This window comes from Leptotrichia wadei, from assembly GCF_007990445.1.
GTDB classification, from domain to species: Bacteria; Fusobacteriota; Fusobacteriia; order Fusobacteriales; family Leptotrichiaceae; genus Leptotrichia; species Leptotrichia wadei_A.
Genome location: NZ_AP019841.1, coordinates 1 through 57,671, shown reverse-complemented (window position 1 = coordinate 57,671; position 57,671 = coordinate 1). Strand labels below are relative to the sequence as shown.

Sequence of the window (57,671 nt, the reverse complement as noted above, 5' to 3'; positions counted from 1 at the left end):
TGCAGTATACAAAATAGTATTGTAAACAAAACGAACACATCCAAAAGTCTTATTTATCAACAATTCTTGTTCCTTATTTGGATAAATCCTGTATTTGAATGCTAAATTATATTTCATAAAATTACACCTCCTTTTGATTTTGAATATTATTTGTAATTATTTTTTTAGAAATTTTATCATTAATGATTTCTCTTCGATATTTTATACAAAAATTGTATCATAAGTATATCTTTTTTTCAATTTTTTTACAAAAAAAGCAATTCATCTCCCACTTATAGAAGTCGGAGACTTCTTACTATCTTTTTGTTAAAAAATTATCACATTGAAACTTTAATAAACAATGCAGGTTTTGGAATGTATGGTGATATAAAAGAGCAGTCTTTAAATAAAATTTCAGATATGCTTCATCTCAATGTAGAAGCATTAACTTTGTTATCTTCCTTATACGTCCAAGATTACCACAACGAAAAAGATTCTCAATTAATCAATATCTCCTCAACAGGAGGTTACACAATCGTTCCAAACGTAATTATCTACTGTGCCACAAAATTTTACGTAAATGCCTTCACAGAAGGACTCGCACTAGAATTAAAGCAAAACAACGCACAATTAAAAGCAAAAGTCCTAGCACCCGCCGCAACCAAAACTGACTTTGGAAATGTCGCAACTGATAAGACTGATTTTGATTATGATAAATCTTATTCAAACTATCATACATCCGAAGAAATGGCAGATTTTCTCATTCAACTTTACGAAAGCGACAAAACTGTCGGTTACATCAATCGTGAAACTTTTGAATTTGACTTATCCGATGGATTTTTTCAAAATGCGTTTAGTTCTAAAAATAATATGAAATTTTAACTATTAGTTTTTATTATTGATTTTCCTAAAAAAATATTATAAAATATATGCAAAATTTATTATTTAGGAGTGATTTTATGAAAAAAATTATATTTGCGTTATTTTTACTGACTTTTAGTTTAAGTTTTTCTAATTCTGATATTGACATAATATCCAAAGAGGTTTGGAGATGCCCTCATTCTGTTGACAGAACTTTTAAGGGGCTTACTTATATAAAATTCTTGAATGAAAATGGCAAGCCGTCTATTTCAGTTAGCATATTGGATAATCGTGCAGCATTAAAAACAGGAAAAGTTTCGCTTGAACTTTCACAATTAGATTACGAAATAAAAGAAAATGAAAATTCTATCTATTTTACAAACTTAAATGATAAAACACAAGTTTTTTCAGATTACAAATTATCTTATTCATTTGATAAAAAAAATAGACCTAAAATGGATTTATATCGTATTTCAGATAACAAGAAACTTTGCAGTCTTATAACAAATTAATTTTTTATAAATTATAAATACAGGACATCATTTTAACAATGCCCTGTTTTTTTATTATTCCAGTTTTTTTTCCTAATATACTCATTCCCATAAAACGCCCAAGCCAACTGCCCAGTCATCACAATCCAAATCAGTGGTTCGCAAATCATTACACCGAAATACCCCAACTTTGGCACAATAAAAATTACGAAAATTATTTTCCCAAAAAATTCGATTATACTGGAAACTAGAGGGATTACTTTTTCTCCTAGAGCTTGTAGAGCGTATCTTAAGTTGAATAAAACGCCTAATATTGTGAAAAATGGTGAGGCTATTTTTAGGTAGGTTGAACCGTTGTAAAGGACTACTTTGGAGTTTGAGCCAGACATTAGGTGAATCATATTTTTTGAAAATAGGTAAACGAAAATTGTGATTCCGATTGCAAAAAAGATGTCCATTAGGTTTGCGTAAAATACTCCTTTTCGTATTCTGTCGACTCTGTCGGCTCCTTTATTTTGAGAAACGAAGGTTGCTAGTGCAAGTGCCATTGTTGTTAGTGGAATGTTGCAAAATCCCATTAATTTCCTTGCCGAAGTGTGTCCAGCGATAATTAAATAGCCAAATCCGTTTATTGCGTATTGTAAAATTAGTGATCCTGTTAATACAATTGCAATCATTAAGCCCATTGAGATTCCTTGTCCGAGCAATTCTCTGTATAATTTTGCATCGAATCGGAAATGTTTTTTTCTAGGGATTAAAATTGGTTCTTTTATGTAAATATAAATTACGCTTAAAATTACAGATATTGCTTGTGCGATAACAGTTGCGACTGCTGCACCACCAATTCCCATTTTTAGGGAAGTTATGAAATAAATATCAAGAAAAATATTTAAAATTGAAGCAATTACTAAAAATACAAGCGACATAAAACTGTTTCCGATTGCTCTCAAAAGTCCTGATGACAAATTATAGGAAAAAGTTACTCCTATGAACATTGTTATAATATTTATGTATTCAAACGCTTCATTTATGATATTTTCAGGTGTGTGTAAAATTTTTAGCAACGGCATTAAAATAAATCTTGATAAAATCATTACAGCAAGTGTTACCATAAGTCCAATAACAATCGAACCTGCAACCGATTTTTTCAAAAGATTTTTATTATTCGCTCCATAACTTCTCGCTGCAACCATACTAAGCCCATTCCCAATTCCAAGCGCAAAACCGAAAATTAGCTCAAAAATTGCTGCTGAGGCCCCAATTGCTGCAAGTGAATTGTCTCCTAAAGTGTGTCCGACAATAGCAATATCCGCCATATTGTAAAGTTGCTGAAAAATATTTGACACTAAAATCGGTATCGAAAAAATCAGTAGTGATTTTAAAATGCTGTCATTTATTAAATCAACAGAAAAATTAAATTTTTTCATTTTTCTCCTTTCTTTTTGTTTTTCATACTAAAACCCCATTAAAAAAAGAAATGATTTTCTATTTACTTTCTGACAAAGGATCTTGACCCCTTGTTAAACAGAATTATAAAAACTCCATTGTTTAATAGGGAATAGTATCAAATTGTAAATTTTTATTCTTGTTTGTAAAATAATTTTTTTGTAAATTATGGAATTTTTCATTTTTTATTTTTCTAAAAAATCTTTCATATCAGTAAAAATAGGTATTTCCAATTCAATTTCCTCTTTACTCACAGGATGTGTAAATTTTACCTTGTAAGCATGTAAAAATTGTCTATTTATCCCAAGCTCTTTATTTAAGCCATTTCCATAAAGCTCATCCCCAACAATTGTGTGCCCAATTGATTTCAAATGCACACGAATTTGGTGCGTTCTTCCCGTAAAAAGCTCACATTCCACAAGCGTCACATTTTTTTCAGGATAAGTTTTCAACACTTTTACAGCCGTTTTCGCATACTGACCTCTCTCGTCAATAATTCTCTCCAAATTATCGCCATCTCGAAAAATACGTCTTTCAATAATTATTTTATTTGTTCCATTTTTTTCCAAAATTTTATTATTAAAATCATTTTTATCCTTCAAATTTAAATTATATTTTGTATTTTTGCTGTCAAAATCTATATTTTTATTTATTTTAAAATTTATATTTTCAAAATTGTTTTTACTTTCCAGATTTAAATTATTATTTTCTTTTTTACTGTCAAAATTTATATTTTCTCCAATTTTGTTATCTTTATTTTCAATTTTTTCAATTTCATCATACTTTTTCATTTTTCCAAAATTAACTTTTTCAACTTCAGCTTTCAAATTTTCCTTCTCAAAATCCTGAATTTTATGATTTTCCCCATCTTTTGCCAATTCATCTTTAATTCTAGAAATTTCCTCATCATCAATAATTCCATCCACAATCGCCAAATATTTTTTCTCAAAAATCGAAAAATTTTGCAAAAATGCCTGTGCAAAACTGTTTTTCACAATAATAATCAGCCCAGATGTATTCATATCAAGCCTGTTGTAAAATCGTGGCACTCTTACTTCACCATATTTTTCTAAAAAATGATTCACAATCCCATTTGCCAAAGTAAAATCAACCTTTTTCTGTGTCGGATGTGTTAACAAAAACGGCTCCTTATTCACAACCAAAATATCTTCATCCTCAAACACAATATCAAGTGGCAATTTAATCGGCTTAATATCAGTCCCTTTCTTTTTCTCCACAACCTTCAAATTTCCATGCGATGGCAATTTTTTCGTAAGCCTAACCTGCTTCCCATTCAAAAAAACTTCCACATTTCTCAAACTTCTCCCCGAATAATTCTGCACTTCCCGCAAATACTGGGAAATTTTCATTCTCTGATGTTCCTTCTCAATCCTAAATTTTTTCAATATTTATACACATCCTTTTTTATTTTTTATTATTATTTTTCAAAATAATTATCAGTTTTCCATTTTCAAATTCCACGCTAGCCTCATTTTCAAGAATAACATTGCTCACAAGTCTGGAATTTTCCCTTTTCACATCAATTTTATCCGTTTCAAACTTAAAGCCTTTTAATGTCAATTTTTCAACTTTTTCACTAATTGGAATGATTGAAAATTCACATTCCTTTTTATTTTTTAGGACAAAAGATTTTTCTGCATAAAAAATTTCTTCATTTTCCTGCAAAAAAACAAGAGTTTTATACTTTTCCATTATGAATAAATTGCTCAAAGTCATATCAATTCGTTTCCCAAGCCCACCAACAATAAATATTTTCTCAACAAAATTCTTATTTTCCGAAATTTTATTAATTTCTTTCAAAATCAGCTCAAAATCTGTAAAATCCTTGTCTTTTGGGAATTTTTTTATCAAAATATTTTTACTTTTATAATATTCCAAAACTTTTTTCTCAATCGAATCCAGATCCCCAATAATCACTTCTGGCATTTTCCCATATTTAAATGCAGAATTTGCCCCGCCATCTGCACAAAAGCAAATCGTCTCTTCCGAAACCAATCTATCCATAAATTCCTGCGAATATTTATACTCTCCATTCAAAAAAATCACAAATTTTTTCCTCATCTTTTCCCTCCAAATCAAAAAATATAACTATTTTGTATTTTTATATTATACTGTTTTATCCAAATATTTACAAGATTATAAGAAGCAAAAATCCCTTCACATTTCAAGAATCTGTAAAACAACCTTAAATCCCCCATATTCACTATGTTTCATCTCAATTTTTCCATTATGGACATCCATAATTTGTTTTACAATAAGAAGCCCTAAACCGTGCTGCTGTTCTGTCGTATTTTTGTCACAAACCATATAATGTGGCGTATTATTGAGCTTTTCGAGCTCTTCATCAGAAACTCCTATTCCATTATCTTCAACACAAATTATACAATTTTTTTCATCTTCTTTTACTGAAACATAAATTGTACAACCATTTTCATTATGATTAATACTATTTTGGATTAAATTCGCCAAAGCTCGTTTTATCAGATTTTTATCAACATTAACAAAGCAAGATACAAATTCACTTTTCGTCTTCCATTCTATCGGAAATTTCTCGTCAATATCCATATTCAAAAAATCAACAATTACTTGTCGAACAAGTGCAACTGCATTTTCTTTTTTCTTCTCAAAAGGCTGCATATTATATTCTAATTTTGAAGCAAGATTCAAATCATTTATCAAATTTTTTATACGCTCACTTTGTTTCAAAATAACAGAAAGTTTTTTTCCCATTTCATCTGATAAACTTGAAGATGTTTTTAATTGACTTGCATAGCCCATTATCATTGACAATGGAGTACGAATGTCGTGGGAAACTCCTGCAATCCAGTTTGCTCGTGCTGTATCTTTATTTCGCAGTTGTTCTCTTTGATTTTGCAAAATTTCAGAAGTTTTATTTATACTTTTTGCAAGTTCGGATAAAACGCCTTTTTCATCTATGTTTACTGGATTATCTTTTGGCAAATTCTGTATACCTTTTATTATTGGATTTACTGATTTTAAAAGTTTTGAATTTGAAAAAATGTAAATCAAAAATACAAAAAATATATTGGATAGTAAAAATATAAGAAAAAAATTAGGAACATTTTGAATTAAACGATAGTTCCAGGTAGCTGTGGAATATTTCCAGTAACTGTCTTTTGGATATCCTAATACAAGTAAATCATTTCTAATTTTTGTTGTAAAAACTGGATAGCCTTTTATGTAAGCATGTGAAAATAGAGCTATATCAAATACCGAATATTCTTTTGGAATCTCGCCTGGCAAGTTTTCTGTTTGCCATATCACTTTTTTAGAATCATTGTCAATCACAATTGCCCAAATATTTTGCTTTTTCAAATTGGAAATTTCTTTATCTGGCAAAAAATATTTTCTGTCTTTAAATTTTATCATTTTCGCTATTTCAAAAGTTTTATCTGAAGGAGAATCATCTGTCGAATATTTGAAAAATATAAATTCAAACAAAAAAATATTTAAAAATAGAAGCAAAAATATGCTTAATATTATTGTTATTACAAAACGGCGTATAAGTTTTAATATATTTTTCATGCTATTTTCCCTCCACGATTAATTTATAACCTAATCCTTTCATTGTTATAAGAGAAACTGGATGTGACGGCTCTTTCTCAATTTTTTCCCTAATCCGTCTAATATGTGTCATCAAAGAATTTGAGTAAACATAAGCATTTTCTCCCCAAATAGCTTCACAGAGCGAATCAATCGTTACAATTCGTCCAGCATTTCTGTATAAAGTTTTGAGTAGTTCGTATTCCTTTGCAGTTAAGGAAAATTTCCCCCCATCTTTTACAATTTCTCCTCGTGAAAAATCAATCTGACAGCCATTTAAGTTCACAATAAAATTCTCTTCCTTGTAAGTCCGTCGCAAAATTGCCGTAATCCTAAACAAAAGTTCTTTTGGCAAAAAAGGTTTTACAATATAATCGTCCGCCCCCAATCCAAATCCTTTAAACTTGTCTTCATCTTCTCCTCGTGCTGTTAAAAATAAAATCGGATAATCGCTGTCCTTTCTCAACTTTTCAAGCAACTCAAAACCATTCCCATCTGGAAGCATCACATCCAATATCACAAAATCAGGTTTCTTTTCTTCAACACATTTTAAAGCCTCTTTCACATTTCTAGCAGTCCTTGTATTTTCATAACCTCCATCTGCCAAAATCGACACAACCATATTCAAAATTTCCTGCTCATCATCCACAATTAAAATACATTTATCTCTCAAATATTTTTCAACCATTTCAAACTTCCTCCAATTATCACTAAAATTCATAAATCATTATATCACAAAAATCACTCCCAACTTCCCAAATTTCCAAAAAGTAAGGTAAATGTAAAGCAGCAAAAATGTTGCCGTAAGGTTGATGTGGTAACATATAAATATAGAAAAGAAAGTAACAAAATTTAATAAAAAAATAATGAGAGGATGATTTTTATGAACAATGAAGTAATCAAAAAAACAACTGAAAAAAACATTTTTCTTTCAGACAAGGAACAACATCAAAAAGTTAGTAAAATTGCATTAATTATGAGCTTAATTCCAATTTTAAGCCAATTTATTGCATTTTTTAAAGTGCATTATACAGTGTCACATATATTTGCTATTGTAAATATTTTATGTATTTTATGCTCTTTTGTTCTATCTATTCTATGTATCAAAAATCGTGAAAATCGAAATTTGATGAATTTTTTTTCAATGATATTAAGTGGACTTTTTATGGTAATTATAGCTGTAGTTACTTTTGCAGTTATAGTTTATGCAGTAAAAGGATAAAAAATTGATATTAAATCAAAAAGAGACTTTGTTCAATTAATAAACAGAGTCTCTTTTATGCTATATTTGATAATCTTTTTATTGGGTTTCTTATTAGTCTTATACTACTTTTTTATAAAAATTCAATACAGTACAAATAAGTACAAATACATTTTTTATTTTCCGCATTCAACTTTTCATATCATAAAAATTCTCCAAAATCAGCAAAAGCTCCTCCCCATAATCTCTAACTTTCCGTTTCCCCATTCCCCTTATTTGCGAAAGTTCTTCAACAGTTTTAGGATTTGCCTTTATTATGTCAACTAAAAGCTGATTTGAAGCAACGATGTAAGGTGGATATCCCAGCATTTGTGCTTCTCCAGCTCTCCATTCCTTCAAAATCTTATATAGCTCGGCTTCTTCTTCTGAAAGATATTCTTCATGATTTTTGTTAACCTCTTTAATATATTTTCCATTTTGCAAAAAATTATTTTTCTCTAAATTTTTATCTACATTCTCCGCCTTTTCATATTCAACAAAAGCCGTCCAGTAATATTTCCCCTCAATTTTCACTAGCTCAGCCTGATACTTCACAATCTGGACATTTCCTAATATCCTTTCCAGCTTCCCTTGCTCAAATTCTTCTGTCCTCTCATTAAATGGCAAAGTTACAATTTTTAACACCTCAATTTCCCCCTTTTTGTTTCATTTTTTTAATCCGATACTCAGCAATCTTAAAATTGAATTCTATCTTCTACTTTCTCAAAACCGCTCCATAATCTTTCTCAACTTTAGCCACAATTTTATTTGAAATATCAACAATTTCCTTTTCTTCAAGTGTTTTGTTTTTATCTCTCAAGATTACACTAATTGCCACACTCTTCATTCCTGGCAACACTCCTGCACCTTGATAAATGTCAAACAATTCTACTTTTTCAATCTTTTTATCAACTTTTTGAATAGTTTTTAAAACATCTCCTACCAAAATATCTTCTCTCATAACGAACGCAAAATCTCTTGGAACAGATGGATATTTTACGATTCCTTGATATTTAATTTTTTTACCAATATATTTTTGAATCAAGTCAATGTTAAATTCTCCAACTAAAACTGATGTTTTTCCTAAATCAAAGTTTTCCAATACGTCTGGATGAATTTCCCCAAAACTTCCAATCAATTCACGACCAACAAATACGTCAACTGAACGACCTGGATGATATTGACTTTGTTCAGAACGTTTTATCATATAATTATTGAATTTTAATTGTGTGAAAATTTCTTCCACAATTCCTTTTAAGTCATAAAAATCATAAGGAACTGGTTTTGGATTCCACAATGTCTTATTATTTTCTCCAGCCAAAATTATTCCCAATTTCACTTCTTCCTTCGCCAATTCTTCTGCTTTCACAAAAGTTCTGCTAACTTCAAAAAATCTAATATTTGTAGCATTTCTATTCATATTTTCTTTAGCATTTTTTAACAAGCTATAAAGCAATGTTGGACGTAATGTTACGAAATCTTCTGTAATTGGTCTCAATAAATCAATTAAATTTTCTCTTTCAACGCTTGTGTATTTAATTTTTTCCATTGCATCTTTTGGTACAAAACTGTAATTAATAACTTCTTTAAGCCCAGCATTTGCCGCAATCAATTTCACTTGTGTAGAAAGTTTTGTTGTATCAATAACTGGTTTTTCACTAATATCCAATTTTGGTAAAATATTTTCAATATTATCAAAACCATACATTCTAATAACTTCTTCAAAATAATCTTGCTCATTTTCCAAGTCGTCACGGTAAGTAGGTGCAGTCAATGTCAATGTTTCCCCATTATCTACAACCTCGATTTCAAGTCTAGTCAATATCCCAATAACTGTTTCACGTGGAATATTTTTCCCAACAAAACGGTTCAATCTCTCAAAGTTTAATGTAGCTGTTTTTTTCTTGTATGGAACAGGATAATTGTCAACTACTCCTTCTAAAATTTCTCCACCTGCCACTTCTTGAATGATGTTTGCAAGTCTATTTATTACATTAATTGCATTTTCTTCATCGACTCTTCTTTCAAATCTGTATGAAGATTCACTAAATAATGTCAATCTTCTTGAAGTTTTTCTAACATTTTGTGAATTGAAGTTTGCCACTTCCAACAAAATATTTTTTGTATTTTCAGTAATTTCTGAATTTTGTCCACCCATTACTCCACCAAGTGCAACGGCTTTCACACCATCAGAAATCACGATATCATCGCTATTCAATTCTCTTTCTTGCTCATCAAGCGTAACTAATTTTTCATTTTCATGTCCCGCTCTCACAACAATTTTTCCACCTTCAATTTTATCCAGATCAAAAGTATGATTTGGTTGATTCAATTCCATCATTATGAAATTTGAAGCATCTACAATGTTGTTAATACTTCTAATTCCAATAGATTCCACTCTTTCTTTTAACCATTTTGGACTTTCTTTAACTGTAACATTTTTAATTATTCTAGCCACATATCTTTTCGCTAAATTACTGTCTTCAATTTCAACCGAAATGTTATCAACCGTTTTTTCAGAACTTTCTGAATTTATCACAAAACTTGGATATTTAACCTCTTTATTGTAATAGGCTCCTAATTCTCTTGCAATCCCAATATGCGATAAACAATCAGGACGATTCGGAGTGATTTCCAATTCAAAAACTGTATCGTTAATTCCTAAATACTCTTTCATAGGCACTCCAACAGGCGTATCTTCAGGCAAAATCATAATTCCATCCGAATCTTTCCCAATATTTAATTCTTCTTCAGAACATAACATTCCGTTCGATTCTACACCTCTAATTTTACCTTTTTTAATAACAAAATCTGGAGCTAATTTTGCTCCAACTTGTGCCAACACAACTTTGTCTCCAGCCTTATGATTAGGCGCTCCACACACGATTTGCAAAATTTCTTTTCCATTATCAACTTTACAAATTGTCAAGTGGTCAGAATCAGGGTGCATTTCTTTTTCAATAATTTGTGCCGTTACAACATTTTCTAAATTCTCCCCTAAAACCTCGATTTTTTCTACTTCCTGACCAATCATAGTCAAGGCATTTTCCATTTCATTTATTTCTATTCCATCTAAATCTATATATTGCTTTAACCAGTTTAACGAAATTAGCATTCTATTTTTGTATGACAAACCTATAAATTCTTAATTTATAGATTATCACACTCTCCTTTCTTTAATTTATAAATTATGTCTTTTTCACAATAATGTGGATAACTTTTTCTTTTTTTAATAACAATCCCAATTGTAAAGAATTTCTGTAAAATCTTTGTTTTTTAGCTTTTCACGATTTATAAAAAAGTTTAATACTCCAGCATCTCCGATACAAACTTTCCATTTTTTCGTATTTTCATCGTATTCGCTATCCAATTGAAATAGCACCGTATCATATTTTTTATATTTTTCTTCAAATTCTCTCGGATCACTCTGCGTAAAAAATGCAAATCCATCACATTGTGAATGTGGTTCTTCTGAATATTCCATTTCAATATTCAATATTTTACGATAAAGCCAATCTTCTTGATGCTGCTCCAAATTTTTCTCTTTACAAAGTTTATCAAACACATTATAAATCGCCTCTTCAAATCTTTCCTTCTCTGTTCGTAACTCAAATTTTATTTTATAACTTTCATTATTGTTTGTAAGAAAACTTTCCTCATAGTTATGCGGTTTATAAATATTTTCAAGCTCTTTTTCATCGTAAAATTCTTTAATCTCATCGTAATAAATCACACGAAAAGTATCTTGAACCGTCGGATTATCAAAGTCAAGTCCAAACATAGCATCGTCGTCATCAAATACAAAAAACTGTAAAATTCCCTTTTGTGGAAAATCCTTTAGTCCCTTCAAATCCTCGCAATTAATCTGTGCAATCATCAGCATTTCCTCACCATTAGGTGCTTTTGGAAACTCTGCTCCTTTTGGAAGATACGGCAATCCCACAATTTTACTATCTGTTATTTTCAACTTATCTTCTACCAGATTTATTTTTGCAAAAGTTTTCGTTGGTGAATTTTTTTCATAATCCTCACGAATTTCTTCGTAAAATTTTTGTACATACTCATCATCCATTTTGATTTCTTTATCATCCATTTTAACACTCCAATTGATTTTTTCTATTCTACATTCAAATAAATTTTCCATCAAAAATTTTATCTAAAAATACTATTATAAACTATTAGAACTGATCCAAAAATCTCTCATCATTTTCAAAAAATGCTCTTAAGTCATCAATTCCATATTTTAACATTGTAATTCTTTCAAGTCCCAATCCAAATGCAAATCCTTGATATTTTTGTGGGTCAATTCCAACACCTGAAAGCACTTTTGGATTTACCATTCCACTTCCAAGAATTTCAAGCCATCCTGTCCCTTTACAAACTCTACATCCTTCACCTTTACAAACTCCACATTCTACGTCCATTTCTGCAGAAGGTTCTGTAAATGGGAAAAAGTGTGGTCTAAATCTTACTCTTCTGTCTTCTCCAAATATTTTCTTTACAATGTTTTCCAAAATCGCTTTAAAATTAGCGAAAGAAACATTTTCTCCAACCATAAGTCCTTCCATTTGGTGAAACATTGGTGTATGCGATACATCGTAGTCTGGACGATAAACTTTTCCAATCGAAATCATTCTAAATGGTGGTTTTCTGTCTTCCATGTATCTAATTTGCATTCCAGAAGTTTGCGTTCTCAATACAACTTCATTTTCTTTAATATAAAATGTATCAGTAATTTCCCTCGATGGATGTGTTTTTGGAATATTTAATGCATCAAAATTATATTTTACATACTCAACTTCAGGTCCATCAACAATGTCAAATCCCATAGAAGAAACAATATCTTTAATTTCCATAACTGTTTTAGTAAGTGGATGAAGCGATCCAACATTAGCTTTTCTTCCCGGCAAAGTCACATCTATTGTCTCATTTTTCAATCTTTCCTGTTTAGCAATTTCCTTCAAGCCAGTTGTAGTTTCATCAAATTTCGCCAACAACACATTTTTTATTTCATTCGTAGTTTTTCCAAACTCAGCTCTTTTCTCAGCAGCGATATTTCCCATTTCCTTCATTATCGCCGTAAATTCCCCTTTTTTCCCTAGGATTTTTACTCTCAATTCATTCAATTCCTCAAGATTTCCAACTTTATCAAGTTTTTCTAACACTTCTTCTCTCAAGTGTGCTAATTTTTCTAACATTTTTCCTCCTATTTATTTTACTATCTCAATATTTTTCCCATAAAAATTTATGTTTTAATTATATCATACTTTAAATATATAAAAAAGTTTAAATTTTTTATTTCATTTCTAAAAAAGAAAAAAAGAATACCCTTTAATCAGGTATTCTAAAATATGTGAACTACTCCCGCTTTTAGAAGCGGGAGCTTCTTGGGAAGTATCTGCTTTTGCTAGCCAAATATATTTACCAAGCTCTTCGGACAGTCCCTGCCCTGTTTTTTTATTTCCTAATATTTCAACATTTCTTTTCCAACACCTCTTATATTCAGTGCCGCATTGTAATCTCTATCAATTTCAATTCCACAGCACTCACATTTATAACTTCTTTCTGATAATTCCAGTTTCTCTTTAACATTTCCACATCTACTACAAGTTTTCGATGACGGAAACCATTTATCTATCTTCAAAAATTGTTTCTCTAAAAACATCAGTTTATACTCAAGCATTCTTAAAAACATTCCCCATCCATTATCTCCTACACTTTTTCCAAAATTTAATGCCTGACTCATCCCTTTCATATTCAAATCCTCAACAACTACAGCATTATACGCTTCAGATAATTTTTTCGATAATTTATGTAGAAAATCTCTTCGGCAATTTTTGATATACTCATGCAATTTTGATATTTTCGCTTTTTGCTTATACCAATTTTTAGAAAATTTTACTTTTCTCGATAATGATTTTTGTAATTTTTTCAATTTTTTCTCCAACATCCTAAAATATTTTGGATAATCAGCCCTTTGGTTTTCAGAACTGATAAATAATTCAGACATTGAAAAATCAAGTCCAATTACTTTATCATTATTTGGGATTTTTTGAATTTCTTTTTCAAATTCTGTCAAAACAGAAACATAGTAATTTCCATTACTGTTTGTCAATGTTACTGATTTTATCTTGTAATCCTTCGGTATTTCTCTATGATATTTTAATTTTATTCTTTTCAATTTTGGTAAAACCAAATATTTGTTTTCCTCAATTCGTATTGAATTATTCACACAATTTGTCGTATAACTTTTAACATTATTCTTTTTAGATTTAAACTTTGGAAACTTCGCTCTCTTTTGAAAAAAATTTGTAAACGATCGCCTTACATTTAATTGAGCATTTGAAAGTGCAAGACTGTCCACTTCTTTCAAAAATTGGTTTTCACTTTTCAAACTGGCAGGTGTAATTATTTTATTTTTCCCAGTTTCTTCATAAAATTTATTCGCAGTATACAAAATCGTATTGTAAACAAAACGAACACATCCAAAAGTCTTATTTATCAATAATTCTTGTTCCTTATTTGGATAAATCCTGTATTTGAATGCTAAATTATATTTTATAAAATTACACCTCCTTTTGATTTTGAATATTATTTCTAATTATTTCTTTAGAAATTTTATTATTTATAACTTCTCTTCGATATTTCATACAAAAATTGTATCATGGATATATCCTTTTTTCAATAAAAAAAAGCAATTCATCTCCCACTTATAGAAGTCGGAGACTTCTTGCTATCTTTTTGTTAAATTATAATTTATATTTTCAATAATTACAAAAATTACTTCTTATATTTTTCAACAAACTTCTGAAGTTCTGCTATTTCTTTTTTCGCCCTATCTGATAAAACTTTTACATCATTAATCATTTGTTTAGAACGAGCTGTAATAAAGTCCAAATATTCAGTATTTTTAGTTTTCAAATACATATCTTTAGCATAATACATATCACGAAAATCATTCTTAGCCTGTTTTATAAGCAACTTTTGCCCAACCATAACAATTAGAGCCGCTGCTAAAGCTATTATTGTTCCATAACCTTTTGTAAATGGATATAAGATCATTCCAATAATCATAAGTCCTGTAACTAAAATAGAACTATTTTTAATATACCCTTCCTTTGGCGGAACCTTCACAAATTTTTCCACTTTTGAAATCATTTTCTTAAACATATTATGCCAAAATTCCTAACCAGAATCCAATTATTCCTATTGCAAAGAATCCAAAGATAATCCAAATAGCATTCACTTTTCTCTTCAATAAGTGCATACATCCAAATGTTAATAATAACGCTAATAATCCAGGTAATAATGAATCTAAAATACTTTGGACAGTAGTTACAACTTCTTTTCCTGTTGAATCAGTATATTTAGACAATACCAATGGAACATTTATTGAAGTCCATTTAGAAACCAAGGCTCCCATTACGAAAAGCCCTAATATAGAAGCACCTTGAGTTAATTTTTGAATAACTCCACCTTCCATATCCCCAACGATTTCAGTTCCTTTTTCATATCCGTATTTTAATCCATACCATCTAGTCAAAACTCTTGCAATATTTATTCCAATGAAGAAAATCAATGGACCTAGTAAATTTCCTCCAGCAATAGCTAATGAAGCTCCAAGTGCCGCTAAAACTGGTCTTAATGTTCCCCAGAAAATTGGATCTCCAACTCCAGCAAGTGGTCCCATAAGCCCTACTTTAATACCACTTATAGTTGCGTCATCAATGTCTACTCCATTTGCTTTTTCCTGTTCCATCGCAGCCGTAACACCCATTATAGTTGAACCAATCCAAGGTTGAGTGTTAAAGAATTCCAAATGTCTTTTTAATGCAGCTGCTTGATCTTCTTTTTTAGAATAAAGTCTTTTTATTGCAGGAATCATTGTTACACAAAATCCCATTGACTGCATTCTTTCAAAGTTGAAAGAACCTAATAAAGTAGTAGATCTCCAATACATGCTTTTCAAATCTTTATCAGTTAATTTTTTTTCTACATTATTTTCTGCCATTTTTTTTACCTCCTATAGTCCTTCCAATTCATCGTCAGCTTCTTCTGTAATCCCAGCTCCACCACCATCATTTCCACCACTTGGCAAAGCAATAGAAGCGTGATATTTAGGATTTAATTGAATGTACAAGATTGCAAGACATAATCCCAAAATACCTAAACCAACTAAGTTAAATTCTGTAAATGCTGCTATTACGAATCCTAAGAAGAAAAATGGCATCAAAGCTTTTGCTTCCATCATATTTATAACCATCGCATACCCAACAACTACGATAAATCCTCCTGCAATTTGCAATCCTCTGGTAATTACTTCAGGAATTGCATGTAATGCTCCTTCTACAGCACTTGTTCCCGCAATTAGACCAACTAGAAGTGCTGGTATCGCAACTCTTAACGCTTGTAAAGCCAATCCTGCAAGGTGACACATCTCAATCCCTTTAAAATTAGCTTGTTCTGCAAAATCATCCGCTTTATGTTGAAAGAATACTGTTATTGTTCTAACGAAAATTGTAAGAACTTGCCCTGCCGCTGCAATCGGTACTGCAACTGCGATTCCTTCTCCAATTGACTGTTTACCTACTATTACTAATATCGCTGAAATTACACTTGCTAGCGCTGCATCTGGTGCCATTGCTGCTCCGACATTCATCCATCCAAGTGCTATCATTTCAAGCGAACCACCTAAGATAATTCCTGTTTTTAAATCTCCTAGTACAAGACCGACTAAAGTACACGCCACTAATGGACGGTGAGTCTGTCTTTCATCAAGTACGCTTCCCATTCCTGTTATTGCTGCTACCAATACCAGTAAAATTAACTGAACAACATTCATTTTTTAGCCCTCCTACAATTTTGAGTTTTTATACTTTACAATGATTTTTAATTTTACTAAATAAATCAGGAAATTTTATATTCCCTGATATTTTTTATTAGTCAAATGAAATAGAATCTAGTTTAGAATTAATATCTTCTTTTGCAGAAGTTACTAATTGTCTCATATCAAGTTCTACTCCCATAGATCTTAATTTGTTGAATGCTTCCAAATCATCTTTATTAATTGCAACTGCTTTTGAAATTAATTTGTCTCCTTCTTTAAAAGTCATTCCTCCAACATTAACTGTTTTAATGTCAACTCCACCTTCGATTAATCTAACTACATCAGCTGGACAAGTAACAAGCAGCATTACTTTTGTTTTAGCATATTTAGGGTTTTTGTAAACTGCGATTGCTTTTTCAACAGGTATTACAAATGATTTTACTCCTTCAGGTGCCACTTGTAATAAAAGTGATTTTCTAATTTTATCTTCTGCCACATCGTCATTTACCGCAAAAATTGCTTCAGGTTTAGTTGCTTTTACCCATGAAGTCGCAACTTGTCCGTGTATTAATCTTGAGTCTATTCTTGTTAAAACTAATTCCATAATTCTATTTCCCGCTACTGATTTGTACTTTCAGTAACGCTCCTTTCTCTTATTTTTATTTTATTTCATAAATTGAACCTTTTACATCTCCAGAAAATTTATAATTATAATTATCAGGATAAACTAGATAAGAAAAAGTTTTTTCTCCATCATTAGCAAAAATTTCAATAACATTTGAATCTACAACAATATTAACTTTTTTCAAATCAATATCAACTGTTACATCATCCAAAAATTGTCTGTCTAAATCTTTGTCATTAAATGAGAAAGAACCAAATTTTTCTCTTTTAACTCTGAGTTTTCCATCTTTATAACTTAAATTAAAGCTTCCATTTGCATCTTTAAATAATTCTAAATCAAAATTTCCTGTATTTTGTAAATCAAAATATACATTTTGTCCCATTGTATCAGAATTTTTTATATCTTTTTTATTAGTTAAATAATTTTTAAATGTATCTACTTTTTCTTGATAAAGTTTTCCATTTCTAAAATTCATAACTCTTGGAATACCCATTATACTTCTAAATTCTTTTGCAGGAATTTTAGTTGCATAAACCCAGTTATTTAACCAAGCAATTGAAGTTGGCTTAGCCGCACCTGAAATACTTTGTGGAGCATAATAATCTTTTCCGTAATCTACAAGTTCATAGCCTTTTTTATCAGGAACAAATTTTTTACCGTCAAATTCTCCAACAAAATAAGCGACTACGCTTTTTATTCTTTCATCCTCATTTATAATACTTCCAACTAAAATCCATTTTCCATCAACTTGTATCAAATCCGGACATTCCCAAGTATGTTTAAATCCAAAATCATAGTTAAATTCACTTAAAAGTTTCCAATCTTTCAAATTTTTACTTTCATAAAGTTCTGCTTTTTGCGCAGCAGATACAATCATTACCCATTTTTTGTCTTTTTCATAATAAAATACTTTAGGATCTCTAAAATCTTTTCTATTATTTCCAGCAATTACAGGATTATTTTCATATCTTTTATAATTTCCGTTATCCAAAAGATAAGCCGCACTTTGCATTTCTTCTCTTTTTCCATTTTTTTCATAATGACTTGTATAAATAAGAACTTCTCTTTTATCAATAGGCGTATTTTTGCTAAAAAATCCACTTGTATTATCTTTATCAATAACCGCACTTCCAGAAAAGTTCATTCCTAAATGGTCAGGATAAAGTGCAATATCTTTTTCTTCCCATTTTATCAAATCTTTCGACACAGCGTGTCCCCAGTGCATTGGTCCCCAAACCGTATCAGACGGATAATATTGATAAAACATATTATATTCTTTTCCGTTAAAATTAAGTCCATTTGGATCATTCATCCAACCAGTTTTCGGATGATAATGCACTTTGAAATTGTTTAAAATATTTTGAGTTTTTACATTTGTAACCATAGTGTCAGTTTTACCTTTTCTTTTATTTCCAGCAGAAAAACCATACGAACTAAATAACAAGGAAAAAACTAACGCACCAATTAAAAGTTTTTTGTTATTTATCTTCATTTACACCACCACCTTTCAAAATTATAAATCCAATTCATCCAAATCTTCATCTTCATCATCAGAATTATCAACGAATAATTCACTAAAAATTTTAATTCCGTTAATTCCAGAATTTTTTGCAATTTGAACTAATTCTGCAACATCGTCTGTTTCTTCTCTAGCATCTAATACTTCTAGTAACATAGGCACATTAACCCCTGTTATTACATCAGTATTTTTTGTTTCGGCAACTACACGGCACGCTGCATTGTATGGACTTCCACCAAATAAATCCACCAAAAATAATGTTCCTTCGCTGTTATATTTTGCAATAATGTCCTGATATTTTTTTATCAAATCTTCAGGTCCTTCTCCAGGCACAAAAGTGACAAAATCCAGCTGTTCACTTTCTCCTAAAACCATTTTTGTAAGATTAACAGTTTCCTCCGACATTTTTCCATGAGTTGCTACGATTAAATTAATCATTTCTGCTTTCTCCTTCCAAATTAAAATTTTTTAGCCATTTGTAAAAATCAAAAAATTTAAATAAATATAGTATCTCTGTAATTCAATTTTTCGTGTTTCCTCCGTTTTCTGACAAAAAGACTTTATTATAAATTCATTTACTTTTACAACTGCCTAAATTAAAATTTTTTATTTCATATTTTTAGTATACCTCAATAAAATGTATTGTCAATATCAATTTTTGAAAAAATTTATATTTATCTGTTTTTTTTTGGGGAGGTTAAAAAATTATAAAAAAATTAAATAATAAAACTATATTACAAACCAAAATAAAAAATATTCTACAAAAAAATACTATTCCTCGTACTAAATTCACTTGAGTGCAACAAAAATACCTAATTTCAAATTAATTATTTTGCTTTATTTATTTCTAAAAAAAATTTGATATGCTACGATTGAAATAAAAAATAAGATATGCTAGAATTAATAAAGAAAATAAAATTAAAGGAAAAATAAAAAAATGCAGGAAAGTAAAAATTTAAATACAGATAATGAAAAAAATTATTTTTATAAAACTTATGAATATAAAAATAAAAAGGCTTTGAAGATTTTTTTTGGATTTACAAGAGAAAAGGGGAAAAATTCCTTAAAGGTTTCAAAATATTTGGAAAGGGATTTTCCAGAACTGAACTTTATGAAAATAACGAAGTATAAAGTTATAAAATATATGCCACTTCATATAAAGATAGAAACTGTCTTGGAAAATATAAATAAAACATTTAATGGAAATTTTATATCCTATTATGATTATCTTGTGGGAAAGGATAATTTTGAGCTTACATATAAGACAATTGACTTATGGTATAAATTTGAAAAAAATTTTTTTGAAAAAGGATACTATCACATGGACTTTAGTTTGGGAAACTTTTTTATAGACAAAAATAGCGGGAAGATTGCATTTATTGACTTTGATGATATTGTCAGAAAGCCTCCTTTTTTTAGAAAACGGCTTTATTTAACAAAGTCCATCAGAAGTTTTGAAGGCTCTATGAAATTTTTTCTATCAGTAAAAAATTTTTCCAGAGAAGAAAATAAAAGAATTATTGATAAGTTAGAAGAAATAAAAAAAATACATCATGTTGTTTCAAGGGAAAAAGATATAAGAAAAACTGAAGAAATTTTAAATAGATAAAAAACAAGGGGCTTTGACCCCTTGCTAAAAAAATTCACGTTAAATCTGTTATTCAAACGTGAATTTATAGTAAAACTGCTTTAAAACTGAATTCAAAAATTATGACTATTTTACTCAAACCCTAGATTTATATAATTTTTAGCAGTTCTATTTTAAACGGGTTCGAGTATATATTATTTTTTTTATTTATATTTTTCGATATTGTCTGAAAAATCTAGAATATCGTCCACAACCATCGGATCTAATCCTGTTCCCCCAAGTTCTTCCAAACTCTTCAAACCATATCCAGTTTTTACCAGGACAGGCATAATCCCCAATTTTTTGGCCGGAATCAAATCAGTTATTTTATCCCCAATCATAAAAGAATTTTTAACATCAATATCAAACTCCTCTATTGCCAGTTCAAAATTCCCCGTATTTGGCTTTCGGCAATTACATTCTATTCCATATTTTCCAGTAACATTTGGATGATGCGGACAAAAGTAAGACTTTTCAATTTTTATTCCTTTTTTAAATAAATCATCTTCAATAAAACTCTGTAACTTCAAATAATCCTCTTCCGTATAATATCCTCTCGCAATTCCTGCCTGATTCGTTATAATCGCAAATTTATATCCCAAATCCCGCAATTTTAAAAGTCCTTCCACCACATTTTTTTCATATTCAAAATCTTCAATTTTATGCAAATACGATTTTTCCACATTTATAACACCATCTCTGTCCAGCAGGACAAACTTATTTTTCATAAAATTACATTTCCTTTTTTATTTTTTTAATTTAATAATATTAAACCCCATTTAAAAAACAGAAATTATATTTTGTTTATTTACTGGCAAGAGGTCTTGATCCCTTGTAAAAAAAATCTGCTATTTAAATGGGGAATATAAAATATTTTTCTTAAATTTTTGTTTTAATTGAAACTAGTTCATTACAACATCTCTAATAAAGAATTCTCCACCAATTGACACAAATCCCAAATTTTTAACTTTTGGATTTACTAAATAAAGTTTTTGTTTTTGGAATAAGATTGTAACTGGTTGTTCTTCTGAAATAAGTTTTTCCATTTCAATCATTGCTGGAACTCTTACTTTTGGATCAGCAGAACTTTTTACAGTTTTAGTCAATTCGTCATATTTTACGTTTTTGAAATCTCCACGGTTGTTTGCATTTGTACTGTCAAATAGATCTAAATATGTAATTGGATCTAAGAAATCTCCAGTCCAGTTTTGCAATGAAATTTGATAATCTCTCTTCTTAGTTCTTTCAATACGTTCCTTACCGCTTACCATATCTAATTCAACATTTGCACCCAAGTTATTTCTCAAACTTTCTTGAATATATTCTGCAATAGCTTTTCTGCTTCCTGTATCGTTAAATAAAATTTCAAATCTTGGAAGTTCTGAAAGTCCTTCTTCCTTAAGTCCTTCTGCAAGCAATTTTTTAGCTTCTGCTACGTTAAATTTAGGCTGGTCAGTTGCTACTTCCGTTGGAAAATCTTTTGAAACTCCGTTTAATCCAATTCCAGATGGAGTAAATGTCTTAGTTAATTTTTCAGATCCTTCCAGCACTTTATTTACAAGTTCTTCCTTATTTATTGCCATAGTTATTGCACGTCTTACTTTTGCATTTTTAAATACATTTTCTTTTGTATTAAACAATAAATAATAGATTCCACCATCATTTGCTTTTACAAGTTCTGGTTTTCCTGCAAATTCCTTAGCTTGCTCGAAAGTTACCGCTGTTACATCAACTTCCTTATTCTTAAAGGCATTAACAGCTGAATCAGTTGCAATTATTTTTAATTCAACATTATCAGTTTTTACATTGCCTGCATCCCAGTAATTAGGATTTTTCTTAAATTTTAACTCTGAGTCATGAGTCCATTTTTCCAAAGTGTAAGGACCATTTGAAATTGTATATTCAGCTTCTGTAAAGTATTTATCCTTTGTTTTGTTATAGAACTTTTGATTTAATGGCATGAATGATTTAAATGTAACTAAATCATCAAAGTACGGAATAGGCGATTCCAAAGTTACTTGTAAAGTTTTATCATCAATAACTTTTATTCCAACTTCATTTTCTGAAACTTTTTTAGCATTATATTTTTCTCCATTTTTTATTACAAATAACATGCTTGCATTACTTCCTGCTGTATCAGGATTCAATCCACGAATCCATCCTGCCTTAAAGTCATTTGCAGTTACAGGGTCGCCATTGCTCCATTTAACTCCATCTCTTAGATGAAATGTCCACACAAGTCCATCTTTTGATTTTTCCCATTTTTCGGCAATTCCAGCTACAGATTTTCCAGTTTTGTCTTTTCTTAAAAGCCCTTCCAAAATCAATTCATCAACAGTTCCTCCAGGAATATCCGTGGTTATTTGCGGATCAATTGATGATGGCTCTGTAACTATATTTAAAGTAAATGTACTCCCGTTTCCTCCTTTTTTTCCACACGAAAGTGCAAATACCAGCAATGTCAATATTAGAAATATTTTTTTCATTAATACATTTCCTCCTCACTTTAAAGTGAACTACTCCTGCTTTTAGAAGCGGGAGCTTCTTGGGAAGTATCTGCTTTTGTTAGCCAAATATATTTACCAAGCTCTTCGGGCAGTCCCTGCCCTGTTTTCTTTTATTTTTTTAATATTCCAACATTGATTTTCCAATGTTTTTTATATTCAATGCCGCATTGTAATCTCTATCAATTTCAATCCCACAGCACTCACATTTATAACTTCTTTCTGATAATTTCAGTTCCTCTTTAACATTTCCACATTTACTGCAAGTTTTCGACGATGGAAACCACTTATCTATCTTCAAAAATTGTTTCCCTAAAAACATCAGTTTATACTCAAGTATCCTCAAAAACATTCCCCATCCATTATCTCCTACACTTTTCCCAAAATTTAATGCCTGGCTCATCCCTTTCATATTCAAATCCTCAACAACTACAGCATTATACTCTTTAGATAATTTTTTCGATAATTTATGCAAAAAATCTCTTCGACAATTTTTGATATATTCATGCAATTTTGATATTTTCGCTTTTTGTTTATACCAATTTTTAGAAAATTTCACTTTTCTTGACAATGATTTTTGTAATTTCTTCAATTTTTTCTCCAACATCCTAAAATATCTTGGATAATCAGCCCTTTGGTTTTCAGAACTGACAAATAATTCAGACATTGAAAAATCAAGTCCAATTACTTTATCATTACTTGAATTTTTTTGAATTTCTTTTTCAAATTCTGTCAAGATAGAAACATAGTAATTTCCATTACTGTTTGTCAATGTTACCGACTTTATTCTATAATTCTTTGGTATTTCTCTATGATATTTTAATTTTATTCTTTTCAATTTTGGCAAAACTAAATATTTTTTTTCCTCAATTCGTATCGAATTGTTCACACAATTTGTTGTATAACTTTTAACATTATTCTTTTTAGATTTGAACCTTGGAAATTTCGCTCTCTTCTGAAAAAAGTTCGTAAACGATCGTCTTACATTTAATTAAGCATTTGAAAGTGCCAAACTGTCTACTTCTTTTAGAAATTGATTTTCATTTTTCAAACTGGCAGGTGTAATTATTTTATTTTTTCCAGTTTCTTCATAAATTTTATTAGCAATATACAAAATCGTATTGTAAACAAAACGAACACATCCAAAAGTCTTATTTATCAATAATTCCTGCTCTTTATTTGGATAAATTCTGTATTTGAATGCTAAATTATATTTCATAAATTACACCTCCTTTTGATTTTGAATATTATTTTTAATTATTTCTCTTCGATATTTTATACAAAAATTGTATCATAGGCATATCCTTTTTTCAATTTTTTTTACAAAAAAAGCAATTCATCTCCCACTTATAGAAAGCCTACGACTTCTTGCTATCTTTTTGTTAAAGAATTTTTCCAGCCACTATTTCAATGACAAGTTTCCGAAATAATATTCTCCACCAATTGGTGTAAATTCAAGCCCTTTTACTTTTTTATCAACAAGATATTGTTTTTCTCTGTGGAAAAGCACACCTACTGGTAAATCTTGCGCAATTATTCCTTCAATTTTTACAAGTGCAGGAATTCTTACATTTTGATCGGCTGTGCTTCTAACAGTTTTAACTAGCGCATCATATTCAGGGTTTTTATACGAACCATTATTATTTCCACCAGTTGATTCAAATAAATCTAAATATGTAATTGCATCAGGATAATCTCCAGACCATCCAGCAAATACCATATCAAAGTCCTTTTGAGACATTCTTGAAAATCTTTCCTGAGCAGTCATTATTTCCAGATCCAGTTGAATATTCAAATTTTTTCTCAATTGTTCTTGAATATATTCGGCAATAACCTTATTATTTCCACTTTCATTAATCAGCATAGACATTTTTGGAAAACTAGCCTGTCCAGCTTCCTTTAATCCTTCAGCTAATAATTTTTTAGCTTCTTGAGGATTATATCCAAGTGTTGATGTAGGAACAAATTCTGTAAAGTCTTTTCCATCTTTTCCTGTTATTCCAATTCCTTTTGGAACAAATGTTTTTGCCGCAGTTCCATATCCGTTTAATACATTATTTATCAGTCCTTCTCTGTCAATTGCCATAAGAAGCGCTTTTCTTACTTTTAAGTTTGCCAAAGTCTTGTTGTTAAAATTAAATAGCAAATACCATACTGAACCATCATTTTTTGAAACCATTTTTGGATTGTCCTTAAATCCTTTTGCCTGTTCAGATGTAATTGAAGTTACATCTACTTCCTTGTTATTAAATGCATTTAATGCAGAATTATTATCAGGAATTATTTTATAGACAATATTTTCAACTTTTACATTATCCGCATCCCAGTAATTAGGATTTTTCTTAAACACTATTTCTGAGCCATGTGTCCATTTTTCCATTGTATACGCTCCAGAAGACATAGTTTTATTAGCTTCTGTAAAGTAGCTGTCACCTGTTTTGTCAAAGAATTTCTGATTTAACGGCATATATGTCTTAAATGCAACTAAACTGTCAAAATACGGAACAGGAGCTTCCAATTCCACTTCCAAAGTTTTGTCATTAATAACTTTTATTCCGACTTTTTCAGCTGAAACTGCCTTTTTATTATACTTTTCAGCATTTTTTATCGGATAAAGCATATACGAATACTGTGAAGCAGTTTGAGGATTTAATGCACGTAACCATCCATTTTTAAAGTCTTGCGCTGTAATTGGATCTCCATTGCTCCATTTTATTCCATCTCTTAGATGAAATGTCCATTTTAGCCCGTCAGCTGATTTATCCCAGCTTTTCGCAAGTCCTGCCACAAACGTACCATCTTTTCCTCTTTTAGTAAGTCCTTCAGTTATCAGGTCATCAACCGTTCCTCCTAAAACATCCGTTGAAAGCTGTGGATCAATGGATTTTGGCTCGTCCGTCAAATTCAACGTAAACGTATTTCCGCTTCCACCATTCTTTCCACAGGAAATAGCAAAAATTAACATTGCCAATAAAATTATTATCTTTTTCATAACAACTTCCCTTCCTCTATAAAAAATTTTTTTTGATTATTTTATATAAGTATTATCCAGCACAAAGTCTTTTCCTATTGGGCTAAACACAATATTATGAACTCTTGGATTTAACAGCTTAGTATTTTCTCTATAGTAAAGCAATCCCACAGGCATATCTTCAGCAATTATTTTTTCCATTTCAATCATGTCTTTTACTCTTTCTTGCTGGTTTCCAGAACTTTTAACTTTTTTAACAAGCTCATCATAACGTGGATTTGAATAATCTGAATAGTTATTTCCATCCTTTGTCAAGAATCTGTCTAAATAAGTTATAGCATCGTTATAATCTCCATTATATCCAGCTAGAGCAATTTCATAATCTCTATGTTGCATTTTATCCAATCTTGATTGGAATGTCATTCCTTCAATATTAATATTTACTCCTAAGTTTATTCTCAAACTTTCTTGAATATATTCAGAAATAACTTTATTATTTCCAGAATCATTAAAAATCATTGTCAATTCAGGTAATTTTTGTAATCCTAGCTCCTTTAATCCTTCAGCCAATAATTGTTTTGCCTTTTGCGGATTATAAGCCGGGAAAATTTTTCCTGCTTCTTCAGAAAAGTCTTTTGAAACACCGATTATTCCAACACCTTTTGTTGTATAAGTATATGCAGCTTCTCCTGTATTGTCAAGCACATCTGTAATCAATTTTTCCCTATCTACAGCAAGCGACAATGCCTGTCTAATTTTTTTGTTCGCAAGCACTTTATTTTTCATATTGTATGTCATATACCATACTGAACCATCTTTTGTAAGAATTTTACGTTTATCATTTTTAAATTCCTTCGCTTGTTCTATTGAAATATTTGTAGAATCAATTTCTTTATTTTTAAAGGCATTTACACTGGCAGATGGATCATTTATAAATAACATTTTTACATATTTTAATTTAATATTATCCTTGTTCCAGTAATTTTCATTTTTTTCAAATACAATTTCAGAATCCCTTGTCCAAGATTTTATTACATAAACACCAGATGAAATCGAAGTTTCAGGAGATGTCATATATTTATCTCCCACTTTTTCATAGAACTTTTTATTTAGCGGAGCATAAGTTTGAATTCTTACAATTGAATCAAAATATGTAAGAGGATTGTTTAATGTTACTTGCAATGTGTAATCATCAATAACTTTTATCCCCAATTGATTTTCATCTTTAATTTTTCCAGCATTAAATTGTTCAGCATTTTTTATGTAAAACAATTTATCTGCATATTCTCCAGCTGTCTTAGGATCTAGCGCTCTAACCCAACCATCTCTAAAGTCCTTTGCTGTAATCGGATCCCCGTTACTCCATTTCGCATTTTTTCTCAAATGGAATGTCCAGACTGTTGAATCTGCATTATGTTCCCATTTTTCAGCTACTCCAGGAAGAGATTTTCCATCATCCGACTGTCTTGTCAATGTTTCAGTAACAAGCGAATCCACAAATTCTCCAGTAGAATCATTTGCAAGCTGCGGATCATAAGATTTTCCCTCCTCCTTCAAATTAAGTTTCAATGTTTCAGAATCGCTGCTTTTTCCACATGAAATCACAAAAGCCAGCAATATTGTAAATATCAATAATATTTTTTTCATATTTACATCCATCCTTTCTTTTGTCAAATAAATTTGACAAAATTAAAAATTATTTTGTTATAGATGCATTATAAAAGTCGATAGAATCTCCAACTGAACGTATTACAACTCCCTTTAATTTAGGATTTATCAAATAAACTCCCACTTCATAATAAAGTGTTGAATATGTAAAGTTATCTGCTAATAATTTTTCCGCTTTTTTCATCGCATCCATTCTAGTTTTATTATCTTGATTAACTTTAGCCAAGTCAACTAATCTGTCATACTCAGGATTTGAATATTTAGCAAAGTTAATATCCTTTGCCTTTGAATGGAAAATTTCCAAATAAGTCATAGGGTCTGCATAATCAGGTCCCCAAGCATATCTTACAATTTCAAAGTCTCCAGCTTTTGCACGTGCAATTCTTTCTTTTTTAGTAAGAACTTCCACATCCACATCAATTCCTAATTTATCCTTCCATTGAGATTGGTAAAATTCAGCTTCCTTTTTACCAGTTCCATTTTCATCTACCAAAAGATGCAATTTAACTTGTGCAGGCGTCATTTTAAGTTCCTTCAGCCCTTCATCAAACAACTGTTTTGCATTAACTTTTGCAAATCCAGCAAATAAGTCTCCAGCTTCTTCCCTAAAGTCACCTTTTTCCCCAGCTGTTCCATTTGAAACAATTCCAGAACCTACAATTCCAGCTCCATTTAAAATACTGCTTACAAGTTCTTTTCTATCAATTGCAAGAGATAATGCCTCTCTTACCTTTTGATTTTTCAACACAGGATTTGAAGTGTTAAATCCTAAATAGTAAACTCTTCCATTAGGGAATTTGTGCAATTCAGGTTTTCCTTCATAATTTGCCATTTTTTCCACAGAAATTTTTGTCAAATCCAATTCTCTATTTTCAAAAAGGTTTGTAGCAGCTTCAAAGTCAGTTACAATTAAACCTGTAAGTGTATCAATTTTTATATTTTTAGCATTCCAGTAATTAGGATTCTTTTTCATGACAACTTTGTTGTTGTGTACCCATTTTTCCATTATAAACGGTCCATTATAGATAGACTTGTTAGCTTCAGTTGCATATCCATCTCCGTTGGCAGCCAATGCTTTTTCATTAACTGGAAAATAAATTGGCATAATTAACGTTTTTAAGAAGAATGGTGCAGGTTGTGACAATGTAAATTCAAGTGTGTAGTCATCCTTTGCCTTTATCCCAACTTTTCCAAAATCCTTTAATTTTCCAGTATTATAATCTTCCGCATTTTCAATATAATAGGCAAGAAATGCGTATTCAGAGGCTGTTTTTGGTTCAATTCCTCTTTTTATACCGTTGTAATAGTCTTTAGCTGTAACTGGATCTCCATTTGACCATTTCATCCCTTGTCTAATTTTAAATGTCCATACTTTCCCATCGTCTGATTTAGTCCAGCTTTCAGCTCCGGCAGGAATAATTTCATTTTTTTCATTCAATCTTACAAGACTTTCATAAGTCATACTTGTTACAAAAAGTCCGCTCATATCAGTCAAAATTTGCGGATCTAACGAAGTCGGCTCAGCTTCCATATTAAATGATACTGAATTTCCCGAGCCTTTTCCCCCTTTTCCACAAGAAATAATAAACATTGATAACATTAAGCAAAGTATTAAAAAAGTTTTTTTCATATCTCAACAATTCCTTTCCATCAATAAATTTTTATAAAAATTATTTTAAAAATATTCAAATTTTACTAAATTAGCCCCTTTTCCTTTAAAAAAGAAGTTTCTACAAAATGCCCAGGTCTATATTCTGTTAATTCAGGCGTTTCAGGAATAACCTCTATTTCAGACACATCTCCCATCGGACTTCTCAAATATGATTCATCCATATCAATTTTCTTTGTCTTTTTATAATCAGGATCTGCTATTGGCACAGCTGAAATAAGTGATTTTGTGTAGCTGTGAACAGGATCGCCGTAAACAGCTTCAGGAGTTCCCAGTTCAACCACTTTTCCACGATACATAACTGCCACTCTGTCTGAAATATATTTTACCATCGACAAGTCATGGGCAATAAATAACAATGTCAAGTTTCTTTCCCTTTGCAAATCCTTTAATAAATTTACAACTTGAGCCTGAATCGACACATCTAGAGCTGAAATCGGCTCATCACACACAAGCACTTCAGGATCAACCGCAAGCGCTCTTGCAATCCCAATTCTCTGTCTTTGCCCACCTGAAAATTCATGTGGAAAACGGCTTGCATGTTCCCTGTTTAATCCAACAATTTCCAACAATTTATAGACTTTTTCCATTCTTTCCTGCTTTGAACTTGCCAGCTTATGAAGATCAATTCCTTCGGCAATAATATCTCCAACTGTCATTCTTGGATTAAGCGAAGCCTGCGGATCTTGAAATATCATCTGAACTTTTTTTGTAAATTCTTTTCTTCCATATTCTTCCACTGGCTTTCCATTAAACAAAATATCTCCATTTGTCTTTGCATAAAGTCTGCTGACAGTTCTTCCAAGCGTTGTCTTTCCAGACCCTGACTCTCCCACAAGACTTAAAATTTCACCTTTGTAAATATCCATTGTGACATTTTCCACAGCCTTTAGAACTTGTCTTTTTTTCATTGGAAAATATTTTTTCAAGTTTTTCATTTCTATTAATTTTTCTTTTTTATTTTCATTCGATGACATTATTTCCCCTCCGTTCCTTTGTTTTCTTCTTCCGATTCAAAAGGAGATTTTATTTTTGGAGCACCCTTTACATATAGCCACGATTTTACAAAGTGCCCATTTCCCAAATCAATTAACGGAGGTTTTCTTTCATAGTCAATTTTCATCGCATATTCAGAACGTGCCGCAAATGGATCTCCCACAGGTGGATTAAGCAAATCTGGAGGTGTCCCCGGAATTGAAGCCAATTTTTCTCCAATTTTCATATCCAGTCTTGGCAGTGATTTTAAAAGTCCCCAAGTATATGGATGTTTTGGATTTTTAAACAGTTCCCTTACAGGAGCTTCCTCCAATTTTTCTCCAGCATACATAACAACTACTCTATCGGCAGTTTCAGCAACTACACCCAGATCATGCGTTATAAGTATTACTGCAATATTCAGTTCTTTCTTCAATTCATTTATCAAATCTAGAATCTGTGCCTGAATCGTAACATCCAAAGCTGTTGTCGGCTCATCACAAATTAGCAGGTCTGGCTCACACGAAAGAGCAATCGCAATAACAGCCCTTTGCCGCATTCCTCCAGAAAATTCATGCGGATACTGATGAAATCTTTCTTCAGGTTTAGGAATTCCAACTTTTCTAAGCATTTCAACTGCTTTTTGCTTTGCCTCTTCCCTTGTTACTTTTTTATGAATCAAAATCCCTTCCATAATTTGCTTTCCAACTTTAATAGTCGGATTAAGCGATGTCATAGGATCTTGAAATATCATTCCAATTTTTCTTCCACGAAGTTCACGCATTCTCTCAAGAGGAGCTTTTACCAAATCTTCCCCATCAAAAAGAATTTCTCCATTTTTAATTTCTCCTGGAGGCATCGGTATCAATCTCATAATCGTCTGCACAGTAACTGATTTCCCTGAACCAGACTCCCCAACGATTGCAAGTGTTTCTCCACGATCCACAGAAAAGCTGATTCCTCTAAGAGCCTGCACTTCCCCAGCATACGTATTAAAAGAAACACTCAAGTCCTTCACTTCTAATAATTTTTTTCCCATTCTCTAATCCTCTCTGTATTAATATGGATTGTTTTTACATAACTTTTATAACTAAATACTTTTTCTTTATTAACTCTATTTATTTTTAATTCATTTAACTTTTTTATTTAATTATTAAAGCAAAATTTCGTTAAAGAAAAAATAACTGTTTGAGATTTTGAAATATATTTTGAATTATATACGATTATTCGTATTAAAATAACTTATATTCAAAATCGAGTTTTATTTTTTCTTTATAAGAAAGTTTTGCGTAAAGCGGGGATGCAAGGGTATGGCGTTTGATACCCTTGCTTAAGTAAACTAAAATAAATACAATTAAGAAAAATAATATTAAATTATAGAATAATAAATTTTATAAAATTTTTAATCTCTTAGTTTTGGATTCAATGCATCATTTAAAGCATCTCCAACGATGTTAAATGCCAATGTAATTAATGAAATTACAACTGACGGAATAACAAATAAATATGGATATGAAGTCATATTTACGAAACCATCAAATACCAAATTTCCTAATGAAGCCTGTGGAATCGGTACTCCAAGCCCGATGAAACTTAAAAATGCTTCTGTAAAGATAATATTTGGTATATCTGTTGTAAGTCTTATTATTATTACACTTAACGTATTTGGAATCAAGTGCTTTAAAGTTATCCACAAGAAATTTCCACCAAGCGATTTTGAAGCCAATACAAATTCATTTTCCTTGATCTTTAAAACTTCTCCACGTACAAGCAACGAATAATTCAGCCATCTTGTAAGTGACATTGCGATAATTATTGTCTTTACACTATTTCCCATAACAACCATTAATAAAATTATATAAATCATTGATGGGATAATTAGTAAAATTTCTACAATTCTAGTCATTATCGTATCAATAATTCCGCCGAAGTACGCTGAAACAGCTCCATAAATTGTTCCAAAAATAACGCAAATAGCAGCTGTTATTATTGATAATTCCATTGAAATTCTTATCCCTTGCGAAAGTCTTGCAAACAAGTCACGTCCTAAATTATCTGTTCCCAAGTAATGACCTTTTACAATTCCCTTTGAAGGGCTTAAAAATTTTTCTGACAAATCTTGGGCTCTGTAGGAATATTTTGTTAAATGCTGCCCAAAAATTGCTAAGAACAAAAAGATAATTGTTATACCTAAAAATGTCAGAGCCAATTTATTTTTCTTAAATCTTCTCCATCCATCCTGCCAAAATGTTAAACTTGGTTTGTAGATTTCTTCACTTTGAGTGGTATCTGGACCTACGATTTTAAAATCTTCAGGTGTTGGTATATAATTATTTTCAGTTACAACTTTTTCTATATTTTCTGCCACTACACTTCATCTCCTTTTCCAAGTTTAATTTTAGGATCAACTAAAACATAAATAATATCCACAAGTATCATCATTATAATCAGGAATATTGCATAAAACACAGTAACTCCAAGCACCATTGTATAATCCCTGTCATTAATACTGTCTACAAAATATTTTCCTAATCCTGGAATTGAAAACATCTTTTCAATTACAAATGAACCTGTCAAAACTGCCGCAATTGTTGGTCCCATTATTGTAATAATCGGTAAAATCGCATTTCTTAAAGCGTGCTTAAATACAATGTTTTTAGGTTTTACACCTTTTGCAACAGCCAGCCTTATATAATCCTGTCCCATTACCTCAATCATCTTATCCCTTAACAAACGTGCAATTAATGCAACCGTATAAAGTCCAAGAGCCACAACTGGTAGTATCTTTTTCTCTGGGCTATCCCATCCAGATAAACGGATTCTAAAAAATTCCGGCAAAAATCCATTGTCAATTAAAAATCCATTATGTATATCAACGAAGTACTTCTGCATAAGTCCCGCCAGTACAAAGCTCGGCACCGATATTCCAATTATCGCCACAATCATAGCCAGCCTGTCCTGATATTTCCCCCTTTTAAGGGCTGCAATAATTCCAAGCGGAATACCCAAAACTAATGCAAATATAATAGATCTGGCTCCTAAATCAGCCGATGTAAGAAAACTCTGGTTAATTACATCGTTAACAGTTCTCCCCCGAACTTTCATGGATGATCCTAAATCTCCCTTTGCTATATTTTTTAAGTATTCAACATATTGTTCCCCAAGCGGACGGTCTAAATGGTATTTTGCCATCAAGTTTTCCTTTACTTTAGGCGGAATTGCTTTTTCACTTTGAAACGGGTCACCAGGTAACATATGTATCAGAAAGAATGTAATCGTAATAACTAGCCACAATGTTACAAGTCCCATTGCAATTCTCTTAACTAAAAATTTTAAAATATTTTTCATACTCGCTTCCTTTCACTAAAATTTTATATATCTATATTATATCTTATATTCAGTCATATTTGCAAGCAATTTTGTCTATAAAAATATTTTTTTACTATTAATTCTATTTATGAACAAACAATAATTCCCTAAATATAATATATTTACTAATATTGAAATTTCGTAAAAAACAAAAAAGCAGCCTAAACAAAATTTAGACTGCCCAATTTAATTTTTATAAACTTATGCTATTGCCCATTAAAGCAATGGATTTATTATAAAAAAATAAATAAAATATAATTTCTATTTTTCAAATGGAATTTAGTATTAGTTTTTATAAGTATCACAACGATTTAACCAGCCTTGCAGCCATTTTTTCTCATTACTGTCGGGACCAGCATTTTTTACACGTCTTTCAAGCACAGCTTTTGCAGAGTTGCTAAATTCTTCAAGAGCGGCTTTTCCACTTCCTGTTCCCTTCATATTTTCCAAAACTTGAAGAAGACCCCATCCTTCTCCATTATAGGTTTCCGTTCTCGTTATTCCTTCCCCCTTGAAATTAACATAGTCAATCAGAGGATAAAGTCCGTTTGGCGACTGGGCAACACGATAAAACTGTTTTTTTACATTTTCTGGATTATCTGAAATTGCCATCATCTTTTCCAAAGAGTTTTCCAATCTTTCAAAAATGAATGCAACTTGAATATCTTTCGTATTATACAGAAAATTAGTCAATTCAGTAATATCATTATCCATAATTCTTTTCAATCTAAAAAGCTCATCACTATTTGCCCAAGGAGAATATTCATTTTCCTCAATAATTTTAGGTAATTTTATATCATGAGCCCTGTAATAAGCCACAAGCTGTGGAAAACTTTCAGCAAATTTTCCCCTTTGCCCTGCTCTATACCATATAAAATGTCCAATTCCAAGTGAAGGAAAATCCTCTCCGGTATTCCAGTAAACAATATTCTCTTTTTTACCTCCGGCTTCATTTTTAAAAATCCTGTCAGCAACAGCATTTAATTCAGCCTTTGAAATTTTAAGTCCAGCTTTTTTCCCAATAGCACTAGCGTTGTCATTAACTGTATCCACATCTGCAGCCTCTGGCTTTGAAGGCGATTTATCTGGATTTTTACCAGACATTCCAAAAGACGCAACTGAAATTACCATAATACTAGCCCAAATTAATAACTTACATTTATTTTTTTTCATGAAATTTTCTCCTTTTTTATAAATTTTTTTCTTCTTCACATGCCAAAAAAAGTTTTGAATAAATTTGTTCATAATTTTCCACAAATTCTATTTTTATTTTATCAATTATATCTTTTCTTATAAAATTTACACAATCTTCATTTTCTTTTGGAACAAAGAATTTTCTTATTCCAGATTTATAAGCCCCTTCGATTTTTTTTGCCACTCCTCCAACAGGCAATATCTCCCCCAAAATCGTAATTTCTCCAGTAAAAGCCATATCCTGCCTTAATTCTATCCGATTTAATGCTGAAAGGATGCACGTTGTAATAGCGATTCCAGCGGAAGGCCCATCCTTTTGAACAGCATTTTCATTAAAATGTACGTGAATATCATTTTCCTTGTAAAAGTTAGGATTTTTTAGATGATATTCTTCAGTTTTTGTTCTCAAATATGTAATTGCCACATTTATTCCCTCTTTCATAACTTCTGAAAGATTTCCAGTTATTATAATTTTTCCATCTCCTGGCATAACAGCCGTTTGAATTGGCATAATTCTTCCTCCCAGCGAAGTTACCCCCATTCCCATCACTTCTCCTATTTTTGACTTTTCAGTATTCACTTTCAACGAAATACTGGGATTTTTGTCTGCACAAATGAGAGAATCTATGTTTTCCAAAGTTACATTTACTTTTTTCTTTTTTTCCAGCCATTCTTTAGCAATTCTTCCGTAAATTTTCATCAAAATTGTCTTTAATTTTCTAACTCCAGCTTCATTTGTATAATTTTGTATCACATATTTTAAAATATCATCACTAAAGAATAATTTTGAACCTATTTTTTTATTTATGCTTGGAACTATATAGTTTTTTGCAATTTCAACTTTTTGTTCCAAATTATAATCTTCTAAATAAATAATTTCCATTCTACTTTTTAATGGCTCCGAAACTTCGCTTAAATTATTAGCTGTTGCTAAAAACATTACATTTGATAAATCATACTCCAACTCTAAAAATTCATCCCTAAATCTTTTATTTTGATCTGGATCCAAAATTTCGAGTAAAACTCCCTCAATATCTCCCTCCGATTTTTTCTGATTAACCTTATCTATTTCATCTAATAAAATTAAAGGATCATCACATCCAAATTTTGCCAAAGTTTTTATAATTCTTCCAGGAGCAGCTGAAGTATATCCTTTTGTAAGCCCTGTTAATTCAAATGTTGTAGATACACCACTCATAGAAATTTTTTCAAATTTTTTCCCTAATGCTTCGGCTATTGCTTCAGCTATTGAAGTCTTGCCTGTTCCAGCTGAACCTGCTAAGCACAGTATAATTGGGGTTTTATTATCATTTTTTTTCATAAAGTGACGCATTGCTAAACTTTCTAAAATAGTTTCCTTTACTTTTTCCATCCCATAATGTCTTTCATTCAAAATATTCCGTATTTTAGAAATATCAATTTTTTTTTCTTTTAAAGTTCTCTTCCAGTCAAGCTGATTAACAATATCAAGACATTTTTTTATTTTTATCACATAATTATCTATTGAACCTTCATTTTTATCATAATGTTCCATGTATTCCTTTATTTTAGACTTGTTTTCTTCACTTGTATTCAGTTCTTCCACATCTTCAATTTCTAATATTTGCTTTTTAATATCACTTTTTCCAGCCATAGCTTCGCTCCTAAAATTCAAAATTTTCAAACTTATGCATAACGTATGAATTGTACAAAACTTTGTTATATTATAACATTCTTTTAGTAGTTTTTCACTTCTTTTACCTTAGAGTATCAAAGAAAAATTATGTGAATTGTTTACTTTCACGTTATTTCAATATGTGATATAATATTAACGTATATTTTAAAACTTGGGAGAGAAAATGGCTAAAATAATGGAAGAAGAAAATGAAAATTGTGAAATAAAAGTTATACATAAAGATATTGTGGAAAAAGTGGAAAAGACAATGCCAGAAGAAGAAGTTGTACACGATTTGTCAGATTTTTTCAAAATATTGGGAGATACAACCAGAATGAAAATTTTAAGCGCTTTGTTTCAAGAGGAAATGTGCGTTTGTGATATTGCATATCTTTTAAAAATGACGCAATCCGCTATTTCACATCAACTGCGAGTATTAAAGCAAGGAAGATTTGTAAAATATAGAAAAGAAGGGAAAGTAGTGTATTATTCGCTGGAAGATGAGCATATAAAACATATTGTCGAGCAAGGAATGACACATATTCTGGAAAAAAGATAATTAATTATTAGTATGTAAAAATCAGTTTTTTAAAATTAGTTTATTGTCAAGGCAAATGCAACAAAAAAGTAAAAAAATAATTATTATTTGAAAACCAAATAATTTTTCTGTACAAATAATTTTAAATATGTTATAATTACAAAAAGTAGACAATTGTAAATACAAAAGAAAAAAACTAAAATAAAGGAGCAGAAAAATGACAGAAATAAAAAATAAAGTAACATTCAAGGGAAATCCTATAACTCTTACAGGAAATGAAGTAAAAGCTGGACAAACAGCACCTGATTTTACAGTTTTATCACCAGAACTAAAGGAAATAAAATTAAGTGACTATAAGGGAAAAGTTGTTGTAATTGCAGTATTTCCATCAGTTGACACTGGAGTATGTGCATTACAGCTGGCTAGATTTAATCAAGAAGCCGCAAGTTTTGGAGATGATGTACAACTGCTTACAATTTCAGTTGACTTGCCATTTGCACTTGGAAGATATTGTGCAGACAAGGGAATTGCAAATGCCCTAACAGCTTCAGATCACAAAGATTTAGACTTTGGAACAAAATATGGATTTGTAATAAAAGAACTAAGATTGTTAGCCAGAGGAGTCGTTATTGTTGACAAAAATGGAATTATTCAATATGTAGAATATGTTCCAGAAATTGGAGAACAGCCAGATTATGAAAGAGCATTGAAAGTAATAAAAGAATTAACTAAATAATCTCGATATGAACCACTAAATTTAAAAATCAGAAATACAAATAATGGTTATCTTTATTAAACCTAAAAAGCCCATATAATGCCCATACAGCTCACAAAATCAATTTTGGTAATATAAAAATATGCCTTAAATAAAAATTTTGGATTGTAGGGGTTATATGGGCGAATTTAATATTTTAAAAATAAAAAATGCAGTATTATATTTGAAATTTAATTAAAAAAAACTAATTTTTTATTTGATTGTCCAAAGTTTTAGATACGCTTCGCTTTTTTCATTAATTTACACATTTAAAATAATAAATATATAAATCAATAATAATAGATACACCATTAAATTTTCCAATATTTTACTTTTTTCTGTTAATTTTAGAATTTTATTTTCATATTTATTTAAAATTTTTAACAATATTAAGAATCTAATACTGAATAATATCTTATTCCATTCTAATTCCTTAATATAAATTTTCTTAATATAAAAACTCCAAATAATTAATAATAGAATTTGGAAAATTTTCATTTTTTTATTCTTATAAAAAATGAAGTTACTAATAAAAATAATAATCACAATAGTTATTACAAATGTCATTTTTATAATATTATAGTTTAAACTTGTATCTACTTGAGCATTAAAATAGTACATATAAATATTATATCTCATAAAATTTTCTAAAAATTTCATAATCCTCCCTTATTTATTACTAAAAGGTCTATTTTTTAATTTTCCTGGCAATAAATAATAATTTACTCTATCCTTTATATCAAAATTTGAATAACTATCATAAAAATTGACAAATCTACTTAATCTTTCAACAACTATTTTATAATTATTATTCGGATAACTCGATTTTGCATATTTTGCTTTAAATTTTTTAAAAACTATTACATTCTACAATTTTTGCTATTTTCCCTTTTTTCTCTAACAAACTAACCTTTTTTAAGTATATTAAAAAATTGGATTTTAATATTCTTCTTGTTTGTTTCCAAAATAATAGATGCAGTTCGTAACAATTATTTAAAATTTTAACATCTTCATTATTTCTAAAAGTTTTAAAATATCTTCATCTACTTCCTTATGTTCCATTTCAACTTTTTTTAAATCAATTACATAAAAATATTTTCCCATAGTAACTATTAAATACTCTGAATCAATATATTCAAAATCAGAATAACTTGGTTTTAATACATAAGGTAAAACAAAAGAACCATCTTGATTTTCTAATTTATTGAAACTTTCTAATGTTTTAAATTTATCATTTATTTTTTTTATCTTTTTTTCTATTTGATTATATACTTCATATTTTATTTCTCTATTTTCAATAAATTTAGTTGTATATAAAGGTTCTTTTTTCATTTGTTGAATATCTAATAGTGGGTATTCTTTTTCTATTTGATTATATAATCTATTTTTTTGATTCCCAGTAAATATAGTTATGTATAATGGTTCTTTTTCCAATTTCTGACTATCTAATAATGGAATATACGCATATTCTTTTTCTATTTTTGAAGGCAAAACTATAAATTTTTCTACTTTTGTTTCCTTTTTTAGTTCAATATAGTCTAATTCAAAATTGCCAAAAAAGCTAATATCTTTTGGATTTTTACAAATTTTTGAATTAATTTTAGCTATTTCTATTTTTTTCTCAGCATAAGATTTAGGCTTATAAACCCATTCGGGAGTAAAATTCATCATACAAGGAAAATCTAAAGAGGTCCCAAACAAATAAATTTGTGTAATAAATAATAATACAAACTTCATTTTTCTCATTAATTCAATCCTCCATTAAGGTCTTCTTCTAGGTAATCCATATTTTTGTTTTATTTTTTATTCTGTTGAGATCAGTGTTATTAAATTTAAAGAATCCTAAATATTCTATTTTCAATTAATTTGTATATTTTCAATTTTTGTTTCTAATTTTTTTCTTTTTTCATTATTTTTATCCTGTTCTTTTTCAAATTGTGTTACAAATTCTCCTTTTTCTCTATATTCAAAATATTCTTTTGGAATTTCATCCTTAAATAATTCAAATATTTTTTCTACAAATTTCTTTTCATAACTCAGTAAATAAGGACTTTTTTTATGAATTATCTTATTTTCAGTAAATATTGTAAATTCTTCATTAATAGTTGATATAGGATAGTACCCTTCTTCTTCAAAATAATCAAATTTATTATATAGACTTGAAGGAGTTATTTTATCAAAAAAATAAACTTTTTTTATTTCAATATTATCTTTATTAATATAATATAATTCTAATTTTGTTGAATTTTTAAATTTTAAATTATCCCAAACTAATTTTCCATATAAAAATTTCTCTCCATTTTTTAGTGGAATATACTCTCTAGAATAATATTCCTCTATTTTTTTAGATAAAAAAAATTTGAGTACTTCGTCTTTATTATCATAATTTTTTATATATTCAACACCATACGAATTTTCTGGATTTTCATATACCTTAAAATACATAACATATGTATTAAAATTATCATTGTTTAAAACATAATCAAATCCACCCATTATTTCAGCACCAATTGCTGATTCATCTTTTTTCATACTATGTAATCCCAAATTAATTAATTTATTTGAGTTACAATATACAATACTTTGAAATAAAATAATTAACAATATTATGTATTTTTTCCTCATAAATTACCTCCTATTTTTTTATCATTATTTTTTTATATTTGATTTTTGTTCTATATAAATACGTCGATAATAATTTAATCTTAAAGGTAGTCCTAATTCCAATCTTAACATATTTTCAGTAATATCTCCTGAATTATTGTATTTCCCTGTTACTCTTATACTTCCATCATCATTTCTTAAGCCAAATTTTTCTTGTTTTTCAGCTTCTTCTTTTGTAAATCCTATACCAACAGTTTTGTATTCTTCTTGAGATCCAATTTTTCCATTAGTATCTTTTTGAACCGAATTAAATCTTTTGTCAAAAAAATAATTTTCAGCATTATTTGAGAGTATAAAAATTTTTGTGTAAATAGAATAGCGAAGTGCTGAATTTACTAGATTTTCTATTAGTTTACACAAAATTCTGAACAATCCCTTATTTTACTTATATTTTTTCAAACTTATTTTCATCTTCATAATATCTACTTGTACTTTTTCTTTTATCATTTTCAACATTAAGAAAATAGTAAATTCTTTTATCCTTATCATGCCAACAAATTTTTTTAACAGTTGCTTTTTTATCAGAATATTTAATTAATTTAACTTTGTCACCTATATTAAATCGTGGACATTTTATTATTTCATAAAATTCCTTTCTTATTCTAATTACTTCTTGATTTTTACTTCCAAGCATTTTTATACCTACATAATCTATTTCTTCAGTTTTACATTCTAATATTGTTCCCCATAAAATTGACATTGGATAATCAAAATTTTTATTAAAATTTTCATATTTAAAAATATCATCAGAATGTATAATCTTGTCTGGAGAGGGAGAGTTATTTTTTAATACTCCACATGTTCCTATATAACTTTTATTCATTATTGACCTTCCTCATTGTATATTTATAAGCAACTTTCACTTTTTATGTTCAGATTATTAAATATTTCTATAACTATATTTTAACAAATAGAAAACTAGTTTTCAATTTATTTGTTCAAGGTTTTGGGTACACTCCACACTTTTTGAAGGTTTTGTCACATTTTTAGGAACTCGGAATACTCCATCAGATCCCTCTTCAAGAACTGTCGCTCCTTTTCTTGTAGCGACGATTATGTTATTTTTTATTATGTGTTAAAAAAAATTTTAATATTTAACTTTGTAATTTAGATAAAATTTCTCTATATTTTTTTATTACTTTATCTTCTGTCAAAAACTGAGTTCCCTTTAATTTATTATGTTCTTTCGATATAATTTCATTTTTACTTATATCATTATTTTGTATTATTTTTTTTAATTTCTTTTTAAAATTTTTCCATATTTTTTTATTATCATGAATCATTTCCAATATCATGTTAATTGAAAATATATCTAGATATTTTAAATCTTTTTCAAACGCACTTATTGTTTTATCTAAAAGATGATTATCTTCTAAAGTTTCAGTTAATATATATAGAATATTCCAGTATTTATCATATTTTAAGTTTATATTCTTCACTTCACTTATTGTTGATAGTATTTTCTCTACTTTTTCTTTTAACCATTTTCTTTCTTCTTTTTTTGAAATATTAAATTTCATATATTGATCAAGATACTCCTCTCTTTGCATATGAAAATAACTTCCATTATAATGTAAAAATATTTTTTTTGCTTCACTACAGTCTTTTATAATCATTATTGTTTCACCGCTTTCCAGAATTCTCCATCTTTTATAAATTTAAAACCATTATCTTTTAAAAAATTTACTTCTTTTTGAAAATATCCACTTGCTTTCATAGGATCATGCGAGAGATAAAAACTTTTTCCTTGCTGTAATTGTCGTTCTAAAAATTTCTTATTTATTTCCCACATATTCGATTCCCCAACTTTATTTAATGCTTCATTCCATCCTTTATCTCCTAAATTAAAATATGTATGTTCATTACCAGCAGCCTCTATATAAGAAATTCCATCTTGATTGTATTTTCCTAACATCATTTCCACACCTTACTTTAAACCTCTATTTATAATCAATTTTCACTTTTTCTGTTCAGATTATTAAATATTTCTATAACTATATTTTAACAGAAAAATTTCTTTTTAGCCATAACAAAAACCTCCAAATATTATACAGTTATTTTACCATATATTATTTAGAGGTTTACACAAAAATTTTTACACACCCTTTGTTTTATTTGAGATAAAACTTTTAAAAATTAGTATATTGATTATTCATAGTATAGTATTCTTCTAAAAAGAAATAAATTTAACAAATCGTATTTTCTTGTAAAGGTATTTCTTTATTTCCAAAAGAAATTATCAATTTTATTTTTTATTTCTATAATATCTTTTATTTCTTTTAAAACTTCTTTATTTTCCGGCAAAATATCTTCATAAGGTAATCTTATCATTATATTATGAATAATTTTTCTTTTTTTATTTTTTTTTAAAAATATATCAATCTTTCCATTATCAAACAAATATCTCCCTGTGTACATATCTTCATCGTATTCAAAATTTGTATTCTTTTTATTTCTTTTTAAATATTTTTTTATTTTTGGAAGTGTTTTTCTTATTTCATCACCTATTCTTATTTTGTTTTTATCATCAAAATATAAACTTTCTAATGCGAAAGTTAAAGTTTGAAATTCTGGAATATTAAGATTTTCAACATAAAAATACAATGTATAAAAAATTCTAAAATTACTATATATCAAATTAATATTTATTGAAATTCTATCATCGCTTAAATTTATATTTATATCATTTGGAAAAGAAAATTCTTTTATTACTTTTTTTAATGAAATTTTACTTATTCCATTTATTCCGTATGTTTTATTTATATAAATTTTTAACATCATCTTCTTTTACTTTTACACCTCCTTTATTAGATTGTCCTTTTCCTGCACGAGAATGTTCCGCTGATTTTGACATGTCATCTAAGGCATCTTTCATTTTTCCTTCCGCTTTATCTAACAATTCTTTATCTTCCTTTGTCTTATTAGTTTTTGATTTCAATTCTTTGTACTCTTTTTTAGCTTCTTCATATCTTTCTTGTGCACTTTTAACTCTGTCTGGATTAGTTTTTCTATGATTTTTTGTTTTCTCTCTTTATAGCTATGTTCAAGACTTTACTTTTGACAGTTTCAAAAATTTTGAAAAATAGTTCAGAAAATATCATCATATAACTGAAAAATATTCTCTAAAAAGCTCACATAACATTCATGCAGTTCAAAAAATCAATTTTTGGTATAAATGCCATAAATAAAAATTTTAGATTGTAGGAGTTATATGGGCGAATTTGATATAATTAAACTCAATATACATAAAATTTCTTTCTCTAGTTATTCTTTTTTAGAATTTAAAATTTCATTCAATACATAAATCGCTCTTTCATTATTCTTATCTAACTCTAAAATCTCTTTTGCTACTTTCTCTGCCTCTTCATCGTCCATTAAATGTTCTAGAAGTCCATAAAAACTTAATAAAGTCACTAAATTTTCAAGATTTTTTTCAATTTTTACTGCTTCTCTAGCATGAAAAATACCAACAGCATAAGCTCCTTCTACACAGCAAAATGTAAATGATAGCAAACTTGCTGACAAATTTAACCAAATTACATTTTCTGTTTTTTTATACATATACTGTGAAAATCCATAAAAAGTGAAACTTTCTGTAATATCAGCCATATTCCATATTATTTCATATATTTCTTGTTTATTAATATTCACTATTTTTTTATTTGCTTCTTCATAATTTACATTTAATATATCTACCCCAACTTCTTTCAATACATTTAACATATTTTCATCATATTTTTTTAACATATCTTTAGTAAATATTTTTTTCATATTTTTTGTAAACATTTTTCTCATTTTTTGGTTATAAATTTCTTTTATATTTTTCATTTTTTTATCTCTTTATTTTATAATGCATAGGTAAAAACACTAAATTACTCGGCAATAAAATTCTATCAATATTTTTAATTTTTAATTTTAAGTCATCTTTGTCAAAAAAATAGTTATTTTTTTTTATATAAATTTCTTTATTCGCATTAAAAATTTTTATTTGGTCGTTATTTAAATAATTGATTTTATAATTATACCTTTTATTTTAACGAATAACATAATAATTAAACATATTGATATTTTTATTTTATAGAAAAATAAAATAATAATATTAAAAATATTATTACTATTTTATTTTCGATAAAACTTTTATATTCTAAAATTTTTTCATTTTTACTTTCAAAGAAAAATAATCTTTGTTTTAATTCTTTAAATATTTTTTCATAATTAATAACATTACTTATCACTATACTATTTTTATCGTCTTTAAATAATTCTTCTTGCCTATTAAATAAACTTGTATTATTGGTTGGAAAATTTATTATTATATCTGCTGAATTCAATAAATTTTTTCTCAGAAAAATCATTTCTATTTTATCATAGTCTATTTTTTTACTTTCTGTTCCAAAAAAAATTTCTAAATAATTTTCTGAAAATATTATTTTCTTTCTTTTTAATTTTATTAATAATCTTAAAAAAATTTGTAATATAACTATAAATATATAAAATATCATGACAAAAACAGCATTAATTAATAAAATATAATAATATTTTTTATCACTTTTTATAAAAAAAATAAATATAGTACTCATAAAGTATACACAAATATATGCAATTAGCAACATTCTAAATTCACTATAATGATAGTCTATTTTTTTACTTTTGATTTCAAGTTCCACATTGACCTCTCTGTTATCTTACTTTAAACCTCTATTTAAAAACAACCTTCACTTCTTTCCCATAAAATGCAACCCCAATCTTCAAAATATTCTTTATCCCTCTTGCCTTCAATTTCGTATCATATTTCTTCTCATCAATCTGTTTCAAAGCTTTTTGTGCTCTCTCTTCCATCCCCTTTTTCGTCTTCGATATTTTAAATTCCATAAGATACGCCTTCTCATTGCTTTTTATTGGAATCATTGCAAGGTCATATCTTCCATATCCGCTCTCATCATTTGAAATAATCTCATATTTCCCCATCAAAAATCCAACAAGCCCTATCATAAACACCTGATAAATCTTCTCCATTTCCTTATCCAAGTCAAAATGACTCAGCATATTTATCATTATTTCTCCCAATGTTTTCTCGAATTTCTTAATATCTCCATTTTCAAGCGCTTTTATCAAAATGTTAGTTTTTACTTCTGTTCCAAAAAATCTGTTCAAGAACATATTACCAAAATATTTTCGTATTTCCTTATTTGGTATCTTTAAATTATAAATATTTGAATCAGATTCTTTTTCCTGATTTTTAGCTTTTGTCAAATATCCACTGTATAAAAGTAATTGCCATATCTCATCGTCGTTACTTAAAAGACTTTTTATCGTTGTTCCATCTGAAATATATTTTTCAATACTTTCTCCATCAGTAAATCGTTTTAAATCATCATAAACACTTTCCCCAGCATGATCAAGCATATTTTCTAGAAGTGTATTCCCTGAAACATTTGCCCAATATGCCTTGATTTCTTTTTCTCTTACATAATTTACAATAGACCAAGGATTGTACACTTTGCTTTCTCCAAAAATATATCCGTTATACCATTCTCTAACTTCTTCAATTTTGTATTTCATGTCAAAATACTCAAGCATTTCAACCACTTCATTTTCAAGAAGTCCAAAATATTCTGAATAATCCTTGCTTAAAATCGTATTTACATAAAGATTATTTAAACCAGAGAATATCCCTTCTTTTATGATTCTAGTTATTCCTGTTAAAACACCATATTTCAAAGAATTATTAGTTTTTAATGCTGAGCTGTAAAATGTTTGAAAAAAGTTTATCGCTTCATTGTAATATCCTTTATCAAAAGCATTTATTATTGGAGCATCGTATTCATCTATTAAAATTATGACTTTTTCTCCATAATATTTATTTAAATAATTTGATAAATCTAGGAGTGATGTTTTAAAATTTCTCTCATTTCCTGTTATTTCCCAAATTTTATCAAACTGTCTTTTTTCAACAATATTTAATTTTTCTCTTAAAAAACTGTACTCATTAAAAATTTTATACATAATATCCTTAATGCTTTCAAGACATTCTTCCCAAGTATCTTCTTTCAAATCCTTCAGTGAAACAAAAATTACAGGATATTTACCCTGTTCACTCATATATTCACTATCAGATACTTTCAAATTTTCAAAAAGTTTTTTATTTTCTTCTTTATCTTTTACATCAAAAAAATATTTCAACATCGACATATTCAATGTTTTTCCAAATCTACGTGGTCTTGTAAATAATGTAACTTTCGATTTATTCATTAACATTTCGTCTATTAATAAAGTTTTATCTACATAATAATATTCATCTTGTATCAACTCTTTAAAATCTTCAATTCCCACAGGAACAGCTTTTTTTCTCATAAAATCACGCCCTCTTTTATTTTCTTAAAAATTATGCTCAAACTCATTTAAAATTATATAAACTTTTTTCGACTGTTTAAAAAATCTTTATATTCCCCAAAATCAAGTTTATTTGTATCATTAATTTCATTTCTTTTACTTAAAATCCCAAAGTATTTTACTAATGGATTATTTTTATATGCTGACAAAACTATTTGAACAAAAACAAGTTTTTTGACAATACATAAAATCTCATTTTTAACTCTAATTCTTAAACAAAAAACTTTCAATAAATTTACTGATATTATAGACAGCTTATTTAGTATTATATTTATTCATTAATTTTTGTACTGTCATATCGTCCTTTATATCATCAATCAAATTAAAAATCTTTTCTCTCGAATCTTTTAAGACTTCCTTTTCTTCTGGCGAAAATTTCCCAAGTACAAATCCCAACGTCTCTTCCTTCGTCTTCGGTTTTCCAATTCCAAACTTTATTCGCACAAATTCATTTCCAACATGTGATATAATGGATTTTATCCCATTATGTCCGCCCGCACTTCCATTTTGCTTAATTTTCAATTTTCCAAACTGCATATCCATATCATCATAGATTACAAAAAGCTCAGTTTTGGGATCAATCTTAAAAAATCTGACAGCCTCTCCAATCGCTTCTCCGCTCAAATTCATAAATGTAGTCGGCTTTTGATAAAAAACTTTATCCCCATTATAATTTGTCTGAACAAACAGAGATTTAAATTTTTCCCTCATATCGCTTATATTATTTTCCTTCAAATATTCGTCAATAAATATAAATCCAATATTATGCCTTGTTAATTTATACTGTTCTCCAGGATTTCCAAGTCCCACTATTAATTTCATTAAATTATTTCTCCTTTTTTACTTTTTTTAGTTATCTGTAAAACTCTAAAAACTCCAATAAATACTATATTTTTTATGTTCAATTTTCTTATTTTCTTCACTTTATGCCAAGAAGTTTTGACCTCTTACTATAAATACATTGTTGATAATTTTTTAAAGATTTTACTTTTGCAGTTATCTATTCTTATCTTATTTGTCACTTGTAAAAATCTATGAATTTCAAAATATAATATTTTTAATTCTTCAAAATTGCAATTAAAAGTGAAATATCATTATAAGTAACTCCACTAATTCTGCTAGCCTGCCCAATCGTTTCAGGCTTTCCATACACAAGTCCAGAAATCGCAATATTGCTAAGCCCCTTTACACTTTCATAGTCAAAATCCTCTGGGATTACCATTTTTTCCAGCTTTTTAAATTTCTCAATCTGCGCCTTTTCCCTTTCAATAAACACATTATATTTCGCATTTATTTCCACTTGCTCCTTCGCCAAATCAGATAATTCCACAGTTTCCACAAATTCACTTAAATTATCATAGTTGATTTCTTTTCTTGCAAGAAATTCAAAGGCTGAAACAGGACTGTTCATACTATTTTTACTATTTTTTTCAATTTCTACATTTTCTGATTGGCTTTGTTTTTCCACAATTTCTAGTAATTTCTCATTATTTTCTTTAGTCGGATAAACAGTAATCTTTTTTAATCTTTCAATTTCATTTTCAATTTCAAAACAAGTATTTTCCAATTCGACTAATTTTTCAGCATTTAGCAGCCCGATTTCCTTCGACTTTTCCAAAAGTCTTATAAAAACATTATCTTGTCGCAAAGTTAGCCTGTATTCAGCTCTCGAAGGCAATACACGATAAGGTTCTGGCGTTTTTTTATTTATTATGTCATCAATCAAAACACCAATGTATCCTTCACTTCTATCAATTACAATTTCCTTTTTCCCTAAAATTTTTCTCGCAGCATTAACTCCCGCTATAAATCCTTGGCAGGCAGCCTCTTCATATCCACTCGTTCCATTAATTGTCCCTGCCGTGTAAAGTCCATCCAGAACCTTTGTTTCAAGCGTCAATTTCAACTGATGAGCAGGTACAAAATTATATTCCACCGCATATCCATAACGTACAATTTTGGCGTTTTCCAGCCCGCTAATTGTCTTTAGCATCGCTTCCTGTGCAAATGGAGGCATTGCCGTTGTAAATCCATTTATATAAATTTCATCTGATTCTACAGATTCCTGTTCCAGAAATATCTGATGATTTGTTTTTTCTGGAAAGTTCATAATCTTTCTATCAAGTGAAGGACAATGCCGAGGACCTTTTGTACTTACAACTCCTGTCACAATTGGCGAATATTTAAGCATTTCCTGCCCCACACGAATAGTTTCAGGTGTTGTAAATGTCAGCCAAGTTGGCAAAGTTGAGTTATATTCTTTTTTTGTTTCATAAGAAAAATATCGTGGTTTGTCTTCTCCTTTTAATTCCTGCATTTTAGAGAAGTCAATTGAAGATTTGGCAATTCTTGGAGGGGTTGCAGTTTGATACCTGTCCAGTTCAAATCCATATTCTGCAAGCCTATCTGGTAAATCCACGCTTGCAGGCTCTCCTTGCCGTCCTGAAGAATACTTTACATCCCCCATAACATATTCTCCGCCTAAAAAAGTTCCAGTGCACAAGACAACAGCCTTTGCCCCATATTTAATCCCAAGATTATCTTCCACTCCCATAACCTTCTTATCTTCCACAGTCAAATCCACAACAATCCCTTGAACTAATTCTAAATTTTCCTGCTTTTCAATAATTTCCCTCATTTTAATTCTATACCAGTATTTATCAGCTTGTGCTCTAGTAATTCGTGAAGCCAGCCCCTTCGTATGATTCAAATTTTTCAGCTGCAAATTATAATTGTCAATATGTCTAGCCATTTCTCCGCCTAACATCCCAAGTTCCGACACCAGATGGCTTTTTCCAGGCCCTCCAACCGACGGATTGCACGACATCATCGCAATATTATCAAGATATATTGTAAACAATGCTGTTTTCAGCCCGTATCTAGCAGCAGCAAGTGCAGCTTCCACTCCAGCATGTCCCGCTCCAACAACAATTACATCATAATTTTTCATTTTTTATTTTCCTTTCAATTTACTCTTATTTTTTTCTTTTAAAAATATTTCTAAATGGACGTGTAATATCCATAAAATCAACATATCTCTTATGTTTTCTAATATAATATCTCAAAAATCTAAAAACTGTCTCTTCCCGCTGTTTATAACACTTCGCATATTCATCAGCAAAAATTTTTGCTATTTTTTCATTTTCCATCATTCTTGAAACATTTTTCATTCTTCTATTTAAATTAAGTTTCACATTAAACTTCATTCTATTCAAATCCACAAGATAAAATTCATAATTCCCGCTTTTATCCTTAATTAGCACATTTCCAGGCGAATAATCCTCAAATTCCACTCCATTTTCATGCAAATTAAATGAAAATCTTGCAAACTGCTTTATTATTTTTTCACGATTTTTTTCAACTTTTGCAAACATTCTTTCCATTTCTTCACTTATTTTATAATTTTCCCCTTGCTTAGCCTTTTCCTCCTCAATATCCTCAGGCCAGAAAACTTCCCTGCAGGTAAAATCATATTTCAGCTCTTCACTTATATAATAACTATTTTTTTTATTATTTTCATTCACAAAATCGTCAAAATAAGCAATCGGCTCTGGCGTCTTTATTTTGTATTCCAATAATTTTTTTGCATACTCATAAGAACGTTTTGCCTTTGAACCTTTAAATTTATAGAAAAAATTTGTAATAAAATCCTTTCTCTTAAATTTTTTTACATTTATCATTTTTTTATTTTTTAAATCATCAATTTTATTATGTTTTTTTCTTTTTAAATTCACGTTTTCCAAATTATTTTCAAAATCTATTTCAAATCTTTTTATCTCATTTCTCCCGGGTTCTACAACATATTCCCCAGCTTTATCAAAATTTTTCAATACATTTACCAGTGTTTTTTCATCATATTTCCTATTAACTTCATATTTTTTTTCTTCCATTTAAAATCCCCATAATTTTTTTATTTTTTAAATTTCTTTACTTTTCAGAATTTTTCTTGCTTTCCCTTTCAAATTTTCTCTTATTTTTCCTTATTCTTTTTTTCAATTCCTTGGAAAATTCCTTATCTTCCATAATTTTCCCCAACTTATCTACACATTCAAGCGCCTCGTCATATTTATGCTGTAATTCCAGAACATAAGATAAATTCACATAATGCCTAAAATTTTCAGGCTCTAAAATTATCATTTTATCACAAACTTTCTGTGCATTTTCATAATCTGCAATTTTCACAAAAAATCTTCCCTGCAAATTCAGCATTTTTATTCGTGAAAGTTCCTTATTTTCATTTGTCGCATTTTCATAGTTTAAAAGCAATAGCCTTATTTCCTCATATTGCTCTGCTCTAAATAATATCTCAAAATAATCTTCAAACACGTAATCTTCCACATTTTCACAATTTATAGCAATATTATAATATTTTATAACTTCCTTTATATTATTCGCATAAGCCATTGTATCGCCCATTCGTGCATAAAGTGAAAATTCCTCCACTTCATTAAATTTAGAATTTAACAATTTTTCATATTCAGAAATCGCCTCATCATATTTCCCCATCATTGTAAGGCAATCTCCCTTTTCAACATACGCTTCCGAACTTTCAGGCTCCATTTCTATCGCAATATTAATATTTTCAATTGCCTTTCTATAATACTTCAACAAAGCATAAGACATTCCCATATTAAGATACACAAAATAATTTTTTTCTATATCTAAAAATTTTTTATAAAGCGAAATCGCCTTTTTCAGTCTTCCCAGCGACTGATAAACAAATCCCAACGTAAAAAGCGTATCCTTACTCTCAGGATACTTTTTATACAATTTTTCAGCATACTCCTTCGCTTCCTCAAACATCCCAAAATCTGTATAAATTTTGGAAAGTGTCATAAGCGCCGAATAGTTGCTCTCATCAATTTCAAGCACCGACTTCAAATACACAAGCGCATCGTCATACTTGTAATTTTCCATCGACTTATCCGCTTCCTTCAATAATTCTTTAATATACATTTTTTCTCCATTTATATTTAAATTCTTCTGTAATTTACAAAAATCTATAAAACCCAGTTAATACAGTATTTTTCAAGATCAATTCCTTTATTTCAGGTTACTTCTAACAAATCCAATGATAATAATAAAATTACTTATTAATCATATTTACCATTTCCATAAATCTAGATGGCTCCCTATCATAAGGATTTGGCATAACATCATCTGTTATCATAAGCCACCCTGCATTTCTCTCTCTTGATAATCTTATAATTCTTGCATATTCCTTAGGGTTAGCGCTATGTACAATATGCCAGATATGTTTTACATTAACCTCATTTTTTTCAAAATCAGATTTTGGCTTCTCAAACTTATTAATATAAACATTTGCACTTACTTCACTTGTCACAAAAATATCCGCATAAGTCGAAATTGCATCAGTAATCGGTGCTCCTGGATTAGCAATTACAAGATTACTTTTAGACTTCCCTTTTACATAATCAAAAATTTCCTTCATATAATTTACCTGCTGCAAAGTATCCGAAGCAATTTCATCAAAAAAGAATCCATTTATATTATCCCTGCCATAAAACTCCAAATATCTGTCAACTTCATCTTTCACTTTCTCAATATTTCTTTTCTGATAATTTGTAGAAATATAAGCAATGTTTTTTATCCCAGCTTCCTTGTTTTTCTTGATTTGAGTCACGTAATTCATTTCAATCTTTTTCCCTGCCCCGTTATCTGGATTTATCAGCACATAGGGAACTTTATCCTTCCCAAGTGCCAAAATATCATCCCAAAACAAATTTTTCCCATCTGGATAAGTATATGTTGCAGCAATTACAGACTGCTTCATCTTTGCATTGTTATCAATATTTTCACTTGAAAATCCATTAATTCCCAACATTATTCCAACTATCAAAAATATTTTTTTCATTATTTATTTTTTACTCTCTTTCTTCTTTTGAATCAAATAGTTAATACTAAATCCTATCAAATAAAAATAATATAAGATATATTATTTTAACATATTTTTTGAAATAATTGTAATTTTTCGATAAAATGGCAAAATAAAATCAATACCTCCTGCTATTTTCAAGCCTAAACCTGACATCCCTTTTCAACCTTCTCAAAACCGCCTTCCTTTCAATTTTAAAGACCTCCTCATTATCACTTCCAATTTTATAATCCACATAATTTTTTATAAATTTTTCCACATCTTCCCGTGATTCGCTCCGAATTTCAAACTCATAATCTCCATTTACAGAAATTTCCTTATTTTTTTCCACACAATAATAAAGCATATCGTTATAAGTCTGCTGTGCCAAAATATCCCGTGCCTTATAGTATGTGGATTTATCTGTATTTGCTATTCTAACTGCCTGTTTTTCAGATATATACGGATTATCTTTTATTAAATTTGATATTTTCTGAAATTTCCAATTTTTCTCATTCATTCTGCACTCAAAACACAATTTTTCATTGCTTTCCTGCAAAAACAGAATTTTACATTTCTCGCATTCAACATACCCAATACTTTTCAAATATTTTTCTCTCTTTTTCAATTTTATTGCAACTTTTTCCAAACTTCTAGCAATATCTTCATACTTTTTATCAATTTTATCAATATTTCTATGAATTTCCTTAATTTCCTCTGGAGAAAGTACAATATCCTTTATTTTTTCAGTAATTTTATTTTCTGATTCAACATTTATTTTCTTTTTTCCAATATTTCCCCTCGGAATTTCTCCAACTCGAATTGTCCCTCTATTTTCCTCATTTTCAATAAGTTCATCCAGCAAATCACGTTTTACCTTATAATTTACTTTCATAAACTCTATGCTTTCCACAAATTCTCCATTCAGGAAAGTATTTATTTTTTCCCTTATGACTTCTGCACACATTATTGTCGTATGATAAATAACATTATCATTAATAACTACAACTAAATTTTTATTAAACAGCCCCTTTGGATTAGTTTTTTCACCAATCGGACCATTCACGATCTGCTTCCAGTTTCTTTTAATTTTCAAAAAAATATATTTCTCATTTTTCAAAAGTGAACTTTTTTTCTCAATCGCCTCTAATGCCAAACTTTTTAATTCTCTAATTCCTTCCATTTTTCAACCCTTTTATTTATTTTTTTATTTCAAATCTATTCATAAACCAAATTTTTTTATATTATTATCTAACTGCAATCGTAAAATTATATAATTGTCAAGCAAACTATCCAAAATACAGCAGAACCATAAAAAAATTATTCTGCTGTAACTTTTCCCCTTTCCACAATGAATTTTTTCCCTTCTATCCCCAAATCCTCTGTTGAAGTTATAAAACATTGAATTTTTTTATTCAAAAAATAATTTAAAATGCTCTTTTTTCTCACTTCATCAAAATACGAAGCAATGTCATCCATAATAAAGATCGGATACTCATTTTTTTCTTTTATTAAAATATCAATTTCTGATATTTTCAGCGAAAAAATTATAGATTTTTTTTCTCCCTGAGAAGAATATGCCTTTGCATTTTTCCCATTTAATTCAAAAATAAAATCATCCTTTTGCGGTCCAAGCAAACTATACCCTAAAAATTTTTCCCTTTCACTTTTTCTTTTGCACATTAACTCAAAATTCCCCTTCAACTCTTCCCTGGTTTTCTTTTCCACATCTCCAAGAAAACAGTCGTATTTTAATTTAAGTTCCGAATTTTCATCAAATAACTTTCTATAATTTAGATTTAGCAAAATTGATAATTTTTTTATAAATTCCCGCCGATTTAAAACAATATTCAGCCCTTCCTCAATAAATTTTTCATTATAAATTTTATAAATTTCCTCTCCAGTCTTTTTTTCCTTTATAAGTTTATTTCGCACCTTCAATATTTTCTCAAAATTTACAATCGACTGCAGATATTCCCTTTTTGCCTGCGAAATTTCATAGTTAAAAAAACTTCTCCTAACCCCAGGATTTCCCACAATTAGCTCAATATCTTCAGGAATAAATGAGATAATATTCAAAAGTCCCACATAATTTATATATTTATTTTTTTCCCTGTCAATATAAAAATCCCTTCTATCCTCATTCACATCAATAGCAATAACATTTTCCGAGAAATCCTTATGCTGATATTTCCCAAATACAATTAACCTGTTCAAATTATACTTGCGAACCTCCTTTACCTTCTTAGTCCTAAAACTTTTCCCCGTAGCCAAAAAATAGACAGCCTCAATAAGTGATGTCTTTCCCTGTCCATTTCTCCCATATATTAAATTAAAATACCTGTCAAACTTCAACTTTCCATCCACAAGGCAACGAAAGTTATTAAAACTAATCTGATCCAAATACATTGATATTTCTTCCCCTTCACACTACACTAAATCTCAAAAAATTATTTCTATTTTTTTCTCACTGCTATCTTTTCCCCAGCAAATTCCACAATATCCCCATCATAAATTTTTTTTCCACGTCTTGTTTCCACAACACCATTTACTTTCACTTCACCATTTTGAATAAATATTTTCGCTTCCACTCCAGAACCTGTAAGATTTGCCCACTTTAACAGCTGATCTAATTTTATAAACTCAGTATTTATCGCAATTTCTTCAATTTCATTATCTATTTTTCTCATTTTCTCTTCTCCTTATATTTTTTTTATTTCCCTTTCAATCATTAATAAAATTAATGCTTAATTTTTCTGTGGAAAACTCATTTTTTTTGTGGAAAACTTTTTCCACAATTTTTTCCACATCTTTTCCACAATTACAGTTTATCTCCATTTTTACTAACTTTTCTAACTATTTACTTTTCCACATTGCATTGTGGATATAAATTTTATATATGTGGAAAACTTTTTACATTTTTTATTTATATAATTTTTTATCAATTTATATTTAATTTAATATTAACTAAAACTGATTTATCCACAAATGTGGAAAACTTTTTTTAACAATGTGGATAACTAAATTTCAGTTTTACACAATTATATTTTACTTTTCCACAATCACAATATTAATCGTAAATTTTAACAATCTTTTTCCACAAAAATTGTGGAAAACTTTTCAACATACTGTGGATAACTAATTTTTACTTTTCCACAATGGTAAAATTTATTTTTTTAATTAATCAGAATATAATTATATTGATAATAAATATTTATAAAAATTTAGATTGTTGAAAACTTTTTCCACAGTGGAAAACTCCAGATTTTTTAATACGAGTTTTCCACAAAGTTTTCCACATTCTTTCCACAATCTTTTATACCTTGAATATTTTCTTGTTTAATGTGTCAATCTCCTTCTTAAATACAATATCTTCTTTTATTTTCTTATCAATTTTTCTAATGCTGCTTATAACCGTGCTGTGGTCTTTTCCACCAAAAAGCCCGCCAATTGCAGTTAGGCTTAGATCAAGATCATCGTTGTTTTTTAAGAGATACATTGCAATTTGTCTTGTTTCAACTATTTTTTTCTGGCGTTTTTTAGATTTCATATCGGCTACACTGATGCTATAATGTGCAGAAATCATTTCTATTACTTTTTGGGCCGTCATTTTAGATTGCTTCCGCTTTACGTTGTGCATGAGCATTTCCTGCACTAATTCCAATGTTATCTGCTCATTTAGCAATTTTGCCCTTGCATTAAGGTTTGTAAGTGTTCCTTCCAGTTCTCTTACATTTGTATTCAAGGAGTCTGAAATATATTCTAAAATGCTCTCATCTATCTCAATTCCCTGTGCTTCTGCCATATTTTTTAAAATCATCATGCGAGTTTCATAGCCAGGGCTTTGTATTTCCACAGTTAAGCCTGACAAAAATCTTGATTCCAGACGTTTTGACAGATTTTTTATCTCCTTTGGCGACTTGTCGCTTATCATTATTATCTGCTTTCCTAGTTCCTGCAGCTTGTTAAAAGTGTGGAAAAACTCCTCTTCCACAGTTCCTTCTCCACGTCCAAAGACCTTTTCAAAAAACTGTATGTCATCCAGAAGAAGCACATCTAAAGCACGAAAGGTGTCCCGAAAATGCTGAATCCGTCCACTGTTTAAAACTTTGAAAAACTCATTTGCAAATTCTTCTGAAGTGGAATAATAAACCCGTTTTGTCGGATCCTTTTCCAAGATTGCATTTCCCACAGCCTGCATAAGATGGGTTTTTCCGAGCCCTGAACTTCCAAAGATGAAAAGCGGGTTGTAAACAGTCGGATTTTTCACAACTGCAAGACATGCATTATATGCCAGCCTGCTGTTTTCCCCAACTACAAAATTATCAAGCCGATGTCTAGGATTTAATCCTGTGTGAATTGGAGCTTTTTCCCTTGTTTCCTTTGGAAGTCTATGTACTTCATTCTGATACAGCATTACGTCCTGTTTTTTTACTTCAAACTTCATTGTAATTTCCTCATCAGTCACAATTTCCACAATTTCTTCCATCTGGCTTCTATACTTTTCCACACTTTCCTTTATCAGTTTAGAATTACAGGTAAGCGTAAATATGTTATCTTCTATTTTTTCTGCCTTTACATTCTCAAAAAAAAGCTCAAATTCTCCTTCACTAATCTTCCTTTTCATAGTTTTTTTCACTTTTTCCCACAATTTCACGACATCCATCTGCTATTTCCCTTCTTTTATTATTAATTTATAGTAAAATTACTATCGTGTAACCTCTAATTTGATTTAACTATAACATATATAAAATAAATAATCAAGATTTTGAAAAAAAGTTTTCCACATACTTTTCCACATAGGAAAAATACTAACAAAACCTTTATTTATCACAATAATTTCACTTTTTTAAATACTTTTCCACAAAATCTTATATCCCCATTTTTAAGCGCTTTCCACAGGTTTTCCACAATTGATTTAGTTTTCCACATCCTATGTTGATAACTATGTGGATAACATTGTGGAAAAAAGTTTTCCACAAAATCGGCAAAAGTTTTCCACAGGTTATCCGCTGGCAATCCCTTTATTCATCGGTATTCCCACATTTCCACAGTGCATAATAATAATATATATATTAATATATATTATATTAGTTATTATAGGAATGTGGAAAACTGAAATGCTGTTAAAAAACATTAAAATATGAAACTGCTATAAAATAAAAATTCTATATAAATAACTCTTTTCATTTTCAAACAAATTAACTATTAAAAACAGTAAACTTATATACTTTTACACAAAG

General features: G+C 29.2%; 54 protein-coding genes and 1 pseudogene (1 of these 55 running past the window's edge). 6 read left to right on the top strand and 49 right to left on the bottom strand.

All coding sequences use genetic code 11. The features are described 5' to 3' along the window. Positions 1–117: the 5' portion of an RNA-guided endonuclease TnpB family protein gene (locus tag FVE74_RS00270; RefSeq protein ID WP_147002689.1), read on the bottom strand. 981 nt of this gene lie to the left of the window's left edge; only the first 117 of its 1,098 coding nucleotides appear in the window; it begins with the start codon at positions 115–117; the stop codon falls past the left edge of the window. A gap of 186 nt (positions 118–303) precedes the next feature. Between FVE74_RS00270 and FVE74_RS00265 the strand changes: the two genes are divergently transcribed. Both FVE74_RS00265 and FVE74_RS00260 read left to right on the top strand, forming a co-directional pair. Further along, entirely contained in the window at positions 304–861 is a 558-nt protein-coding gene (locus tag FVE74_RS00265; protein ID WP_269473151.1) for an SDR family NAD(P)-dependent oxidoreductase, read from the top strand. A 77-nt stretch (positions 862–938) separates the two neighbouring features. After that, positions 939–1,352: a hypothetical protein gene (locus FVE74_RS00260; RefSeq protein ID WP_147002688.1), complete on the top strand. Its 414-nt coding sequence runs from the start codon at positions 939–941 to the stop codon at positions 1,350–1,352. A gap of 32 nt (positions 1,353–1,384) precedes the next feature. Here the strand turns inward: FVE74_RS00260 and FVE74_RS00255 are convergent, their stop codons facing one another. From FVE74_RS00255 to FVE74_RS00235, 5 genes are all read right to left on the bottom strand, one after another. Then, positions 1,385–2,758, bottom strand: coding sequence for an MATE family efflux transporter (locus FVE74_RS00255; protein WP_147002687.1), 1,374 nt, complete (start codon positions 2,756–2,758; stop codon positions 1,385–1,387). A gap of 204 nt (positions 2,759–2,962) precedes the next feature. After that, positions 2,963–4,183 (bottom strand): RluA family pseudouridine synthase, encoded by a 1,221-nt coding sequence (locus tag FVE74_RS00250; RefSeq protein ID WP_147002686.1) that lies wholly within the window; start codon positions 4,181–4,183, stop codon positions 2,963–2,965. A gap of 19 nt (positions 4,184–4,202) precedes the next feature. Beyond that, a complete protein-coding gene (locus FVE74_RS00245) occupies positions 4,203–4,859 on the bottom strand; it encodes a thiamine diphosphokinase (protein WP_147002685.1) in 657 nt (218 codons plus the stop codon). Between the two features lie 96 nt (positions 4,860–4,955). Beyond that, positions 4,956–6,344 carry a sensor histidine kinase gene (locus tag FVE74_RS00240; protein WP_147002684.1) on the bottom strand — a complete coding sequence of 463 codons (1,389 nt, stop codon included), beginning with the start codon at positions 6,342–6,344 and terminating at the stop codon, positions 4,956–4,958. Between the two features lies 1 nt (position 6,345). Further along, positions 6,346–7,050 (bottom strand): response regulator transcription factor, encoded by a 705-nt coding sequence (locus FVE74_RS00235; protein ID WP_147002683.1) that lies wholly within the window; start codon positions 7,048–7,050, stop codon positions 6,346–6,348. A 195-nt stretch (positions 7,051–7,245) separates the two neighbouring features. On the opposite strand from FVE74_RS00235, the gene FVE74_RS00230 reads away from it, so the two are divergent. Continuing rightward, the gene (locus tag FVE74_RS00230) at positions 7,246–7,584 is read left to right on the top strand and encodes a hypothetical protein (RefSeq protein ID WP_147002682.1); all 339 of its coding nucleotides are present in this window, start codon (positions 7,246–7,248) and stop codon (positions 7,582–7,584) included. A gap of 168 nt (positions 7,585–7,752) precedes the next feature. Here FVE74_RS00230 and FVE74_RS00225 read toward each other — a convergent pair whose 3' ends face one another. The 11 genes from FVE74_RS00225 to FVE74_RS00175 all read right to left on the bottom strand — a co-directional run bounded on the left by FVE74_RS00225 (position 7,753) and on the right by FVE74_RS00175 (position 19,011). Continuing rightward, positions 7,753–8,247, bottom strand: a complete 495-nt coding sequence (locus FVE74_RS00225) for an HRDC domain-containing protein (RefSeq protein WP_147002681.1) — start codon at positions 8,245–8,247, stop codon at positions 7,753–7,755. Positions 8,248–8,317: 70 nt separating this feature from the next. Beyond that, positions 8,318–10,717, bottom strand: a complete 2,400-nt coding sequence (gene pheT, locus FVE74_RS00220; protein ID WP_147004533.1) for a phenylalanine--tRNA ligase subunit beta — start codon at positions 10,715–10,717, stop codon at positions 8,318–8,320. A gap of 114 nt (positions 10,718–10,831) precedes the next feature. Further along, a complete protein-coding gene (locus FVE74_RS00215) occupies positions 10,832–11,695 on the bottom strand; it encodes a YwqG family protein (RefSeq protein WP_147002680.1) in 864 nt (287 codons plus the stop codon). A gap of 85 nt (positions 11,696–11,780) precedes the next feature. Further along, positions 11,781–12,800 (bottom strand): phenylalanine--tRNA ligase subunit alpha, encoded by a 1,020-nt coding sequence (pheS, locus tag FVE74_RS00210; RefSeq protein ID WP_147002679.1) that lies wholly within the window; start codon positions 12,798–12,800, stop codon positions 11,781–11,783. Between the two features lie 266 nt (positions 12,801–13,066). Further along, positions 13,067–14,164, bottom strand: a complete 1,098-nt coding sequence (locus tag FVE74_RS00205; protein WP_147002678.1) for an RNA-guided endonuclease TnpB family protein — start codon at positions 14,162–14,164, stop codon at positions 13,067–13,069. Between the two features lie 218 nt (positions 14,165–14,382). After that, complete coding sequence (locus tag FVE74_RS00200) at positions 14,383–14,772, bottom strand: hypothetical protein (protein WP_060917711.1); 390 nt, start codon at positions 14,770–14,772, stop codon at positions 14,383–14,385. Position 14,773: 1 nt separating this feature from the next. After that, positions 14,774–15,613 carry a PTS mannose transporter subunit IID gene (gene manZ, locus FVE74_RS00195; RefSeq protein ID WP_094079515.1) on the bottom strand — a complete coding sequence of 280 codons (840 nt, stop codon included), beginning with the start codon at positions 15,611–15,613 and terminating at the stop codon, positions 14,774–14,776. A gap of 12 nt (positions 15,614–15,625) precedes the next feature. Beyond that, positions 15,626–16,444, bottom strand: a complete 819-nt coding sequence (locus FVE74_RS00190; protein WP_147002677.1) for a PTS mannose/fructose/sorbose transporter subunit IIC — start codon at positions 16,442–16,444, stop codon at positions 15,626–15,628. 97 nt (positions 16,445–16,541) lie between these two features. After that, entirely contained in the window at positions 16,542–17,033 is a 492-nt protein-coding gene (locus FVE74_RS00185; protein ID WP_094079516.1) for a PTS system mannose/fructose/N-acetylgalactosamine-transporter subunit IIB, read from the bottom strand. 55 nt (positions 17,034–17,088) lie between these two features. Next, entirely contained in the window at positions 17,089–18,546 is a 1,458-nt protein-coding gene (locus tag FVE74_RS00180; RefSeq protein WP_147002676.1) for a glycoside hydrolase family 32 protein, read from the bottom strand. Positions 18,547–18,567: 21 nt separating this feature from the next. Beyond that, entirely contained in the window at positions 18,568–19,011 is a 444-nt protein-coding gene (locus tag FVE74_RS00175; protein WP_147002675.1) for a PTS sugar transporter subunit IIA, read from the bottom strand. 499 nt (positions 19,012–19,510) lie between these two features. Between FVE74_RS00175 and FVE74_RS00170 the strand changes: the two genes are divergently transcribed. Continuing rightward, positions 19,511–20,182 (top strand): hypothetical protein, encoded by a 672-nt coding sequence (locus FVE74_RS00170; protein WP_147002674.1) that lies wholly within the window; start codon positions 19,511–19,513, stop codon positions 20,180–20,182. Between the two features lie 182 nt (positions 20,183–20,364). Here FVE74_RS00170 and FVE74_RS00165 read toward each other — a convergent pair whose 3' ends face one another. The 13 genes and pseudogenes from FVE74_RS00165 to FVE74_RS00110 form a co-directional block, all read right to left on the bottom strand. Continuing rightward, positions 20,365–20,928, bottom strand: a complete 564-nt coding sequence (locus FVE74_RS00165) for a D-glycero-alpha-D-manno-heptose-1,7-bisphosphate 7-phosphatase (protein WP_147002673.1) — start codon at positions 20,926–20,928, stop codon at positions 20,365–20,367. A 174-nt stretch (positions 20,929–21,102) separates the two neighbouring features. Next, positions 21,103–22,686 carry a peptide ABC transporter substrate-binding protein gene (locus tag FVE74_RS00160; RefSeq protein ID WP_147002672.1) on the bottom strand — a complete coding sequence of 528 codons (1,584 nt, stop codon included), beginning with the start codon at positions 22,684–22,686 and terminating at the stop codon, positions 21,103–21,105. Positions 22,687–22,825: 139 nt separating this feature from the next. Beyond that, a pseudogene (locus FVE74_RS00155) lies at positions 22,826–23,680 on the bottom strand (RNA-guided endonuclease InsQ/TnpB family protein); the annotation flags it as partial. Positions 23,681–23,695: 15 nt separating this feature from the next. Continuing rightward, positions 23,696–23,923 carry a helix-turn-helix domain-containing protein gene (locus FVE74_RS12250; protein WP_232053963.1) on the bottom strand — a complete coding sequence of 76 codons (228 nt, stop codon included), beginning with the start codon at positions 23,921–23,923 and terminating at the stop codon, positions 23,696–23,698. 183 nt (positions 23,924–24,106) lie between these two features. Beyond that, positions 24,107–25,696 carry a peptide ABC transporter substrate-binding protein gene (locus FVE74_RS00150; protein WP_147002671.1) on the bottom strand — a complete coding sequence of 530 codons (1,590 nt, stop codon included), beginning with the start codon at positions 25,694–25,696 and terminating at the stop codon, positions 24,107–24,109. Between the two features lie 36 nt (positions 25,697–25,732). Beyond that, positions 25,733–27,322, bottom strand: a complete 1,590-nt coding sequence (locus FVE74_RS00145) for a peptide ABC transporter substrate-binding protein (protein ID WP_147002670.1) — start codon at positions 27,320–27,322, stop codon at positions 25,733–25,735. A gap of 49 nt (positions 27,323–27,371) precedes the next feature. Continuing rightward, entirely contained in the window at positions 27,372–28,973 is a 1,602-nt protein-coding gene (locus FVE74_RS00140; RefSeq protein ID WP_147002669.1) for a peptide ABC transporter substrate-binding protein, read from the bottom strand. Positions 28,974–29,038: 65 nt separating this feature from the next. Next, positions 29,039–29,989 carry an ABC transporter ATP-binding protein gene (locus tag FVE74_RS00135; RefSeq protein ID WP_147002668.1) on the bottom strand — a complete coding sequence of 317 codons (951 nt, stop codon included), beginning with the start codon at positions 29,987–29,989 and terminating at the stop codon, positions 29,039–29,041. Continuing rightward, complete coding sequence (locus tag FVE74_RS00130) at positions 29,989–31,026, bottom strand: ABC transporter ATP-binding protein (RefSeq protein ID WP_147002667.1); 1,038 nt, start codon at positions 31,024–31,026, stop codon at positions 29,989–29,991. The genes FVE74_RS00135 and FVE74_RS00130 overlap by 1 nt, the downstream gene beginning before the upstream one ends. A 363-nt stretch (positions 31,027–31,389) precedes the next feature. Next, on the bottom strand, positions 31,390–32,355 hold the full coding sequence (locus FVE74_RS00125; protein ID WP_147002666.1) for an ABC transporter permease: 966 nt from the start codon (positions 32,353–32,355) through the stop codon (positions 31,390–31,392). Then, entirely contained in the window at positions 32,355–33,335 is a 981-nt protein-coding gene (locus FVE74_RS00120; protein ID WP_147002665.1) for an ABC transporter permease, read from the bottom strand. Before FVE74_RS00120 ends, FVE74_RS00125 begins: the two co-directional genes overlap by 1 nt. A 306-nt stretch (positions 33,336–33,641) precedes the next feature. Continuing rightward, entirely contained in the window at positions 33,642–34,529 is an 888-nt protein-coding gene (locus FVE74_RS00115) for a hypothetical protein (protein ID WP_147002664.1), read from the bottom strand. Between the two features lie 16 nt (positions 34,530–34,545). Then, a complete protein-coding gene (locus FVE74_RS00110) occupies positions 34,546–36,183 on the bottom strand; it encodes a S16 family serine protease (protein ID WP_147002663.1) in 1,638 nt (545 codons plus the stop codon). Positions 36,184–36,388: 205 nt separating this feature from the next. Between FVE74_RS00110 and FVE74_RS00105 the strand changes: the two genes are divergently transcribed. Both FVE74_RS00105 and tpx read left to right on the top strand, forming a co-directional pair. Beyond that, positions 36,389–36,763 carry an ArsR/SmtB family transcription factor gene (locus tag FVE74_RS00105; protein ID WP_197735155.1) on the top strand — a complete coding sequence of 125 codons (375 nt, stop codon included), beginning with the start codon at positions 36,389–36,391 and terminating at the stop codon, positions 36,761–36,763. Between the two features lie 196 nt (positions 36,764–36,959). Then, positions 36,960–37,478 carry a thiol peroxidase gene (gene tpx / locus FVE74_RS00100; protein WP_147002662.1) on the top strand — a complete coding sequence of 173 codons (519 nt, stop codon included), beginning with the start codon at positions 36,960–36,962 and terminating at the stop codon, positions 37,476–37,478. 1,011 nt (positions 37,479–38,489) lie between these two features. Here tpx and FVE74_RS00095 read toward each other — a convergent pair. The 19 genes from FVE74_RS00095 to dnaA all read right to left on the bottom strand — a co-directional run bounded on the left by FVE74_RS00095 (position 38,490) and on the right by dnaA (position 57,094). Next, positions 38,490–39,242, bottom strand: a complete 753-nt coding sequence (locus FVE74_RS00095; RefSeq protein WP_147002661.1) for a hypothetical protein — start codon at positions 39,240–39,242, stop codon at positions 38,490–38,492. Between the two features lie 111 nt (positions 39,243–39,353). Next, positions 39,354–40,121, bottom strand: a complete 768-nt coding sequence (locus FVE74_RS00090) for a hypothetical protein (protein ID WP_147002660.1) — start codon at positions 40,119–40,121, stop codon at positions 39,354–39,356. Between the two features lie 24 nt (positions 40,122–40,145). Continuing rightward, entirely contained in the window at positions 40,146–40,520 is a 375-nt protein-coding gene (locus FVE74_RS00085) for a hypothetical protein (RefSeq protein ID WP_147002659.1), read from the bottom strand. Between the two features lie 25 nt (positions 40,521–40,545). Continuing rightward, on the bottom strand, positions 40,546–40,983 hold the full coding sequence (locus FVE74_RS00080; protein WP_232053962.1) for a hypothetical protein: 438 nt from the start codon (positions 40,981–40,983) through the stop codon (positions 40,546–40,548). A 271-nt stretch (positions 40,984–41,254) separates the two neighbouring features. Beyond that, entirely contained in the window at positions 41,255–41,776 is a 522-nt protein-coding gene (locus FVE74_RS00075; protein WP_147002658.1) for a hypothetical protein, read from the bottom strand. Beyond that, a complete protein-coding gene (locus FVE74_RS00070) occupies positions 41,776–42,078 on the bottom strand; it encodes a hypothetical protein (protein WP_147002657.1) in 303 nt (100 codons plus the stop codon). The genes FVE74_RS00075 and FVE74_RS00070 overlap by 1 nt, the downstream gene beginning before the upstream one ends. Positions 42,079–42,380: 302 nt before the next feature. Next, positions 42,381–42,941, bottom strand: a complete 561-nt coding sequence (locus FVE74_RS00065; protein ID WP_147002656.1) for a hypothetical protein — start codon at positions 42,939–42,941, stop codon at positions 42,381–42,383. Then, complete coding sequence (locus tag FVE74_RS00060; protein ID WP_147002655.1) at positions 42,916–43,098, bottom strand: hypothetical protein; 183 nt, start codon at positions 43,096–43,098, stop codon at positions 42,916–42,918. The genes FVE74_RS00065 and FVE74_RS00060 overlap by 26 nt, the downstream gene beginning before the upstream one ends. Before the next feature lie 326 nt (positions 43,099–43,424). Next, entirely contained in the window at positions 43,425–43,988 is a 564-nt protein-coding gene (locus FVE74_RS00055) for a hypothetical protein (RefSeq protein ID WP_147002654.1), read from the bottom strand. Between the two features lie 870 nt (positions 43,989–44,858). Then, complete coding sequence (locus FVE74_RS00050) at positions 44,859–46,514, bottom strand: AAA family ATPase (RefSeq protein WP_147002653.1); 1,656 nt, start codon at positions 46,512–46,514, stop codon at positions 44,859–44,861. A gap of 294 nt (positions 46,515–46,808) precedes the next feature. Then, positions 46,809–47,375 (bottom strand): aminoacyl-tRNA hydrolase, encoded by a 567-nt coding sequence (gene pth / locus FVE74_RS00045; RefSeq protein WP_147002652.1) that lies wholly within the window; start codon positions 47,373–47,375, stop codon positions 46,809–46,811. A 235-nt stretch (positions 47,376–47,610) separates the two neighbouring features. Beyond that, complete coding sequence (gene mnmG, locus FVE74_RS00040) at positions 47,611–49,503, bottom strand: tRNA uridine-5-carboxymethylaminomethyl(34) synthesis enzyme MnmG (protein WP_147002651.1); 1,893 nt, start codon at positions 49,501–49,503, stop codon at positions 47,611–47,613. A 25-nt stretch (positions 49,504–49,528) separates the two neighbouring features. Then, entirely contained in the window at positions 49,529–50,443 is a 915-nt protein-coding gene (locus tag FVE74_RS00035; RefSeq protein WP_147002650.1) for a lipopolysaccharide kinase InaA family protein, read from the bottom strand. A gap of 37 nt (positions 50,444–50,480) precedes the next feature. Continuing rightward, positions 50,481–51,509: a tetratricopeptide repeat protein gene (locus FVE74_RS00030; RefSeq protein WP_147002649.1), complete on the bottom strand. Its 1,029-nt coding sequence runs from the start codon at positions 51,507–51,509 to the stop codon at positions 50,481–50,483. 130 nt (positions 51,510–51,639) lie between these two features. Beyond that, positions 51,640–52,428 (bottom strand): spherulation-specific family 4 protein, encoded by a 789-nt coding sequence (locus FVE74_RS00025; protein ID WP_147002648.1) that lies wholly within the window; start codon positions 52,426–52,428, stop codon positions 51,640–51,642. Positions 52,429–52,567: 139 nt separating this feature from the next. Beyond that, on the bottom strand, positions 52,568–53,611 hold the full coding sequence (locus FVE74_RS00020) for a DciA family protein (RefSeq protein WP_147002647.1): 1,044 nt from the start codon (positions 53,609–53,611) through the stop codon (positions 52,568–52,570). 137 nt (positions 53,612–53,748) lie between these two features. Then, positions 53,749–54,837 carry a DNA replication/repair protein RecF gene (gene recF / locus FVE74_RS00015; protein WP_147002646.1) on the bottom strand — a complete coding sequence of 363 codons (1,089 nt, stop codon included), beginning with the start codon at positions 54,835–54,837 and terminating at the stop codon, positions 53,749–53,751. Positions 54,838–54,884: 47 nt separating this feature from the next. Then, complete coding sequence (yaaA, locus tag FVE74_RS00010) at positions 54,885–55,118, bottom strand: S4 domain-containing protein YaaA (protein ID WP_147002645.1); 234 nt, start codon at positions 55,116–55,118, stop codon at positions 54,885–54,887. Positions 55,119–55,744: 626 nt separating this feature from the next. After that, positions 55,745–57,094 (bottom strand): chromosomal replication initiator protein DnaA, encoded by a 1,350-nt coding sequence (gene dnaA / locus FVE74_RS00005; protein ID WP_147002644.1) that lies wholly within the window; start codon positions 57,092–57,094, stop codon positions 55,745–55,747. Positions 57,095–57,671 lie beyond the last annotated feature (577 nt).

Bases quoted from the DNA above. Each gene is read 5' to 3' on its own strand.
- FVE74_RS00260 (WP_147002688.1), top strand. From the start codon at position 939: ATGAAAAAAATTATATTTGCGTTATTTTTACTGACTTTTAGTTTAAGT.
- FVE74_RS00255 (WP_147002687.1), bottom strand. From the start codon at position 2,758: ATGAAAAAATTTAATTTTTCTGTTGATTTAATAAATGACAGCATTTTA.
- FVE74_RS00245 (WP_147002685.1), bottom strand. From the start codon at position 4,859: ATGAGGAAAAAATTTGTGATTTTTTTGAATGGAGAGTATAAATATTCG.
- FVE74_RS00240 (WP_147002684.1), bottom strand. From the start codon at position 6,344: ATGAAAAATATATTAAAACTTATACGCCGTTTTGTAATAACAATAATA.
- FVE74_RS00235 (WP_147002683.1), bottom strand. From the start codon at position 7,050: ATGGTTGAAAAATATTTGAGAGATAAATGTATTTTAATTGTGGATGAT.
- FVE74_RS00230 (WP_147002682.1), top strand. From the start codon at position 7,246: ATGAACAATGAAGTAATCAAAAAAACAACTGAAAAAAACATTTTTCTT.
- pheT (WP_147004533.1), bottom strand. From the start codon at position 10,717: ATGCTAATTTCGTTAAACTGGTTAAAGCAATATATAGATTTAGATGGA.
- FVE74_RS00215 (WP_147002680.1), bottom strand. From the start codon at position 11,695: ATGGATGATAAAGAAATCAAAATGGATGATGAGTATGTACAAAAATTT.
- pheS (WP_147002679.1), bottom strand. From the start codon at position 12,800: ATGTTAGAAAAATTAGCACACTTGAGAGAAGAAGTGTTAGAAAAACTT.
- FVE74_RS00200 (WP_060917711.1), bottom strand. From the start codon at position 14,772: ATGTTTAAGAAAATGATTTCAAAAGTGGAAAAATTTGTGAAGGTTCCG.
- manZ (WP_094079515.1), bottom strand. From the start codon at position 15,613: ATGGCAGAAAATAATGTAGAAAAAAAATTAACTGATAAAGATTTGAAA.
- FVE74_RS00190 (WP_147002677.1), bottom strand. From the start codon at position 16,444: ATGAATGTTGTTCAGTTAATTTTACTGGTATTGGTAGCAGCAATAACA.
- FVE74_RS00185 (WP_094079516.1), bottom strand. From the start codon at position 17,033: ATGGAATTAGTTTTAACAAGAATAGACTCAAGATTAATACACGGACAA.
- FVE74_RS00180 (WP_147002676.1), bottom strand. From the start codon at position 18,546: ATGAAGATAAATAACAAAAAACTTTTAATTGGTGCGTTAGTTTTTTCC.
- FVE74_RS00175 (WP_147002675.1), bottom strand. From the start codon at position 19,011: ATGATTAATTTAATCGTAGCAACTCATGGAAAAATGTCGGAGGAAACT.
- FVE74_RS00170 (WP_147002674.1), top strand. From the start codon at position 19,511: ATGCAGGAAAGTAAAAATTTAAATACAGATAATGAAAAAAATTATTTT.
- FVE74_RS00165 (WP_147002673.1), bottom strand. From the start codon at position 20,928: ATGAAAAATAAGTTTGTCCTGCTGGACAGAGATGGTGTTATAAATGTG.
- FVE74_RS00160 (WP_147002672.1), bottom strand. From the start codon at position 22,686: ATGAAAAAAATATTTCTAATATTGACATTGCTGGTATTTGCACTTTCG.
- FVE74_RS12250 (WP_232053963.1), bottom strand. From the start codon at position 23,923: ATGAAATATAATTTAGCATTCAAATACAGAATTTATCCAAATAAAGAG.
- FVE74_RS00150 (WP_147002671.1), bottom strand. From the start codon at position 25,696: ATGAAAAAGATAATAATTTTATTGGCAATGTTAATTTTTGCTATTTCC.
- FVE74_RS00145 (WP_147002670.1), bottom strand. From the start codon at position 27,322: ATGAAAAAAATATTATTGATATTTACAATATTGCTGGCTTTTGTGATT.
- FVE74_RS00140 (WP_147002669.1), bottom strand. From the start codon at position 28,973: ATGAAAAAAACTTTTTTAATACTTTGCTTAATGTTATCAATGTTTATT.
- FVE74_RS00135 (WP_147002668.1), bottom strand. From the start codon at position 29,989: ATGTCATCGAATGAAAATAAAAAAGAAAAATTAATAGAAATGAAAAAC.
- FVE74_RS00130 (WP_147002667.1), bottom strand. From the start codon at position 31,026: ATGGGAAAAAAATTATTAGAAGTGAAGGACTTGAGTGTTTCTTTTAAT.
- FVE74_RS00120 (WP_147002665.1), bottom strand. From the start codon at position 33,335: ATGAAAAATATTTTAAAATTTTTAGTTAAGAGAATTGCAATGGGACTT.
- FVE74_RS00115 (WP_147002664.1), bottom strand. From the start codon at position 34,529: ATGAAAAAAAATAAATGTAAGTTATTAATTTGGGCTAGTATTATGGTA.
- FVE74_RS00110 (WP_147002663.1), bottom strand. From the start codon at position 36,183: ATGGCTGGAAAAAGTGATATTAAAAAGCAAATATTAGAAATTGAAGAT.
- FVE74_RS00105 (WP_197735155.1), top strand. From the start codon at position 36,389: ATGGCTAAAATAATGGAAGAAGAAAATGAAAATTGTGAAATAAAAGTT.
- tpx (WP_147002662.1), top strand. From the start codon at position 36,960: ATGACAGAAATAAAAAATAAAGTAACATTCAAGGGAAATCCTATAACT.
- FVE74_RS00095 (WP_147002661.1), bottom strand. From the start codon at position 39,242: ATGAGAAAAATGAAGTTTGTATTATTATTTATTACACAAATTTATTTG.
- FVE74_RS00090 (WP_147002660.1), bottom strand. From the start codon at position 40,121: ATGAGGAAAAAATACATAATATTGTTAATTATTTTATTTCAAAGTATT.
- FVE74_RS00080 (WP_232053962.1), bottom strand. From the start codon at position 40,983: ATGAATAAAAGTTATATAGGAACATGTGGAGTATTAAAAAATAACTCT.
- FVE74_RS00075 (WP_147002658.1), bottom strand. From the start codon at position 41,776: ATGATTATAAAAGACTGTAGTGAAGCAAAAAAAATATTTTTACATTAT.
- FVE74_RS00070 (WP_147002657.1), bottom strand. From the start codon at position 42,078: ATGATGTTAGGAAAATACAATCAAGATGGAATTTCTTATATAGAGGCT.
- FVE74_RS00065 (WP_147002656.1), bottom strand. From the start codon at position 42,941: ATGATGTTAAAAATTTATATAAATAAAACATACGGAATAAATGGAATA.
- FVE74_RS00055 (WP_147002654.1), bottom strand. From the start codon at position 43,988: ATGAAAAATATAAAAGAAATTTATAACCAAAAAATGAGAAAAATGTTT.
- FVE74_RS00050 (WP_147002653.1), bottom strand. From the start codon at position 46,514: ATGAGAAAAAAAGCTGTTCCTGTGGGAATTGAAGATTTTAAAGAGTTG.
- pth (WP_147002652.1), bottom strand. From the start codon at position 47,375: ATGAAATTAATAGTGGGACTTGGAAATCCTGGAGAACAGTATAAATTA.
- mnmG (WP_147002651.1), bottom strand. From the start codon at position 49,503: ATGAAAAATTATGATGTAATTGTTGTTGGAGCGGGACATGCTGGAGTG.
- FVE74_RS00035 (WP_147002650.1), bottom strand. From the start codon at position 50,443: ATGGAAGAAAAAAAATATGAAGTTAATAGGAAATATGATGAAAAAACA.
- FVE74_RS00030 (WP_147002649.1), bottom strand. From the start codon at position 51,509: ATGTATATTAAAGAATTATTGAAGGAAGCGGATAAGTCGATGGAAAAT.
- FVE74_RS00025 (WP_147002648.1), bottom strand. From the start codon at position 52,428: ATGAAAAAAATATTTTTGATAGTTGGAATAATGTTGGGAATTAATGGA.
- FVE74_RS00020 (WP_147002647.1), bottom strand. From the start codon at position 53,611: ATGGAAGGAATTAGAGAATTAAAAAGTTTGGCATTAGAGGCGATTGAG.
- recF (WP_147002646.1), bottom strand. From the start codon at position 54,837: ATGTATTTGGATCAGATTAGTTTTAATAACTTTCGTTGCCTTGTGGAT.
- yaaA (WP_147002645.1), bottom strand. From the start codon at position 55,118: ATGAGAAAAATAGATAATGAAATTGAAGAAATTGCGATAAATACTGAG.
- dnaA (WP_147002644.1), bottom strand. From the start codon at position 57,094: ATGGATGTCGTGAAATTGTGGGAAAAAGTGAAAAAAACTATGAAAAGG.